General features: G+C 43.8%; 50 protein-coding genes, 16 pseudogenes and 2 other annotated features (1 of these 68 only partly in view). Of the genes and pseudogenes, 62 read left to right on the forward strand and 4 right to left on the reverse strand.

What is annotated here, in order from left to right:
• The 12 genes and pseudogenes from lonB to JCM19037_RS06435 form a co-directional block, all read left to right on the forward strand.
• Positions 1–1,412: the 3' portion of an ATP-dependent protease LonB gene (lonB, locus tag JCM19037_RS06380; RefSeq protein ID WP_042399069.1), read on the forward strand. Its footprint begins 262 nt before the window's first position; only the last 1,412 of its 1,674 coding nucleotides appear in the window; the start codon falls outside the window, past its left edge; its stop codon occupies positions 1,410–1,412.
• Positions 1,413–1,539: 127 nt separating this feature from the next.
• Positions 1,540–3,886, forward strand: a pseudogene (gene lon, locus JCM19037_RS06385) (endopeptidase La).
• Positions 3,873–4,460, forward strand: coding sequence for a ribosome biogenesis GTP-binding protein YihA/YsxC (gene yihA, locus JCM19037_RS06390; protein WP_042399070.1), 588 nt, complete (start codon positions 3,873–3,875; stop codon positions 4,458–4,460). Before lon ends, yihA begins: the two are co-directional and overlap by 14 nt.
• 318 nt (positions 4,461–4,778) lie before the next feature.
• Positions 4,779–6,186 (forward strand): annotated as a pseudogene (gene hemA / locus JCM19037_RS06395) (glutamyl-tRNA reductase).
• Positions 6,187–6,275: 89 nt separating this feature from the next.
• A pseudogene (hemC, locus tag JCM19037_RS06400) lies at positions 6,276–7,210 on the forward strand (hydroxymethylbilane synthase).
• Entirely contained in the window at positions 7,207–7,947 is a 741-nt protein-coding gene (locus tag JCM19037_RS06405) for a uroporphyrinogen-III synthase (protein WP_042399076.1), read from the forward strand. Before hemC ends, JCM19037_RS06405 begins: the two are co-directional and overlap by 4 nt.
• A gap of 5 nt (positions 7,948–7,952) precedes the next feature.
• Positions 7,953–8,930 carry a porphobilinogen synthase gene (gene hemB, locus JCM19037_RS06410; protein WP_373900497.1) on the forward strand — a complete coding sequence of 326 codons (978 nt, stop codon included), beginning with the start codon at positions 7,953–7,955 and terminating at the stop codon, positions 8,928–8,930.
• Positions 8,930–10,215, forward strand: a pseudogene (gene hemL, locus JCM19037_RS06415) (glutamate-1-semialdehyde 2,1-aminomutase). Before hemB ends, hemL begins: the two are co-directional and overlap by 1 nt.
• 322 nt (positions 10,216–10,537) lie before the next feature.
• Complete coding sequence (spoVID, locus tag JCM19037_RS06420) at positions 10,538–11,656, forward strand: stage VI sporulation protein D (RefSeq protein WP_042399081.1); 1,119 nt, start codon at positions 10,538–10,540, stop codon at positions 11,654–11,656.
• Positions 11,649–11,861 (forward strand): hypothetical protein, encoded by a 213-nt coding sequence (locus tag JCM19037_RS06425; RefSeq protein ID WP_042399083.1) that lies wholly within the window; start codon positions 11,649–11,651, stop codon positions 11,859–11,861. Before spoVID ends, JCM19037_RS06425 begins: the two co-directional genes overlap by 8 nt.
• Positions 11,858–12,439: a hypothetical protein gene (locus tag JCM19037_RS06430; RefSeq protein ID WP_042399085.1), complete on the forward strand. Its 582-nt coding sequence runs from the start codon at positions 11,858–11,860 to the stop codon at positions 12,437–12,439. Before JCM19037_RS06425 ends, JCM19037_RS06430 begins: the two co-directional genes overlap by 4 nt.
• Before the next feature lie 51 nt (positions 12,440–12,490).
• The gene (locus tag JCM19037_RS06435; protein ID WP_042399088.1) at positions 12,491–12,670 is read left to right on the forward strand and encodes a hypothetical protein; all 180 of its coding nucleotides are present in this window, start codon (positions 12,491–12,493) and stop codon (positions 12,668–12,670) included.
• A gap of 524 nt (positions 12,671–13,194) precedes the next feature.
• Here JCM19037_RS06435 and JCM19037_RS06440 read toward each other — a convergent pair.
• Positions 13,195–13,401, reverse strand: coding sequence for a hypothetical protein (locus JCM19037_RS06440; RefSeq protein ID WP_042399091.1), 207 nt, complete (start codon positions 13,399–13,401; stop codon positions 13,195–13,197).
• A gap of 115 nt (positions 13,402–13,516) precedes the next feature.
• Positions 13,517–13,733 (forward strand) — a binding site (T-box leader).
• Between the two features lie 45 nt (positions 13,734–13,778).
• Between JCM19037_RS06440 and JCM19037_RS06445 the strand changes: the two are divergent.
• The 31 genes and pseudogenes from JCM19037_RS06445 to JCM19037_RS06560 all read left to right on the forward strand — a co-directional run bounded on the left by JCM19037_RS06445 (position 13,779) and on the right by JCM19037_RS06560 (position 37,864).
• Positions 13,779–16,434, forward strand: a pseudogene (locus JCM19037_RS06445) (valine--tRNA ligase).
• A 20-nt stretch (positions 16,435–16,454) separates the two neighbouring features.
• Positions 16,455–16,628 carry a hypothetical protein gene (locus JCM19037_RS26850; protein WP_238544586.1) on the forward strand — a complete coding sequence of 58 codons (174 nt, stop codon included), beginning with the start codon at positions 16,455–16,457 and terminating at the stop codon, positions 16,626–16,628.
• Positions 16,585–17,739 (forward strand): folylpolyglutamate synthase/dihydrofolate synthase family protein, encoded by a 1,155-nt coding sequence (locus JCM19037_RS06450; protein ID WP_238544584.1) that lies wholly within the window; start codon positions 16,585–16,587, stop codon positions 17,737–17,739. Before JCM19037_RS26850 ends, JCM19037_RS06450 begins: the two co-directional genes overlap by 44 nt.
• A gap of 113 nt (positions 17,740–17,852) precedes the next feature.
• Positions 17,853–18,340: pseudogene (locus tag JCM19037_RS29920) on the forward strand (A24 family peptidase).
• On the forward strand, positions 18,232–18,588 hold the full coding sequence (locus JCM19037_RS24060; protein WP_255357865.1) for a prepilin peptidase: 357 nt from the start codon (positions 18,232–18,234) through the stop codon (positions 18,586–18,588). The pseudogene JCM19037_RS29920 and the gene JCM19037_RS24060 overlap by 109 nt, the downstream one beginning before the upstream one ends.
• Before the next feature lie 82 nt (positions 18,589–18,670).
• Positions 18,671–19,747: a hypothetical protein gene (locus JCM19037_RS06460; RefSeq protein ID WP_042399092.1), complete on the forward strand. Its 1,077-nt coding sequence runs from the start codon at positions 18,671–18,673 to the stop codon at positions 19,745–19,747.
• Positions 19,748–19,799: 52 nt separating this feature from the next.
• On the forward strand, positions 19,800–19,970 hold the full coding sequence (locus tag JCM19037_RS25580) for a hypothetical protein (protein ID WP_193744680.1): 171 nt from the start codon (positions 19,800–19,802) through the stop codon (positions 19,968–19,970).
• Between the two features lie 38 nt (positions 19,971–20,008).
• A complete protein-coding gene (locus JCM19037_RS06465; RefSeq protein ID WP_042399095.1) occupies positions 20,009–20,608 on the forward strand; it encodes a nucleoside triphosphate pyrophosphatase in 600 nt (199 codons plus the stop codon).
• A 40-nt stretch (positions 20,609–20,648) separates the two neighbouring features.
• Positions 20,649–21,310, forward strand: a pseudogene (radC, locus tag JCM19037_RS06470) (DNA repair protein RadC).
• Between the two features lie 437 nt (positions 21,311–21,747).
• Complete coding sequence (locus tag JCM19037_RS25585) at positions 21,748–21,891, forward strand: hypothetical protein (RefSeq protein WP_193744681.1); 144 nt, start codon at positions 21,748–21,750, stop codon at positions 21,889–21,891.
• Between the two features lie 386 nt (positions 21,892–22,277).
• Positions 22,278–23,312 (forward strand): annotated as a pseudogene (locus JCM19037_RS06475) (rod shape-determining protein).
• Positions 23,313–23,770: 458 nt separating this feature from the next.
• Positions 23,771–24,365 (forward strand): annotated as a pseudogene (gene mreC / locus JCM19037_RS29185) (rod shape-determining protein MreC).
• Positions 24,365–24,889 (forward strand): rod shape-determining protein MreD, encoded by a 525-nt coding sequence (mreD, locus tag JCM19037_RS06485; RefSeq protein WP_042399098.1) that lies wholly within the window; start codon positions 24,365–24,367, stop codon positions 24,887–24,889. Before mreC ends, mreD begins: the two are co-directional and overlap by 1 nt.
• Before the next feature lie 73 nt (positions 24,890–24,962).
• Positions 24,963–25,661 carry a septum site-determining protein MinC gene (gene minC / locus JCM19037_RS06490; RefSeq protein ID WP_042399101.1) on the forward strand — a complete coding sequence of 233 codons (699 nt, stop codon included), beginning with the start codon at positions 24,963–24,965 and terminating at the stop codon, positions 25,659–25,661.
• A 12-nt stretch (positions 25,662–25,673) separates the two neighbouring features.
• A complete protein-coding gene (gene minD / locus JCM19037_RS06495; protein WP_042399104.1) occupies positions 25,674–26,474 on the forward strand; it encodes a septum site-determining protein MinD in 801 nt (266 codons plus the stop codon).
• A gap of 123 nt (positions 26,475–26,597) precedes the next feature.
• Positions 26,598–27,404 carry a M23 family metallopeptidase gene (locus JCM19037_RS06500; protein ID WP_052363616.1) on the forward strand — a complete coding sequence of 269 codons (807 nt, stop codon included), beginning with the start codon at positions 26,598–26,600 and terminating at the stop codon, positions 27,402–27,404.
• Positions 27,405–27,488: 84 nt separating this feature from the next.
• The gene (locus JCM19037_RS06505) at positions 27,489–28,274 is read left to right on the forward strand and encodes a M50 family metallopeptidase (protein WP_052363617.1); all 786 of its coding nucleotides are present in this window, start codon (positions 27,489–27,491) and stop codon (positions 28,272–28,274) included.
• Positions 28,275–28,299: 25 nt separating this feature from the next.
• Positions 28,300–28,374, forward strand: a sequence feature (ribosomal protein L21 leader region).
• A 14-nt stretch (positions 28,375–28,388) separates the two neighbouring features.
• Complete coding sequence (rplU, locus tag JCM19037_RS06510; RefSeq protein ID WP_042399107.1) at positions 28,389–28,697, forward strand: 50S ribosomal protein L21; 309 nt, start codon at positions 28,389–28,391, stop codon at positions 28,695–28,697.
• Positions 28,698–28,709: 12 nt separating this feature from the next.
• Positions 28,710–29,066: a ribosomal-processing cysteine protease Prp gene (locus JCM19037_RS06515; protein WP_042399109.1), complete on the forward strand. Its 357-nt coding sequence runs from the start codon at positions 28,710–28,712 to the stop codon at positions 29,064–29,066.
• Positions 29,060–29,342 (forward strand): annotated as a pseudogene (rpmA, locus tag JCM19037_RS06520) (50S ribosomal protein L27). Before JCM19037_RS06515 ends, rpmA begins: the two are co-directional and overlap by 7 nt.
• A gap of 190 nt (positions 29,343–29,532) precedes the next feature.
• The gene (locus JCM19037_RS06525) at positions 29,533–30,213 is read left to right on the forward strand and encodes a substrate-binding domain-containing protein (RefSeq protein WP_052363618.1); all 681 of its coding nucleotides are present in this window, start codon (positions 29,533–29,535) and stop codon (positions 30,211–30,213) included.
• Positions 30,210–30,422, forward strand: a complete 213-nt coding sequence (locus JCM19037_RS22255; protein ID WP_152548971.1) for a substrate-binding domain-containing protein — start codon at positions 30,210–30,212, stop codon at positions 30,420–30,422. Before JCM19037_RS06525 ends, JCM19037_RS22255 begins: the two co-directional genes overlap by 4 nt.
• Positions 30,423–30,526: 104 nt before the next feature.
• On the forward strand, positions 30,527–31,111 hold the full coding sequence (locus JCM19037_RS26855) for a PstC family ABC transporter permease (protein ID WP_238544579.1): 585 nt from the start codon (positions 30,527–30,529) through the stop codon (positions 31,109–31,111).
• Positions 31,081–31,443: a PstC family ABC transporter permease gene (locus JCM19037_RS26860; RefSeq protein ID WP_238544580.1), complete on the forward strand. Its 363-nt coding sequence runs from the start codon at positions 31,081–31,083 to the stop codon at positions 31,441–31,443. Before JCM19037_RS26855 ends, JCM19037_RS26860 begins: the two co-directional genes overlap by 31 nt.
• 4 nt (positions 31,444–31,447) lie before the next feature.
• On the forward strand, positions 31,448–32,317 hold the full coding sequence (pstA, locus tag JCM19037_RS06535) for a phosphate ABC transporter permease PstA (protein ID WP_238544581.1): 870 nt from the start codon (positions 31,448–31,450) through the stop codon (positions 32,315–32,317).
• Between the two features lie 48 nt (positions 32,318–32,365).
• Positions 32,366–33,116 (forward strand): annotated as a pseudogene (pstB, locus tag JCM19037_RS06540) (phosphate ABC transporter ATP-binding protein PstB).
• A 73-nt stretch (positions 33,117–33,189) separates the two neighbouring features.
• Positions 33,190–33,977: pseudogene (pstB, locus tag JCM19037_RS06545) on the forward strand (phosphate ABC transporter ATP-binding protein PstB).
• A gap of 10 nt (positions 33,978–33,987) precedes the next feature.
• Entirely contained in the window at positions 33,988–34,641 is a 654-nt protein-coding gene (gene phoU / locus JCM19037_RS06550; RefSeq protein ID WP_042399113.1) for a phosphate signaling complex protein PhoU, read from the forward strand.
• 473 nt (positions 34,642–35,114) lie between these two features.
• On the forward strand, positions 35,115–35,261 hold the full coding sequence (locus tag JCM19037_RS25590) for a hypothetical protein (protein WP_193744682.1): 147 nt from the start codon (positions 35,115–35,117) through the stop codon (positions 35,259–35,261).
• A gap of 242 nt (positions 35,262–35,503) precedes the next feature.
• Positions 35,504–37,483: a chemotaxis protein CheA gene (locus JCM19037_RS06555; RefSeq protein ID WP_042399116.1), complete on the forward strand. Its 1,980-nt coding sequence runs from the start codon at positions 35,504–35,506 to the stop codon at positions 37,481–37,483.
• 10 nt (positions 37,484–37,493) lie between these two features.
• Positions 37,494–37,864: pseudogene (locus tag JCM19037_RS06560) on the forward strand (chemotaxis protein CheW).
• 102 nt (positions 37,865–37,966) lie between these two features.
• Here the strand turns inward: JCM19037_RS06560 and JCM19037_RS25595 are convergent.
• Positions 37,967–38,140, reverse strand: coding sequence for a hypothetical protein (locus tag JCM19037_RS25595; protein ID WP_193744683.1), 174 nt, complete (start codon positions 38,138–38,140; stop codon positions 37,967–37,969).
• Between the two features lie 181 nt (positions 38,141–38,321).
• Between JCM19037_RS25595 and JCM19037_RS06565 the strand changes: the two genes are divergently transcribed.
• Together JCM19037_RS06565 and JCM19037_RS06570 are read left to right on the forward strand one after the other, a co-directional pair.
• Positions 38,322–39,128, forward strand: coding sequence for a polysaccharide deacetylase family protein (locus JCM19037_RS06565; RefSeq protein WP_052363621.1), 807 nt, complete (start codon positions 38,322–38,324; stop codon positions 39,126–39,128).
• Positions 39,129–39,270: 142 nt separating this feature from the next.
• Positions 39,271–40,425 (forward strand): FtsW/RodA/SpoVE family cell cycle protein, encoded by a 1,155-nt coding sequence (locus JCM19037_RS06570; RefSeq protein WP_042399122.1) that lies wholly within the window; start codon positions 39,271–39,273, stop codon positions 40,423–40,425.
• Between the two features lie 1,066 nt (positions 40,426–41,491).
• On the opposite strand, the gene JCM19037_RS06575 is transcribed toward JCM19037_RS06570, so the two are convergent.
• Positions 41,492–41,950: a DUF4064 domain-containing protein gene (locus JCM19037_RS06575; RefSeq protein ID WP_042399125.1), complete on the reverse strand. Its 459-nt coding sequence runs from the start codon at positions 41,948–41,950 to the stop codon at positions 41,492–41,494.
• Positions 41,951–42,150: 200 nt separating this feature from the next.
• On the opposite strand from JCM19037_RS06575, the gene JCM19037_RS06580 reads away from it, so the two are divergent.
• The 10 genes and pseudogenes from JCM19037_RS06580 (at position 42,151) to JCM19037_RS06625 (ending at position 51,416) form a co-directional block, all read left to right on the forward strand.
• Positions 42,151–42,573 carry an organic hydroperoxide resistance protein gene (locus JCM19037_RS06580; RefSeq protein WP_042399128.1) on the forward strand — a complete coding sequence of 141 codons (423 nt, stop codon included), beginning with the start codon at positions 42,151–42,153 and terminating at the stop codon, positions 42,571–42,573.
• A 287-nt stretch (positions 42,574–42,860) separates the two neighbouring features.
• Positions 42,861–43,199 carry a hypothetical protein gene (locus JCM19037_RS24965; RefSeq protein ID WP_152548974.1) on the forward strand — a complete coding sequence of 113 codons (339 nt, stop codon included), beginning with the start codon at positions 42,861–42,863 and terminating at the stop codon, positions 43,197–43,199.
• A gap of 83 nt (positions 43,200–43,282) precedes the next feature.
• Complete coding sequence (locus JCM19037_RS06590) at positions 43,283–45,265, forward strand: SNF2 helicase associated domain-containing protein (protein WP_042399135.1); 1,983 nt, start codon at positions 43,283–43,285, stop codon at positions 45,263–45,265.
• Positions 45,187–46,377: a DEAD/DEAH box helicase gene (locus tag JCM19037_RS06595; protein WP_193744684.1), complete on the forward strand. Its 1,191-nt coding sequence runs from the start codon at positions 45,187–45,189 to the stop codon at positions 46,375–46,377. Before JCM19037_RS06590 ends, JCM19037_RS06595 begins: the two co-directional genes overlap by 79 nt.
• A 117-nt stretch (positions 46,378–46,494) precedes the next feature.
• The gene (locus JCM19037_RS06600; RefSeq protein WP_042399139.1) at positions 46,495–46,818 is read left to right on the forward strand and encodes a hypothetical protein; all 324 of its coding nucleotides are present in this window, start codon (positions 46,495–46,497) and stop codon (positions 46,816–46,818) included.
• Between the two features lie 2 nt (positions 46,819–46,820).
• Complete coding sequence (locus JCM19037_RS06605; RefSeq protein WP_042399141.1) at positions 46,821–47,426, forward strand: hypothetical protein; 606 nt, start codon at positions 46,821–46,823, stop codon at positions 47,424–47,426.
• Between the two features lie 195 nt (positions 47,427–47,621).
• Positions 47,622–48,574, forward strand: a pseudogene (locus JCM19037_RS06610) (ABC transporter permease).
• On the forward strand, positions 48,564–49,520 hold the full coding sequence (locus JCM19037_RS06615; protein WP_042399143.1) for an iron chelate uptake ABC transporter family permease subunit: 957 nt from the start codon (positions 48,564–48,566) through the stop codon (positions 49,518–49,520). Before JCM19037_RS06610 ends, JCM19037_RS06615 begins: the two are co-directional and overlap by 11 nt.
• Positions 49,520–50,332 carry an ABC transporter ATP-binding protein gene (locus JCM19037_RS06620; protein WP_081829116.1) on the forward strand — a complete coding sequence of 271 codons (813 nt, stop codon included), beginning with the start codon at positions 49,520–49,522 and terminating at the stop codon, positions 50,330–50,332. The genes JCM19037_RS06615 and JCM19037_RS06620 overlap by 1 nt, the downstream gene beginning before the upstream one ends.
• Before the next feature lie 154 nt (positions 50,333–50,486).
• On the forward strand, positions 50,487–51,416 hold the full coding sequence (locus JCM19037_RS06625) for a siderophore ABC transporter substrate-binding protein (protein ID WP_052363622.1): 930 nt from the start codon (positions 50,487–50,489) through the stop codon (positions 51,414–51,416).
• 127 nt (positions 51,417–51,543) lie between these two features.
• Here JCM19037_RS06625 and JCM19037_RS06630 read toward each other — a convergent pair whose 3' ends face one another.
• The gene (locus JCM19037_RS06630) at positions 51,544–52,413 is read right to left on the reverse strand and encodes an SDR family oxidoreductase (RefSeq protein ID WP_042399146.1); all 870 of its coding nucleotides are present in this window, start codon (positions 52,411–52,413) and stop codon (positions 51,544–51,546) included.
• A 108-nt stretch (positions 52,414–52,521) separates the two neighbouring features.
• On the opposite strand from JCM19037_RS06630, the gene JCM19037_RS06635 reads away from it, so the two are divergent.
• From JCM19037_RS06635 to JCM19037_RS06655, 7 genes and pseudogenes are all read left to right on the forward strand, one after another.
• Positions 52,522–54,405, forward strand: coding sequence for an ABC-F family ATP-binding cassette domain-containing protein (locus tag JCM19037_RS06635; protein ID WP_042399149.1), 1,884 nt, complete (start codon positions 52,522–52,524; stop codon positions 54,403–54,405).
• Between the two features lie 22 nt (positions 54,406–54,427).
• Positions 54,428–54,868 carry a peptidylprolyl isomerase gene (locus tag JCM19037_RS06640; RefSeq protein ID WP_042399152.1) on the forward strand — a complete coding sequence of 147 codons (441 nt, stop codon included), beginning with the start codon at positions 54,428–54,430 and terminating at the stop codon, positions 54,866–54,868.
• Positions 54,869–54,990: 122 nt separating this feature from the next.
• Positions 54,991–55,526, forward strand: a pseudogene (locus tag JCM19037_RS06645) (HD domain-containing protein).
• Between the two features lie 373 nt (positions 55,527–55,899).
• On the forward strand, positions 55,900–56,316 hold the full coding sequence (locus tag JCM19037_RS29190) for a M20/M25/M40 family metallo-hydrolase (RefSeq protein ID WP_307189738.1): 417 nt from the start codon (positions 55,900–55,902) through the stop codon (positions 56,314–56,316).
• 37 nt (positions 56,317–56,353) lie between these two features.
• Positions 56,354–56,872 (forward strand): annotated as a pseudogene (locus JCM19037_RS29195) (peptidase dimerization domain-containing protein); the annotation flags it as partial.
• A gap of 16 nt (positions 56,873–56,888) precedes the next feature.
• Positions 56,889–57,056 (forward strand): hypothetical protein, encoded by a 168-nt coding sequence (locus JCM19037_RS25600; RefSeq protein ID WP_193744686.1) that lies wholly within the window; start codon positions 56,889–56,891, stop codon positions 57,054–57,056.
• Between the two features lie 82 nt (positions 57,057–57,138).
• A complete protein-coding gene (locus tag JCM19037_RS06655; RefSeq protein WP_042399156.1) occupies positions 57,139–57,558 on the forward strand; it encodes a phosphatase PAP2 family protein in 420 nt (139 codons plus the stop codon).
• Positions 57,559–57,671 lie beyond the last annotated feature (113 nt).

Below are 57,671 nucleotides of genomic sequence, written 5' to 3' on the forward strand. Positions count from 1 at the left end.
CGAACCCGCAACATGTCATCATATATGGTCCCCCTGGCGTAGGAAAAACTGCAGCCGCTCGTCTCGTCATGAATAAAGCGAAATCAAATGAACACTCCCCATTTTTACAAGAAGCACCATTTATTGAGCTCGACGGTACAACAGCTAGGTTTGATGAAAGAGGGATTGCAGACCCACTCATCGGGTCCGTTCATGATCCGATTTATCAAGGGGCAGGCTCGATGGGGCAAGCAGGCATCCCCCAGCCGAAACCAGGCGCCATTACAAAAGCACATGGTGGTATGCTCTTTATTGATGAAATTGGTGAACTTCATTCCATCCAGTTGAACAAGATGTTAAAAGTTTTAGAAGATCGGAAAGTGTACCTCGAAAGCGCATACTATAGCGAAGAGAACATGAATATTCCAAGACACATTCATGACATTTTTCAAAATGGATTACCTGCTGATTTTCGTTTGATTGGAGCGACAACCCGAACGCCAGATGAAATCCCGCCAGCCATCCGTTCCCGTTGCTTAGAAGTTTTTTTCCGTCCGTTAAAGCAAAAAGAGTTAGCGCGCGTTGCCGAAAAGTCAGCTAAGCGATTGGAGATGAGTATCCAACCAGAAGGGTTAGAAACGATCGCGTCTTACGTATCGAACGGCCGTGAAGCGGTAAATACGGTTCAGATTGCAGCAGGATTGGCTACGAGTGAAGATCGCAATGAGATCGGCGTATCCGACATCGAATGGGTCGTTCATGCCAGTCGTTTGACTCGGCGCCCAGAGAAAGTCATCCATCAAAGTCCGGCTGTTGGTCGGGTCAATGGTCTTGCCGTTTACGGTCCAGATCTTGGTATGCTTTTAGAAATTGAAGCCACCGCAAGAAAGACCTCTGAAGGAAAAGGAATGCTGACAGTGACGGGAATCGCTGAAGAAGAAAATGCCGGTAATCAAATGCGCTCCATCCGTAGAAAAAGTATGGCTCGAAGTTCAGTTGATAACGTCATGACCGTATTGCGCCGTCTTCAAGTGCCTGTTGACCATTATGATATCCATGTGAATTTCCCTGGAGGTACGCCTATTGATGGACCTTCAGCAGGTGCAGCGATTGCTACAGCGATCTACTCTGCCATCACGAATAAGAAAGTGAAAAACGATGTCGCCATGACGGGTGAACTCAGCATCTGGGGAACGATCAAACCGGTTGGAGGGGTGCCTGCCAAGGTCGCTGCCGCACTCGAGGCAGGAGCTTGTAAAGCGTATATCCCTGTTGAAAATGATGAAACAGTGCTTCATCGTCACGATGGAATTGAAGTTATCCCTCTTTCTTCTTTAGATGAATTATTTCTTCACGTGCTTAGTGAAGAACCTGTAGTTTTGGACACAACGATGAATCATTCGATCAATCATAATCAATCCTCATCTATCTAATTAATGTCGAGATGTGAGTTCATAGACACGTGATATTCGTTAAGCTACAATGAATATCATGAGTCTACAGAGCTTACGAACATATAGACAATTATATGGAACATTGTGATTTAGGAAATGGGGGATGATGTTGACGTCAACTCAACACGAAAAACGTACCATTCCACTCCTTCCACTACGAGGAGTGCTTGTTTTCCCAGGATGGTGCTTCATTTAGATGTAGGAAGATCGAAATCAGTAAAAGCATTAGAACAAGTGATGGTCGGTGACCAAGAAATTCTTCTTACAAGTCAAATTGACTTATCTGTTGATGAACCAGCAAAAGAAGACTTGTACACCGTTGGCACACTTGCTTACGTAAAACAAATGATTAAAATGCCAAATGGCACAACACGTATTCTCGTTGAAGGCTTGAAGCGGGCGACGATTGAGACGTTTACGAGTGAATCAGACTACTATGAAGTAGACATTCAAATACGTGTTGACAGTCAAACCGACGATGAAGATACCGAAGAGAAGACAGCGTTAATGCGGTCGGTTTTGAAGCAGTTTGAGCAATATACGAAACTGTCGAGCAAAGTATCAAAAGACACACTAAAATCAGTACAAGATATCGACGAGCCAGGTTATTTTGCTGATCTCGTCGCTTCGCATCTGCCGCTACAAATTAAAAGAAAACAAGAGCTTCTTGAAACGTTTGAAGAAAAAGCGCGGCTAGAGCAACTTCTTGACATCTTAGAAAATGAGCGAGAAGTACTCGGTTTAGAAAAGAAAATTGGCCAGCGCGTAAAGAAGTCAATGGAGAAGACCCAAAAAGAATACTACTTGCGTGAGCAGATGAAAGCCATTCAAAAGGAATTAGGAGATAAGGATGGCAAAGGTGGCGAAGTAGAAGAGCTAAGGACACGTATTGAGGAGTCCGAGATGCCTGAGAACGTCAGTGAAAAGGCATTAAAGGAATTGGCGCGCTACGAAAAGGTTCCTGCGAGTTCAGCAGAAAGCTCCGTCATTCGCAATTACATTGAATGGTTGACGACGATTCCTTGGAGTGAAGAAACGACGGACCGTCTCGACCTCGATCATGCAGAGAAGGTGCTGAACGAAGACCATTTTGGGTTAGAAAAAGTGAAAGAGCGTGTGCTCGAACACTTGGCGGTTCAAAAGCTCACGGATTCACTGCGTGGGCCCATTCTTTGCCTCACTGGGCCTCCTGGAGTTGGGAAACATCGCTTGCCAAATCAATTGCTCGCTCGTTAGAGAGAGAATTTGTCCGCATCTCACTCGGAGGTGTTCGTGATGAAGCAGAAATTCGTGGCCACCGCCGCACGTATGTCGGTGCGATGCCAGGGAAGATGATACAAGGGATGAAAAAAGCCGGTGTCATGAACCCGGTATTCCTGCTCGATGAAATTGATAAAATGGCGAGTGATTTTCGAGGAGACCCGTCATCAGCCATGCTTGAAGTGTTAGACCCTGAGCAAAATCATCAGTTTGGTGACCATTACATCGAGGAAACGTACGACCTTTCCAATGTCATGTTTGTCACGACAGCAAATCAAGTGGGGGCAATTCCCGCACCGTTACGTGACCGGATGGAGATGATCCATATTGCCGGTTATACGGAAATAGAGAAACAAGCCATTGCTACCGATCATTTGTTGCCAAAACAAATTAAGGTACATGGGTTAACGAAAAGTGACGTGCAGATCCGCGAACAAGCGCTCATGAAAGTTGTCCGTTACTATACACGCGAAGCGGGCGTCAGAAATTTAGAGCGAAGCATCGCAACGCTTTGTAGAAAAGCGGCTAAACAGATCGTAGCCGGAGAGAAAAAACGTGTCATTATTACCGAGAGTATCGTTGAGGATATGCTTGGGAAACCGAAGTTTCGATATGGGATGGCAGAAGAAGAAGACCAGATCGGTGCAGCTACTGGCTTGGCGTACACAGCTGCAGGTGGCGACACGCTATCCATCGAAGTGTCATTGGCGAAAGGAAAAGGAAATCTCACGTTGACCGGTAAACTTGGAGATGTCATGAAGGAGTCCGCCAGAGCGGCGTTTAGTTACATTCGTTCGAAAGCAGATGAATTTGGCATTGATGAGCGGTTTCATGAAAAATATGATATTCACATTCATGTACCCGAAGGGGCGACACCAAAAGACGGTCCTTCTGCAGGAATCACAATGGCTACAGCTCTGTTATCGGCATTGACGGGCCGGCCTGTGAAGAAGGAAGTCGGAATGACAGGCGAAATGACGTTGCGCGGACGTGTACTACCCATTGGTGGTCTGAAAGAAAAGTCGATGAGTGCGCATCGTGCCGGTCTCAAGAAAATTATTATTCCTCATGATAATGTAAAAGACTTAGACGATGTGCCAGAAAGTGTGAAAGAAGCCGTCGAGTTTGTCGATGTGACGAGCTTTGATGAAGTTGTAAAGCATGCGTTGGGAGAGAAAGATGAACGTAAATAAAGCAGAATTAAAGATCAGTGCCGTTGGTCCAGACCAGTATCCAACTGAAGACTTCCCTGAACTCGCCTTTGCAGGGAGGTCCAATGTTGGGAAATCATCATTTATTAATACGATGACAAAGCGCAAAAAGCTCGCGTACACTTCTCAGCAACCAGGTAAAACAAAGACATTGAATTTCTTCAATATTAACGACGTCTGTTATTTTGTTGATATTCCAGGGTATGGTTATGCGAAGGTGTCCAAAAAAGAACGCGCGGCGTGGGGAAGAATGATTGAGGAATACTTAACGACGAGAGATAAGCTAAGAGGAGTCGTATTGCTCGTCGATGCTAGGCACGATCCTACGAACGACGACCTTTTGATGTATGATTGGTTGAAGCATTATGAGGTTCCGATTTTGTTAGTACTCACGAAGATTGATAAGATTAATAAAACCCAACGAACAAAGCATATAAAGAACATTTTAGACATCATTGAACTTCATGAAGAAGACCGATATGTTGCATTTTCTTCAGAAACTGGTGATGGCAAAGACCAAGCTTGGAAAGAAATTCGTCGCTTATTACAAGTTTGACGTTCGGGGCACAATGAATCTCACTTGAGCATTGTGCCTTTCGTTGTATTCCTTGATTCTTTACATGGAATGGGCGAATTTGGCTACAATACTAAAGAGAACTTGTCGAAATGAGCAGTTCTGTTGAACGAAGGTTAGAAGTGTGTTCTAATGGAAAAGATGAAGATACTCATTACCGTGTCGTTTCAGAGGTTGTTCACATTTTCGTGCATTCAGACGCATGGCTGCCATGTTACAATATAAATAGAGAATTAGGCTCGTGTAACGATCATTAGTAGAGAAGAAGCAGAGCTTTATCATTGGGGGTGGAGACGAAATATGCATATTATTGTTGCTAGCATCGACTATAAAAGTGCCCCTGTCGATTTGCGGGAACAATTCGCGTTTGATGAAGAAGAATTACCTAAAGCTCTCCACATGTTAAGAGACATGAAGAGTATTTTGGAATGCACGATTATTTCTACGTGTAACCGGACGGAGATTTATGCCGTTGTTGACCAATTGCACACGGGTCGACATTTCACAAAGAAGTTTATCGCGCAATGGTTTGATGTTCAGCAAGAAATCTTTCAGCCGGTGTTAAACATCCGAGAAAACGATGAAGCCATCGAGCACTTATTACGTGTATCTTCAGGCTTGAATCGATGATTCTTGGTGAAACACAGATTCTTGGACAAGTGAAATCAAGCTTCTCCCTGGCCCAAAAGAACGATGCAACGGGGACGGTATTTAATCAGTTGTTTCGTCAAGCGGTCACGTTTTCAAAACGAGCACATGCAGAGACAGCCATTAATGATAATCCAGCGTCCATTAGCTATGCAGCTGTTGAGCTAGGAAAGCAAGTGCTCGGGAATTTATCGGACAAACATGTTCTTATTTTAGGCGCAGGAAGATGAGCGAATTGACAGCGAAGCACCTTGAAGCAAATGGTGCGGCAAGTATTACAGTGATGAATCGTACATTTGAACGAGCACGAGAACTCGCAAACAACATGAGTGCTCAAGCTAGAGACATTGAAGAACTGCACGAGTGTTTAAAAGAAGCAGACATTCTCATCTCATCAACAAGTGCCGATCAATATGTTCTGACAAAAGCCGGTGTTGAAGACACGTTGTCTTTACGATCCGATCAGCCTTTGTTTATGGTCGATATCGCGGTTCCCCGTGACTTGGACCCAGAGCTCGGTACGATGAACGGTGTGTTTCTTTATGACATCGATGACTTGGAAGGCATTGTTGCAGCCAATATGGAAGACCGAAAGGAAGCAGCAACTCAAATAGAGCTCATGATTCAACAAGAAATTGCCGATTTTAAGGCATGGATTGATACGCTTGGTGTTGTTCCTGTTATCTCTGCATTACGGGAAAAAGCACTAACCATTCAACAAGAGACGATGGAGAGCATTGAACGGAAGATGCCAGAGTTGACCTCAAGAGAAAGAAAAGTACTTTCCAAGCATACAAAGAGTATCGTCAACCAACTTTTAAAAGAGCCGATCACTCGTGCGAAGGAAATGTCGGGGGAAGATGACCGAGAGCAATCTCTTGCCTTATTTGTTGAGATCTTCGGTTTAGAAGCAGAATTATCAGCGCTAAAAGCACGTGAACAAAAGACGTTTAGACCGTCTGCAGATCCAGTGGAAGCGACTGTCGAAACCCAACATTTAGAAGGTCGAGTGCTCCAAGAGCTTTTGCAGTATCGCTATGCAAGAGATGTCATTGTTTAGCATAGTAACACCAAAGACAACCGGAAGGCGCACCGCTTTCTGGTTGCTTTCGTGTATCCCACGAATCTAGGTAAAATGGAGGCAACATGATGAGGAAAATTGTCATTGGAACGAGAAAAAGCAACTTGGCGGTTAATCAGGCAGAATGGGTGTTAAGCCAGTTAGAATCTTTAGGGTTACCGTATGAATTTGAACTCAAAAAGATTGTAACAAAAGGAGATCGCATTCTAGATGTTACGTTATCAAAAGTAGGTGGGAAAGCTTTATTTGTGAAAGAGATTGAGCATGCGCTTCGTGAAGGCGAAGTTGACCTTGCTGTACATAGCATGAAGGATGTGCCATCTGTACTGCCTGAAGCTTTTACGCTAGCTGCTGTAACCGAACGAGAAGATCCTCGCGATGCACTGTTATCCAATAGCGGTGAGACATTAATGGAATTACCTAGTGGGTCAGTTGTAGGAACGAGCAGTTTACGTCGACAAGCTCAGGTGCTCGCAGTTCGCCCAGATTTACAAGTACACTGGATTCGTGGAAACATTGAAACGAGAATGCGCAAGCTAAAAGAGGAGAATTTCGACGCGATCATTTTGGCTGCTGCAGGTCTTAGTCGCATGGGGTGGACGAATGAAGTCGTGACAGAATTTTTGGATCCGACATTAAGCATACCTGCCGTTGGTCAAGGTGCCCTCGGGCTTGAATGTCGAGTGGGTGATGAGGAAGTCATTACCATTCTACAGCATTTGCACGATGAGGAAGTGTCTCATACCGTCAGTGCGGAACGCTCATTTCTAAGAAATGTTGAAGGTAGCTGTACGGTTCCAGTTGCAGCCCATGCAACGATGAATGAAGATCGGCAACTTACATTGACGGCATTGATCGCTTCTACGGACGGAAAAACCTTGCTCAAAGAAGAACTCACCGGAGATGATCCGAGCAATTGGGGAAAACCGCAGCAGCGAACCTCTTTGAACGTGGGGGGAAAGAAATACTTGAACAAGTACGTGCAGAGCAGGGAGAATCTTGAGCCGAGCCGTTATCGTCACGAGAGGAAAAAAAGAAGGGGAGAAAGACAATCTCGTTCAAGCAATTGAACAGGTTGGGATCGCAGCTTGTCACTTTCCTCTCGTTGAGTTACAACGCCTACATACAGAGCAGCGTCTTCCTAATCCAACGGAGATAGATCGAATCATTTTTACGAGTGCCAATGCCGTTTCGTTTTTCCTACAACAGGTTGAGTTGGATTATACGGCTGTAAAGGTTGCTGCCGTAGGTAAGAAAACAAGTCGAGCGGCTGAACAAGCAGGGTTTACTGTGGATATTGTTGCAAGTGTGGGCAATGAAAATGCCGAAGGCCTGTTAGAAGTGTTACGAAAGAAGCTACTACCTGGAGAGCGGATACTTTTTCCAAAAAGCAAGCAAGCTCGACTCATGTTGGAACAAGAGCTCCAACGTTTTGCTGTGCATGTGCAGGCGGTTTCTGTTTACGAAACCGTTGCCACGCATGCAGAAATGGACGTTTGGCGCCAACATGTTCATCATCCTGTCGTCTTTACAAGTCCAAGTGCAGTATCTGCTTATGAGCAGATGATGAGCCATATGAAAATCATCCCGGCAAAAACGATCGCCTTTGTCATCGGTCCGGTTACTGAACAAAGGGCGTTACGAACGGGTTTTTCTAAAGTAATTGCAGCACCACAAGCAACATTTGAAAGTTTAGCTACAACGATTTGTACGTATTTGAATAGGGAGGGTTCACAGTGAGTGAGATGAGTTTTGACAGACATCGGCGTCTAAGAAGCAGTGAAACAATGCGGGGTATGGTACGAGAAACGCGTATTGAGAAAGACGATCTCATCTATCCGATTTTTGCAGTGGAAGGCAGTGATGTTCGCAAAGAAGTTCCTTCAATGCCCGGAGTGTTCCACTATTCGTTGGACCGATTAGATGATGAAATCGATGAGATTGTGAACTTAGGAATTTCATCAATCATCTTGTTCGGTGTACCCGCCCATAAAGATGATGTCGGCAGCCAAGCCTATGCAGAAGAAGGAATTGTTCAGCGAGCCATTCGTCAAGTGAAGGAGCGGCATCCACACCTCGTTGTCATTGCCGACACGTGTTTGTGTCAGTATACTGATCACGGGCATTGTGGTGTCATTCATGAAGGTGAAGTGTTAAATGATGAATCCCTGCGGTTGTTAACGGAAACCGCTGTATCTCAGGCACGCGCAGGTGCTGATATCATTGCCCCATCCAACATGATGGACGGATTTACAAAAGCGATTCGAGAAGGTCTTGATGAAGCAGGTTATGCAGATCGTGCACTCATGGCTTATTCCGTCAAGTACGCCTCAGCATTTTATGGTCCATTCCGAGATGCGGCACACAGTTCACCAGCATTTGGAGATCGCAGAACGTACCAAATGGACCCGGCAAATCGCTTAGAAGCGATGCGCGAAGCAGCATCTGATGAGCGAGAAGGTGCTGACTTCTTTATCGTCAAGCCGGCGCTATCCTATCTTGATGTGATGCGAGACATTAAAAATCAGACGAATTATCCAGTCGTTGCTTACAACGTATCAGGTGAATATTCGATGATCAAAGCTGCGGCTCAAAATGGCTGGCTAGATGAGAAAGAAACGGTTCAAGAGAAATTAGTCAGCATGAAGCGTGCAGGTGCTGATCTTATTATTACGTATTTCGCAAAAGACATGGCCAGATGGATTAATGAAAGGAGTTCATAATGCGTACATTTAACAATTCAAAACAAGCGTATGAAAAAGCAAAACCAATTATGCCAGGAGGGGTAAGCAGCCTGTACGTGCATACAGCTCGGTCGGAATGGACCACGGCATTTACATGAAGAGTGGGAGCGGTGCACGCATAACCGACCTCGATGATCAGACATACATCGATTACGTACTGTCATGGGGGCCGTTGTTGCTCGGTCATGCTGATCCGGTTGTCGTTGAACACCTTAAAAAGACAACAGAGCTCGGCACTAGTTTCGGGGCGTCTCATACGATGGAGACAGAGCTTGCGGAACTCGTTATCGACCGCGTTCCTTCTGTTGAAATGGTGCGGTTCGTCAACTCTGGTACAGAGGCGACGATGAGTGCACTACGCTTAGCTCGTGGGTATACGGGCAGAAACAAGATTGTCAAAATGGAAGGGAACTACCACGGACACGGCGATTCGTTACTCATTAAAGCCGGTTCTGGGGTGGCGACACTTGGACTTCCTGATAGCCCAGGAGTACCCGAAGGTACAGCTTCAAATACACTCACCGTCCCTTACAACGACTTGGACAGCTTGCAGCTCGTTTTTGAGAAATACGGCGATGACATTGCAGCAGTAATTCTTGAGCCTGTGGCTGGGAACATGGGTGTTGTCTTGCCAGAGGAAGGGTTTTTACAAGGCGTTCGTCACATGACTGAAGAGTACGAAAGTCTGTTGATTTTCGATGAAGTGATGTCGGGTTTCCGAGCAGGTTTCCATTCTGCACAAGGTAGATTCTCTGTTACACCTGATTTGACTACACTCGGCAAAGTCATCGGTGGGGGATTGCCGGTCGGTGCCTATGGCGGTAAAAAAGAAATAATGGAGCAAGTAGCGCCAAGTGGCCCAATCTATCAGGCAGGAACACTGTCTGGAAATCCTCTCGCGATGACCGCAGGATATATGACACTTTCTCAAGTGACACCTGAGCACTATGAAGAATTTGAAAGAAAAGGGGCACGTTTAGAAGAAGGAATTACTGAAGCCGCAAAGAAACATGGCATCTCGGTCACGTTTAACCGTGCAGGCTCGATGGTTGGGTTATTCTTTAACGACAGCCCAGTCGTTGATTTTAACACCGCGAAATCATCAAATGTTAAGCAGTTTGCCGCGTATTTCAGAGAAATGTTGCAAGAAGGTATTTCAATTGCACCGTCACAATTTGAGGGCATGTTTTTGAGTACGCAGCATACTGATGAAATGATTGAAGAAACGATTGCAGCTGCTGAACGAGCATTATCAAGAATCTAATGTGTATCCTACGATTTTAAAAAGACGCCAAAAGCGAACAGCTTTTGGCGTCTTTTTAACGTGAGCAGCCGTAGGTTTATGAACATATTTTCCGAGTTGGTGACATACGTTGATAGCGTACTGGCTAAATCTGTAGTGATATTCCCACCGTCTTGTAAAAAGGTTGGATATACGGGAAGGGTCACAATGTTTCGTGAGTAAAAGTCGGGATGACAATCAGTGAACGGCTAGGCAGAGAAAGATTACGTTGAGTAGAAAAGGAGGAGCTGACTGTGAGCCAAGAACAGCCATCTGCGTTAACGTTTAACCTTGAAGAATCGGTATGGCTAGACCAGGGCGAGAGAATCCAAACCATCCTAGGCTGGAGCTTGAACCTGAATTAACAATTCAAGAAGATGATCATCAAGTGAGCATTAAAGGGGGGTTGCACCTACTCGGTCAGTATGTTCCGTTTGATCAAAACGAGAGCTTTGAAGACTATGAAGGTGGGGGTGTTCCCCAAAGAATCGACAGCGTGCGAACGACGGAAAATGGCGAACGTGAAATCAAGCATTTCTTTCCGATTGAAGTTTCCATTCCGTTAAATCGGATCCAAAGTGTCGAAGAGTTGTATGTTCAAGTAGATAGCTTTGATTATGATCTTCCGGAACCGAGCTGCATCCAACTGGCAGCGGATGTTACGATTACGGGCATGATTGATGAGCATCAAGATGCAAAAGCTGAAAAGACGATTGCATCACCGCCTGAGCCATTTCCGAGGTTTACTCATGAAGTAAAAGTACCGGAGGAAGAATACGCTGAAGAGCGTTATGAAGAAGAAGAGGAAGAAGAAAACGATGTTACTCATGAATCATGGTCATCTGAGCTTGATGAAGACGTTGAAGAACTAGAAGAAGAGCCTTTCGCCCGAGATGAAGTGAAGTCCTACTACGATGCGCAAGAAGTAGCAGATGAGGATACAGATCGTATTGAGCACACTGCTTTTGTGGACGATCATAATTCAAATGATGATGAGTCGACCGAAGAGGCAGAAGAAGAACAACGGACCGGAGTGGAAGAAGAAAAAGAAGATGTCCACTTGAATTTGAATAGTCATCGTGCCCAAGAAGAGCCTTCTCATGACAGCGCTGTACGATACAGCAGAGAGCCGTTAGATGAGGAGCCTGAAGATCATCATGAGGAAGATGTGGAAGAAGAGCCACAAAAGCCTGAAAAAAGAAGAGAGAACGCGTTATACCTTACAGAGATGCTTGAAAAAGGGGATCGGGAGACGTTCACCAAGATGAAAATGTGCATCATTCAAGATAATGAATCGTTAGACACGATTGCTGAGCGGTACGGGTTTTCCGTTCAACAACTTTTAAGGTGGAACAATATGGACATGAATCATGTTGAAGCTGGTGAAATTATTTACATTCCGGTGCAAGCTCAACATGAATGATCAGGCGTGGCGTGCGGCCGTACGCACCATTGTTGACCGTCCGTCCGACTGGCAGTGGGTGAGTGACCGCGTAATAAAAGTTGACCATCCGGACGGTCCTATGGCGATGAAGCGATGGGACCGAACGCCCGGAGAACGAGATACGTTCTTGCAACATTTACGTTACGGTGAACGTTCAGGCATTCAAGGATTATCCCCCTCATGACAAGTACGCGAGGGGATTTTCCTGTTTTTGAAGCTGAAGGCTATGATTATTATTTAGAACCTTGGGTAGAAGAACAAACACTCACATCCCCACCATCCAAAGAGCTAAGATTATTATCTGTTCTTGCAGCGAATCATAAGATCTCTGAAAATGAGCAAACCATTGAAGAGGGTGCCTTGGAGGAATACGAGCAAGAAGTTGATTTCATATGGAATCAACAGCGTCTTCATATGGAACAGTTGGCAGACCAACTTGAGCAGTCTCGATTCATTTCTCCATTCACGATGACGTATTTGCATGCCGGTCCATTTTTAGAACGAATGTTCCAATCTGGGAAAAGTGGATTTCAAAATTGGGCTCGTCACGTGAAGGAAAAAGAAACGTATCGGTTTGTCTTTTGTCACGGAAAACCTTCAATCGCGCACGGTTTAATTGCAGCTGATGGAAATGCATGGTGGACGAATTGGGAAGCGAGTGGACCGAATCATCCCGCATATGACCTTGCCTATTTTTATCAAGACATTGCGAGAAATCAACCGTTCCATGCGTTAGACTACCAAGCAATCGTGTACGTATGAGGCATATGGCCTCTATGGGGAGATGCAGATACGTCGTTACTAAAGGCGTTGATGCTAACGCCAACACCGATTATTGATTTTGTCGAACAATATCGAGCCAATCCTCAAAGCTATGCGGAGCACCAGTGGACGGCAATGCTAGAACTGCGTTTGAATGCACTAAGATACGGCGCAGAGCTAGTGAAGTGGAAAGAAGACCAAGAAGCAGCCATGAGACAAAGCGCAACGTAGTCTCGTGGCTGTTTTTTTGGCAAGAGGTGGGTGAGTTAGTGATTGCTCACAAACACCTCAAGCTTTATAAAATTTGGGGATTCTTAGGAGAAGGGTGATCTAGATCACCCTCGAAACAATCTATATAGAATGAACTTAATATCTTCCTGATTTGCGCTGTTGGGACTTGCTTTCCACTGCAGGGGAACTCTTGTACTCTGGAGTACAACCATCGGCTCCAGAGGTGCCGATGGTAAGCCGTACGTTCGTCTCGTCAGTCTCTGTGACAGAAAAGGGTCTTAGAATTTCTTACGCCAAGCGAATGGAATGGAGATTTGATGTAGTTATAACATCAAGTGCTAGTAAATTTCTTTAGTGCAACGTATATAGATTACAAAATGATCATATACCCCAACTGGATGTTGAATGATTTTTTCCATAATCTTATTCTCGTAACACGAGGTAGTCATACTTAAACCGGATGTCCGTAATGACCCATCCGGTTTTTCGGTGATCTGTTTTTATAGGCAGAAGCATAAATGTATCTATTTTTGGAAATACCAGAAAGCACAAGCAAGAATAATGAGTATTAACACATCAATAAACGTGGCAAAAAACAACAAACGTAGCAACTGAAAGCAGATGATCGGAAGCAAGATTTGAGCAGCTGCCGCACGCCATTTATACACCCATGGTGGTCGCTTCTTTTTTCCGTACGGGTATTGCGGGGGCGGACTATAATATCTGGGCATTAGCACACCCCTTCCTTAGTTTTTACTCTATCCTATGCCTGCAAAACAAATCAGTCACCAATGTTGTTGACGAATGGTAAAGGCATCGGTACAATAAATACACAAACTGAATCCTCAACATGCGAAGAATGGAAGTAGTATGCGCACATCCTCATACAGAGAAGGGACCATGCTGGAAGGTCCCCCGCCAGGATAGGGCAGAAGTCGTCCATGAGCAGATCCTTTGAATGACCATAGTAGAAGGAATACGTTAACTTACGTTACAGTTGCTGAGAGTATGAACGATTATTGTTCATAAATAAAGGTGGTACCGCGAGCCCTTCGTCCTTTTTATAAGGAGAAGGCTCTTTTTTTATTCAAAAAAAGGAGGACGTACAATGACTGAAGAGAAAAACATGGCAACGAAGTATGACCGAAACAAACCGAGTCAAAATGGTATCCTTACTGGATTAACAATGGCTTTTTTGAAGCTACTCGTGATGGTGAAAGAAAGGGAGAGCCCCACTCGATCGTCATCCCTCCACCGAATGTAACCGGACGGTTGCATTTAGGGCATGCGTGGGACGTGACTTTACAAGACATTATTGCTCGTCAGAAACGGATGGAAGGCAAGGACATGCTGTGGCTACCGGGAATGGACCACGCAGGCATTGCAACGCAGTCCAAAGTCGAACAGAAACTAAAAGAAGAAGGCCGATCTCGAAGAGAAATGGGCAGAGAAAAGTTTCTTGATGTGTCTTGGCAGTGGAAGGAAGAATATGCAGACTTTATTCGAGAACAATGGTCCACGCTCGGTTTGTCATTAGACTACACGAGAGAGCGATTTACATTAGATGAAGGATTGTCCGATGCGGTAAAAGAAGTGTTCGTTCGTTTATATGAGAAAGGCTAATCTATCGCGGTAAATACATCATTAACTGGGACCCATCTGCTCAAACAGCGCTTTCAGACATTGAAGTAGAGTACAAAGAAGTAGAAGGCGCTTTTTATCACATGCGTTACCCGTTAAAAGACGAAGAAGGATACATCGAAGTCGCTACGACGCGACCAGAGACGATGCTTGGGGATACAGCAGTTGCGGTACACCCAAGAGATGAACGCTACAAACATTTAATTGGAAAAACCGTTATCTTGCCGATCGTTCAACGTGAAATACCGATTATTGCTGATGAATATGTTGATCGTGAATTTGGTTCGGGAGCGGTAAAGATCACACCAGCTCATGACCCGAATGATTTTGAAATTGGAAATCGTCATGAACTGCCTCGTGTTCTCGTCATGGATGAAGCTGGGCAAATGAATGAAAATGCTGGAAAATATCAAGGTTTAGATCGATTCGAATGCCGCAAACAAATCGTGAAGGATTTACAAGCTGACGGCATATTGTTTGACATTGAGCAACACCTGCACTCTGTCGGTCATTCAGAACGAAGTGGCGCTGTCGTTGAACCTTATCTTTCGACCCAATGGTTTGTAGATATGAAACCTCTCGCTGAAGCTGCCATGAAGCTGCAAGCAGATGCAGATGATAAAGTCACATTTGTGCCGGAGCGGTTTGAACGCACGTATATGCAATGGCTCGAAAACATCCGAGATTGGTGTATTTCTAGACAGCTTTGGTGGGGACATCAAATTCCTGCGTGGTACCATAACGAAACAGGTGAACTGTACGTAGGAAAAGAAGCACCAGCGGATCTTGAAAACTGGACACAAGATGAAGATGTGTTGGATACGTGGTTTAGTTCAGCATTGTGGCCGTTCTCAACAATGGGCTGGCCAAATGAGGAAGCAGAAGACTTAAAACGATTCTATCCGACAAATGTGCTTGTAACTGGATATGACATCATCTTCTTTTGGGTATCAAGAATGATCTTCCAAGGGCTAGAATTTACCGGTGAACGGCCGTTTAAGGATGTTCTTATTCATGGATTGGTTCGTGATGCAGAAGGACGGAAGATGAGCAAATCCCTCGGGAACGGTGTTGATCCGATGGACGTTGTCGAACAATACGGAGCGGATGCACTCCGGTTCACGCTTGCGACAGGCACATCACCAGGAAATGACCTTAAATTTCAATGGGATAAAGTAACGGCAAACTGGAACTTTGGCAATAAGATTTGGAATGCGTCGCGATTTGCGCTCATGAACATGGAAGGCTTTACGTATGAGGACATTGACCTCACACAAGTCAACGCTACGCACGACCGTTGGATTCTTGCAAAGTTACAAAAGACGATCGCTGATGTTACACGTTTAATGGATCGTTATGAGTTTGGTGAAGCCGGAAAGATGCTCTACAACTTCATTTGGGACGATGTGTGTGATTGGTATATCGAAATGGCGAAACTTCCGCTCTATGGAGACGTTGAAGAAGATAAACAAACGACGCGTTCTGTGCTCGCGCATGTGTTGGACCAAACGCTTCGCTTGCTTCATCCGTTTATGCCATTTATTACTGAAGAGATTTGGCAGCACCTGCCACACAAGGGTGACTCCATTACGATTGCTGAGTGGCCTAAAGCAGAGGCAACGTGGGTGGACGAAGAAGCATTCACAGACATGGAACTTTATCAATCAATCATCCGCACCGTTCGCAACACACGTAGAGAAATGGACGTTGCGCCGAGAAAGCCGATTCCTTTGCATATGAAGCCAAGTTCAGAAGCGTCTGCAGAACAATTACAAAGAGGCGTTCATTATTTGGAACATTTCTGTTCGCCAGAAGAACTGAAGATTGATCGGTCATTAGTCGCGCCAGAACAATCGATTTCGCATGTTTTGTCGGGGTTAGAACTTTATATTCCGCTTGCTGGCTTAATTAATGTTTCTGAAGAATTGGCCCGCCTGCAAGGAGAGAAGAAGAAACTTGACGGAGAAGTGAAGCGACTGGAGGGCAAGCTCACAAATGAGAAGTTTGTAAGCAATGCCCCGGAACAAGTGGTTGCTGCTGAACGAGAAAAGAAAGCCGATTACGAAATGAAACGAGAAAAAGTGATTGAACGATTAAAAGAGATTGAGAAACTCGCACAATAGCGAGTTGGAGGCAGATGTTGATGAACACCTTTGATCAGGTTATGGACTGGCTACAAAGCGCACGTAAGTTTGGCGTCAAGCCAGGGCTGGATCGTATGGAGCTCGTGTTATCCACCTCAGCACCCAGAGAAGAAGCTCCGATGCATCCATATTGGGGGAACAAATGGAAAAGGTTCTACCGTTACGTATCTTAGGAATATCTTGCAAACTGCAGGATATTCCGTTGGTACATTTACTTCTCCATATGTAGTGCGGTTTGAAGAACGGATTAGTTTAAATGGGGAACCCATTCATCAAGATGACTTTGTCCGGGCAGCACAAACGGTCCGGGATGCGATTGAACAAACGGATGACCCATTTGGACCGGCAACGGAGTTCGAAATTCTTACGTTAATTTCTTTCGTCTATTTTGAGTCGGTCGCTCCTGATTTTGTCATTTATGAAGTGGGTTTAGGTGGCAGATTGGATTCGACCAATGTCATCTTTCCTCGCGTAAGTGCGATAACGAATGTCGGGATGGACCATATGCACATTTTAGGAGATCACGTAGAAGCGATCGCGAATGAAAAGGCAGGCATTATTAAACCTCGAGTTCCTTTCATCACGTCAGTCACCGACGAGCCGTCTCTTGAAGTCATTAAAAAGAAAGCGGCAGATCTGTCCGCTCCGATTACTCGTTTAAACGATCATTTTCATGTGACACACGTGACGACCGAAGAAGAAGGCTCAACGTTTTCACTGCGTGTCCAAGATCAAGAACTTCTTCATTTACGCATCTATATGCGAGGGCGGCACCAGGTTGACAATGCTGCTCTTGCTGTTTCAATCGCGCTTGAAATTCAAAAAATGGGACATCAGGTTTCGGAAGAGGCCATTAAGAGCGGTCTCATTCAGTCGATGTGGCCTGGCCGATTGGAGAAAGTAAAGGACAAGCCGTTTACCCTCATTGACGGAGCCCATAACCCTGAAGGAATTGAAAGCCTTGTTCGTTATATGCAACCATTCGCAAAAGAACGACCGATCCATGTGATCGCAGCGGTGACAAAAGAAAAAGATGTAAACGAAATGTATGCACCTCTCCTTTCATTACAGCCGGCGTCTTTCATACTCACCTCCTTTAATCATGAGCGTTGTGCCAACCCGATAGAAGTGGCTGAAACGATGTCCTATTCAGGCATCACTGTTGAGCTGGATAATCAAAAAGCTTACAACAATGTTAAACGTGTTGCGAAAGAAACAGACGTGATTTTAATTACAGGTTCATTGTTTTTTATTTCTGAGATGCGTGCGTTTCTGACAAAATAAAAAGATTTGCTGTCGATAGAAGGGATGTTACTGTCGATGGCGAATCTTATTTATTGTGGCAGTGTTTAATCGGTCGTTGGTAATGGAAAGGAACTGAATTGATTTTTTTTGGATTGATTGGTTTTATCTTTGGTTCATTTTTTTCTGTAGTTGCCGTACGCATACCTAGAGGACTGTCCATTTCTTGGCCACGCTCTCATTGCCCCTTTTGTAAGCGTACACTCCGAATGACTCATTTGATCCCCGTGTTTTCATACGTTTTTCAAAAAGTAGGTGTTCACATTGTAAACAACCGCTCTCGATAATGTATCCATGTACAGAACTCATAACGGGAGCGTTATTTGCTAGCGCATTTCTCATTTTTGGTGTTTCTACGCAACTCCTCTTTTCGATTGTCGTCATTTCCCTCTGTATCATCGTCGTGTTGACAGATCTCCTTTATTTACGAATCCCTAACAAAATTGTCGTGTTTTTTGGATTGATATTTCTCGTATACCGCCTCTTCATCGACCTCTTTCTCCTTGGTATGATCCGCTCCTCACAGCATTTCTTTGTTTTTTGTTTCTGTTTGCTGTACTCGCTTTGTCAGGCGGAGGAATAGGCGGTGGCGATGTGAAGCTGTTTATGATTCTTGCATTGGCGCTTGGCAGCTCGATGTTTATCCTCGTCTTCTTTTTGTCGACACTGTTTGGCACAATGACGGGTATTGTGCGAAAAGGGAAAACGAAACATTATCCTCTAGCGCCTAGCATTTCCGTAGCTGTGCTCCTTACTTTATTTGCTTACGACTGGATCTGGGAAGGAATGGAACGTGCTTTGTCATTCATTGTCAGTTATTCCTTGTATTGAACTGACAGGAATCTTCAAGGTTTGTCCTTTTCATATGATAACCTTGTCCTCATATTAATACCTTCAAGGTAGGGAGGTTCTTATGGGACAAGACCGGGGGAAAATGACGTTTACGTTTCAGAATGAGAATGAAAAGAAGAAGGATGAGCCTGGAACATCAAAAAAGAAAGACAATGAACATAACACGAATGAACATGCGAAGACGAATTGCTCATCATCCAAAGAAGAGATTGCGCGAGGCGATGCTCAAGATGTAAAAACGAATAAGAAATCGGCGAACAACGATCTAGGCGCGTCGGAAGCAGCAAAGAAGAAAGGCAAAAAACACAACACGAGCGCACATGCGAAGACGAACAGCCCATCCCTAAAAAAAGAGCCTGAGAAAGGCAACGATCAAGCCGTAACAACAAATGAGAAATCGGCGAAGAGTAACGAAGACGAGCGAGTAACTTCCGAGGGATCACTTCCGGCTGTGCGCGCACCAGGAGCTTCAAAAGAAGCAAGACACGCAGCGGAAACGTCAAAATCTGAAGAGATAGAAAAAAAGCCCGTTTCTTCTTCCTCTAACCATGAAACAGTGGATGTAGTACAGAAGAAACACGAATGGGAGCAAAAAGGAGTACAAGAAACGACGAGTAAAAAAGCACCTGGGTTACCCTTTCATCGCAAAAAGAAACCTTCAGGTTCAGGTGGTCCAAAACGAAAAGGGTATGGTTTTGACCGTGTGAAATTCGTCGGACTCATTGCAGCAGCTCTATTACTCGGAGTAGTGTTTGGTTTGCCTTTATTGCAAATTGTGACGTCCTCTTCCCCTACTGATTCGGCAGAAGAGGTGATGGGGACAGCAGAAGAGGAAGGAGCGACAACATCAGTTGGAGACGAGGTAACGTGGGCACCTCTAGAAGTTGACGTTGTACAAGCAGGTGCTTTTTCTAGTATGGAAGCAGGCGAAGATGTGCAGCGACAACTTGTGAGCGCTGGTTACCCGGCTGTGTTGCACGATGCCTCAGACAGTGAATACATCTTTTTGTATGTCGGTATGACCGAAGCAAATCAAGCTGAGCAAGACCTTATGCCAGAATTCGAGGCAAATGGAATGGATGTGTACGTCAAACAACTTCAGATTGAGCCAGAAAGCGAGACAATCGACCAACAGTAACAGCAGCAGCCAATCTATTGCAAAATGAAATTGAAGCATCTATCGGACGGGTGTGGAGGCACCTGAGCCGCTTACTGAAGAGGTGCAAACGGTCATTTCTAACTCCACACAGTCAGGAGAACAAGTTCTGGAATCTTATGAATCACTGCAAAACAACCCAGATGATCATGCAGAATGGATGCAATTTGTCCTCGATTTTGAGCGATGGGTACAAGAGTTGTGACATAATAGGAGCCACCGATCATAAAAGGAGTGCTCCCTATGACCAATCAATTAATTCTAGCTTCCTCATCACCAAGGCGGGTCGCTTTGTTACAAAGTGCCGGCTACACGTTTACCCAACACACACGCCCGGTTGATGAGGAGTTTCAGCCTAACAAATCCCCTGCAGAGAACGCGGTGAGCTTAGCGAAGAAGAAAGCGTTCGTGTTTCAAGAAGACATGTCGAAAGACGAAGTGATCCTCTCCGCAGATACCGTTATCGCTTTAGATGGGGAACCGATTGGCAAACCGAAAGATGAACGCGATGCTGTTGACATGCTTTCGCTCCTGTCCAAGACACCTCATCAAGTCATCACAGGAGTGGCTTTGGCCACTACCGATAGTGTCCGCACATTCCACGCCGAGACAAAAGTGACATTTTACCCGCTCACAGACGAACAGATCGACATGTATGTACGCACAGGTGAGCCGTTAGACAAAGCCGGAGGGTATGGAATTAATGGCCTGGCTGCTCTATTTATTAAAGAAATTGTTGGCGATTATTATAACGTTGTTGGTCTGCCATTATCTCGTCTCAGGCAAGAGCTTGAACATGTCAACATTTACCCCGATTGGTTAAATTCAAATCTGAAGAGGTGAGCCCTTGCTGCCCCCCGAAGTAAAATTACCCGTGAATGAGATGCCCCGTGAACGATTAGTCAGAGAAGGACCAGACAAGCTGTCCAATCAAGAGTTGTTAGCCATACTCCTTAGAACTGGGAGTCGCGGAGAAACTGTTCTCGACCAAAGTCAGCGTCTGCTCACTTCATTTGGTGGTCTCCTACAACTAAAGGATGCCACGGTCGAAGAACTGCAAGCTGTTCGTGGTATCGGCTTCGTAAAAGCAATTGAAATCCGCGCAACATTAGAGCTAGCAAAACGTATCCATACGATGAATACAAAAGAGAAGTGGATCATTCTGGCCCTGAAGATGTGACCGAGCGGGTCATGGAAGAGATGCGTTTTTTGCAACAAGAACATTTTATTGCTCTCTACCTGAATACGAAAAACCAAGTAATGCACAAACAAACGTTATTTATTGGCGGGCTAAACTCTAGCATTGTCCATCCAAGAGAAGTATTTAAAGAAGGAATTCGGCGTTCAGCCGCATCGATGATCTGTTTGCACAACCATCCTTCTGGTGATCCTTCCCCAAGTAAAGAAGATATTCAAGTAACAAAACGGCTCGTTGATTGTGGGAATATCATTGGCATTCCCGTGTTGGATCATATCATTATTGGCGACCAATGTTACGTAAGCTTACGTGATCTCGGCGGGGTATTTGACTCTGTGAACCCATGAGCGTAACAACCAAACGTTTGAGCACTCACGTTTGGTTTTTTATGTAAACGAGTGTATACCCATAGCGGGAGCGGATAAGCATCTACATAGGATAAACTTTACATTTTCCTAATTGCACGGTTTGTTGTTGCTTTCCACTGCAGGCGGATGCTTGCACTCCATAGTACAAGTGCAACATCGGTGGCGAAACATCTGCCACCGTGTTTTCTATGCACTCCAGAGTACAAGGGCGACATCGGTTCACGTTTTTGCTCCTGGCTACGGTGTGTGGAAAGAAGGCCAAATGCCCCATATATTCATTAATGTGACACTTGAGAAAGAAAAATCATGATTTTAAATGTGAATGCGCACATAAAAGGTGTCAACTGTCACAAATATTGCGATTTGTGACAGTTGCGTGCCGAAAGTGCCCGATTTGAGGCTGGATTGTCACATACGTGACCGGCCATCACATTCTTGTGCCAGGTGGTGGGCCTTGGTCACAACTATTCACCCTTCGGCAAACGTTTTTCGTGTTGCCCGCAACCCTTGCAGTGACGAACAAAGATCGGCAACGAAGCTGTCGAAGTGCAACGAGATGAATTTCAACAGACAATATGCAAGCACACATCCGCAAAGACCCATCTCGGTCATCCGATTCAATGAATTTCTTTCGTTCAACTTATATAGCTCAAAGTACTTATCTACGTTCCCTACGTTTAGCCAAAATTAGCGAGGTTTCTTAGGGAACGTTACGTTCCTGCAAAAGTCCTTGGCATCTTTTTCGATTGTGACGAATTGAGGAAATTTATGAAGCTGTTTTTACCGCTATGTTTTTAGGTAAAAATTGCGTATAATGAGTAAGGGAAATTTAGATCTAGATATGGGTCTTAGTTGTAAAAAAATACGTAATGAAGATACCGAAATTGTAACGAGACGATGATATAAAACGACGAATCAATTGAAGGTAATGAAGGGAGATACATAGATGTTTGGTGGTTTTTCTAAGGATTTAGGCATTGACTTGGGGACAGCGAATACGCTTGTATATGTAAAAGGAAAAGGGGTTGTTGTTCGTGAACCTTCAGTTGTAGCAACGCGTTCAGACAACCAACAAATTGAGCTGTCGGTAATGACGCCAAAAATATGATTGGACGTACACCGGGTAACATTGTTGCGATTCGACCGATGAAAGACGGTGTAATTGCCGATTTTGATACGACCGCAACAATGATGAAATATTTTATACGTCAAGCACAACGGAACCGTTCTGTTTTTACGCGTAAGCCAAACGTAATGGTTTGCGTACCATCAGGGATTACTGCAGTGGAAAAACGGGCAGTTGAAGATGCGACAAAGCAAGCAGGGCACGAGAGGCATATACGATTGAAGAACCGTTTGCTGCAGCCATCGGTGCAGATCTACCGGTTTGGGAACCTACAGGCAGTATGGTTGTTGACATCGGTGGCGGTACGACAGAAGTTGCCATCATTTCTTTAGGCGGCATTGTCACGAGCCAGTCCATTCGTGTGGCCGGTGATGAAATGGATGAATCGATTATTCAGTATATCAAGAAGACGTACAATCTCATGATCGGTGAACGTACGTCGGAAGCATTGAAAATGGAAATTGGATCAGCAGAAAAGCAAGAAAATGTTGAATCAATGGAGATTCGTGGACGTGACCTCGTCACAGGATTCCTAAGACGATTTCAATTGAAGCGGACGAAGTTGCACAAGCACTTGAAGATACGATCACAACGATCATAGAAACCGTGAAATCGACGCTTGAGCGCACGCCGCCTGAACTGGCTGCAGATATTATGGATCGTGGCATTGTGCTCACCGGTGGTGGGGCGATGTTAGAAGGTCTGGATAAGCGCCTAGGAGAAGAAACGAACATGCCGGTGTTGGTCGCTGAAGAACCATTGGATTGTGTGGCGCTTGGTACTGGAAGAGCTTTGGAAAACCTCCATCTATTCCGTTCAAGAGCCGGAATTACAGCAAGATCCAATCGCAAGTAAAGACGCTAGACAAGGTTGTCGGTTTTTGTAAATCACTTAAACCGGCACACCATTTATAAGCGTGTAACATATAGTTCACAAAACAATAGTGTTCAAATGGGTTTCATAGAACAAGGTAGAAGGTGTCTAGCATGCCTCATTTTTTTTCGAATAAGCGTTTAATATTACTAATGGTTGGCATTATTGTCCTTGTCATTTTGGTTGGACTTACGATGCGTGAGCGTGAGCAAGCAACAATACCGGAGCAAATTGTGCAAGATTCTGTCGGGGCAGTGCAGTCGGTTTTCCAAAGGCCTGCTTATTTTGTGCGCGGCATTTATGATGACTTTATTCATATTCTAAATGTACATGAAGAAAATGAACGGCTAAAGGAACACTTGAATGACTATGCGATGTTACGTTCAGAACTGGATGGGTTACGAGAAGAGAATGAGAGTCTTACGAGCATGTATGATGGGATGGAGAGTTTAAGTTCATTCACATCAATTCCCGCGTTAGTCATTGAGCGTCAGCCCGATCGGTGGACAGAAACCATTGGGATTAATCGTGGAACGCAGCACGGGGTTGAAGCTGATATGGCTGTCATTACCGAAGAAGCTCATTGGAAGAGTGCAGTATACGAGTGCCTTTACGTCACAAATTCAATTGTTATCCGACGGTGAACAAACGAACCGAGTGTCTGCTAAGGTTGCCGTTGAAGATGATGAACCGGCCATTGGTTTCATTGAAGGTTGGGACCATGAACAAGATCTGTTAATCATGCAAAAGGTTGACTCAGAAAACGAACTTGAAGTCGGTCAGTTTGTAAGTACTTCTGGTTTGGGTGGGTTATTCCCTGCCGACCTACCTATTGGTGAAATTGTCGGCGTGGAGATCGATGAGTACGGGCTTACGCAAAATGCATACATCCAGCCATCTGCAGATTATTACAATATTAATCATGTAATGGTCATCGATCGCGAACAAGGCAATCTCGAAGGGATTCAAGAAGATTTTGAGAATCTGCAAGAGGAGCAAGAAGAAGAGGAAGAAAGTGAAGGGAGTGGAGAATAATGCGTTACATTCTCCCGGTGATCGTTGCCTTCCTCTTTATTATCGAAGGAACATGGTTCCAAGTGTTTTTTCCGGCTTCTTTCGATCAAGACCTCTATTGGATGCCGCGGTTTGCTTTTGTAGCGATTGTGTTTATTTCCATTTACAGAGGTGCTGTACACGGGCTGTTTTTTGGAATCATTACTGGATTTTTTCATGATGTCGTTTATTCCTATATCATTGGAATTTACATGTTTTCTTACGGTTTGCTAGGGTATATGGCAGGTTTTAACTTCTCAGCAGTCAAATCGAGACCGATTGTTGTCTTGCTTATTATGTTAGTTGGGCTTGCTGGCTTGGAAACGCTCATTTATTTCATGTATACATGGACAGGAGTTGCGTTTGTAGGCTTTGAAGAATTTGCAACCACAAGACTGATGCCGTCATTGCTTTTAAATGGTGCGTTTGGCATTGTGATCCTTTTTCCGATGCGAAAGATCTTTCAATGGATTGAAGAAAGGGAACGTATGCAGGAAAATGTATAAAGATGTGGAATCTTATCAGTAAGGCACATAGCCATTTGGCGGTTAGCGAAGATGAAAGTACCGAGGTGAGACGGTGAAAACTACATTCCAAAAGCAGTTCATCACGATAAAGGGGACGAAAGACGGGATTGTCATTCATTTGGATGATCAGTGCAGTTATGCTTCAATCGTGTCAGAGCTCGAAGCGAAAATTGCAGAGAATCACTCAGCCTTTGATGAGGGCAAAGACGTATCAGTACGTGTGCATGCCGGTAATCGTTATTTAAACGAGGCGCAACAAGAAGAGATAAAGACGCTGATTGAGCATGCAGGCGTTATCGTTGTAGATGATTTTTATAGCAACGTGATGACAATCGCCCGCGCCCAGGAAGAAAAAGAACGAGAAGAGTTAACGACGTATACACGTATCGTCCGCTCGGGGCAAGTGCTTCGTGTAAAAGGAGATCTTCTCATTCTTGGCGATGTGAATCCAGGCGGAATTGTTGAAGCGGTAGGGGACGTGTACATACTCGGTTCGCTTAAAGGGATTGCTAAAGCAGGGATTAAAGGGAACGAGAACGCCGTTGTTGCTGCATCTGTTATGGTTCCATCGCAAGTGAAGATTGCTGAGCATTTGTATCTTACCGAGTCAACTCGGGCAGAACGTGCTCAAGAAATTCTTTATGCAGAGCCGAAGTACGCATGCATCGAGCATCAGGAAGAAGAGATTGTTTTTCATGCATTGAACGGTCTGGCGGCATTTCGTCGTGATCGTAAGAATAGAAGGGACTAAGGAGGATATGCTGTGGGAGAAGCAATCGTCATTACATCCGGGAAAGGCGGCGTAGGGAAGACAACAACGTCGGCAAATATTGGAACAGCATTGGCGCTGCAAGGAAAACAAGTGTGCCTCCTCGATACCGATATCGGCTTAAGAAATCTTGATGTTGTCATGGGTCTTGAGAACCGCATCATTTATGATTTGGTTGATGTATTGGAAGGTCGCTGTAAAGTTCAGCAGGCACTCATCCGAGACAAGCGTTTTGAATGTCTTCATCTACTACCAGCTGCACAAACGAAAGACAAATCTGACGTCACACCAGAGCAAATGGCAGAAGTTGTCAATGAATTGAAACCAGATTACGACTACTTAATCATTGATTGCCCTGCAGGAATTGAGCAAGGATTCCGAAATGCGGTCGCAGGTGCGGACCAAGCGATCGTCGTCACTACACCGGATACACCTGCGGTTAGAGATGCCGATCGTGTGATCGGTCTATTGGAACAAGAAGAAATGCCTTCACCGAAGCTCGTCGTCAATCGCGTGAGAAAAGCGTCCAAGGAAAAGGGAGACGATCTGCTTGACGTAGATGATGTCGTCGCGACGCTTGCCATTGACTTATTAGGTGTTGTCTTTGAAGATGAAGGTGTGCTCAGAGCTTCTCATAAAGGGGAGCCAGTAGCAACAACACCGAATACGTCCGCATCATTGGCTTATCGAAATATTGCACGAAGAATTCTTGGAGAATCTGTACCCCTGCTCTCATTAACTACGAAGAAGAGTTTTCTTGCGCGAGTGAAATCGTTGTTTGGTATTCAAGCATAATCAACAGAAGTTACGGGACCGAAAATACGGCCTGTAGCTTCTTTTTGTTTCCGTGGTATATCCTTGTCCATTTCCACATATCTATGAAGAAAGTGGGTGACTGAATGGGACGGAGGGGTTCCGATGGGAGACCAGTTGGATCGAATTCGAAGAGAAGCCGAAAAGAAACGTAGGAAAGAGTGGAAACCTGCAGATTCACCGAAAGAAAAGACACATCTTGCGTATTACCCGAGTCGTGAAGAGATGAATGAGCATGAGCCAGAGTTTTACATGTGGCGTGATGATGAAAAGAAAATGAAGACGAGCAGCCGGAATGAAAAGGTGCGGCAGCGATTTTTTATACAATGGCTATGTGCACTAGGCATCTTTGTCGTGACAGCAATTGTTGCACAAACAAATCAAGCCTCTCTCGAACCTGTTCGACAAACGGCCATGCAGTGGTACGGTGAGGAGTTTCAATTTGCAGCGGTTTCTGGCTGGTACGAAGAGCAGTTTGGCCGACCGCTTGCATTATTTCCTGGAGATTTGAATGAATCCGGCGAACAAATAGAAGCACCGATTGGAGAGGGATATGCACTTCCAGCAGCCGGAATAATTGAGGTTCGTGAATCGTTCTCAGAAAACGGACAGGCAATGATTGTCGAAACAGCGGAAGATGCAATGGTGACGGCTGCTCGCGGTGGGGTCGTTATTCGAGCGGGTGCCGATTCAGAATGGGGAGACGCGGTCGTCGTTCAGCATGAAGATGGAACTGAGGCAATGTATGGTACGCTCGATGCCATTGATGTGAATTTATATGACCATGTGCAGTCAGGTGATGTGCTCGGAGCAGTCACGACGAGTGATGAGTTTGAAGGCGGCAGCTTCATGTTTGGCTTACGAAAGAACAATGAGTTTATTGACCCCAATGAAGTGATGACATTTGATTGATCTCTTTCGAACAATACGAATTCACCCTGTATTTTGGCTCGTCATTGGGTTGGCGATAGCACAGGTTATTTTCGGGAGTTAATCATGTTATTTTGTATTGTTTTCTGTCATGAGATGGGTCATGCAATCGCTGCTCAGAAATTGGGATGGCGGATTAAAAAGATTGAGCTGTTGCCGTTTGGCGGTGTAGCTGAGACAGAAGAATACGGGAATCGACCGCACCGCGAGGAAGTGATTGTCATATTGGCAGGACCTTTGCAACACGTTTTCCTCATCGGATTATCGTTTTTGGCTTTGTCATTGTTTCCATTTTGGTCGCAAGCGGATCACGAACTGTTCATCTACCATAATCTAACGATCTTATTGTTTAATTTACTGCCTGTATTGCCACTTGATGGCGGCCGACTCGCACAAGTGGCTTATACATCGATTCGCCCTTTTCGTGAGGCACAGCAGATTTCATTGTTAACATCGCTTGCTGTATTAGTTATTGTCATGACACTCACTGCCATGTACTTCCCTCTACATTTGCAATGGTGGATGATTATTTTCTTTTTAGCCATTGCAAATTTCCTTGAGTGGAAGCAACAACCTTACGGATACCAGCGGTTCTTGTTAGAACGCAAACGTTTTGAACCAGACGTAGAAGCGAAGGTGCAATCTGTGCCTGCGAATTTAAAGCTATCCGCAGCGATAAAACAGCTATACAAAGGAAAGCCTACCCTTTATCGGGTGATTGAATCTGGGCAGTTTCTTGAAGAAAAAGATTTGTTGCGGTATTGGTTTTATGATGACCATTTTCATGAAACCGACCGAGGTGGGCAGGAGCTACACATCGGCGATATCATTGACAACCGTCCGGTCCTATGATAACATTTTTATGTTGTTTGGAACCCCCAAACTACAACCGCACAGAAGAGGTTTTAAGTTCGAAGGTAGAACACCTCGGATGGCGAGTCTTAGGAAATCGGGAGGTGCATAGGAATGTACGCAATTATTGAAACAGGTGGAAAGCAGATCAAAGTTGAAGAAGGTCAGCAGATCTTTATCGAGAAGCTTCCAGAAACAGCAGGAGACGCTGTCACTTTTGACCGTGTTGTTTTCGTTGGTGGAGATGACACGAAAGTAGGAGCTCCTTATGTAGAAGGTGCGAAAGTTACAGGTACTGTTGAGAAACAAGGGAAGAACAAGAAGATCACCATCTACAAGTTTAAGCGTCGTAAAGGCTATCGTCGTAAGCAAGGACACCGTCAGCCTTACACGAAAGTTAAGATTGACAGCATCTCTCTATAAGGGTGCACGTTGATGATTCGACTTACGATTGTAAGAAACGAAGAAAATCGTACGATACACTCATTTGAGTTAAGCGGGCATGCGAATGCCGCTGAATATGGTGAAGACATCGTATGTGCCGGCGTATCAGCAGTTGCGATCGGTACAGTGAATGCCATCGAAGCGCTTTGCGAGCAGCCACTGACCATTCAATCAGAGGACGACGGCGGGTATTTGTACGGCGAAGTGCCTCGCAGTTGGACAGGTCGAGTTGCTGAAGACGGACAGCTATTACTTGAAGGTATGGTTGTTGCACTAAAGAGCATCCAACAATCGTACGGTGAATTCATACATGTAAATGAAATTTCAGGAGGTGCAGACAAATGCTAAACATGAACCTACAGTTTTTCGCTCAGAAAAAGGGGTAGGGAGTACGAAGAACGGTCGTGACTCCATTTCTAAACGCCTAGGGACGAAGCGCGGTGACGGTCAGCTAGTAACAGGTGGCTCCATCCTCGTTCGCCAACGCGGCACAAAGATCTATCCTGGTGAGAATGTTGGTAAAGGCGGAGACGATACACTTTCGCGAAAATCGACGGCGTCGTTAAATTCGAGCGTCTCGGTAAAAAGCGTAAGCAAGTAAGTGTATACACAAAAGAAGCATAAATCGCCAAAAGGCGGTAAAGGCAAAGTCCTTTACCCGCCTTTTTTTGCGTTTTTCAAGTGTCGGTAAAATTGACAGAACGTTAACAATCCTTAGTTGTTTTTTTACAAACGATTCAACTGTCCTCAATAATGAGTCGCTATAGTAAGACATGTAAGGGAAATCATGTACTCAATTAGGGGGATTAAACGGATGAAGAAGCATCATCTTCTAAAAGTAACAGGAATTGTGGCATTGTTGACACTTGCAGCTTGTGATAGCGGGGATTCAGAAGATGCTACGGCGACGAATGAAGCAGACGAACCCGCTTCAGGTGAAGCTGAATCATTGGACAATGAAGAAGCATCCAACTTGGAAGGGACAGTCACCATTTCTGGCTCCACTTCGGTTCAACCGATCTCTGAAGAGTTAGCGGTTCCTTTTATGGAAGAGAATCCAGATACAAGAATTGAAGTTTCCGGTGGGGGATCAGGTGCAGGTGTGACCGCAGCTCAGCAAGGTGCATCAGACTTTGGCGCTGTCTCTCGTGAAATTGTTGAAGACGAAACAGGCATTGAAGAATACGTCATTGCTCTTGACGGCATTGCCATTATTGTTCACCCAGACAATGCTCTATCAGAACTAGCGTTAGAAGATGTCACAGACATTTTCTCTGGTGAGGTGACAAATTGGTCTGAAATCGGAGGAGATGATGCTGACATCGTTGTTGTAAGTCGAGAAGATGGCTCAGGAACACGAGATGCATTTACAGATATTGTGCTCGGAGAAGATGATCTTATCGATTCTGCACTCATTCAGAATACGACCGGCGGTGTTGCTGAGAGCGTAGCAAATGATCCGAATGCAGTTGGTACATGTCAACAGGTAGCATGAGTGATTCTGTTCAAGGTCTATATATTGATGGTGCTGAACCGACAGATGAAAACATTCGATCAGGTGAGTATCCTGTCTCTAGACCGTTCAATTATGTAAGCAACGAAGAGGAGCCGTTAAGTGAAGTCGCCCAAGCGTTTCTCGATTTCATTCTTAGCGATGACGGTCAACAAGTCGTTGAAGACAACGGATTTATATCCGCCGATTAACGATTAAGCAAGGCAAGGAGAGCGAACAGGGTGGGGATAGCTGCCCTGTTTTTTTATAATGAAAAATAATATCCTTCAAGAGCGGTCATGGGGTGGTTACAGTAATGTTTCAAAAGGTGCGGAATAGAAAAAGTAACATCGAAGAAAGTATTGTCAAAAAAATTCTATTGATCATGGCGTTAACTTCTGTTTTGTCTTTAGGACTTATTGCATTTTTTATATTTATGGAAGGTTTGCCTTTCATGTTTAATTATGGCATAACAGAGTTTATTTTTGGGACAACATGGGATCCAACCAATCAAGTGTACGGTATTTTTCCGATGATTGTTGGTTCTGTGTTGGCGACGGTTTTAGCCATTTCCATTGGAGCGCCCATCGGAATTGCTGTAGCGGTGTTCTTAGTAGAAATCGCACCTCCTCGAGTGGCGAAAGTCATTCGGCCGGCAGTGCAACTCATGGAAGGTATCCCCTCGGTTGTGATTGGGCTATTTGGTATGGTGATTATTTTAGACCTCATCCGTCGTCTTTCGCGTGGACCTTTAAGTGAATTTTTACCGTCCACCTATCAAACCGGGTATTCGGTGTTAGCGGGAGCCATCATTTTAGTCATTATGATTTTGCCGACGATTATATCGATCTCAGCGGATGCATTCGAGCTGTGCCGAAGGAATATAAACAAGCAGCTTTAGCTTTAGGATCATCGAAGTGGCAAACGATTTACCGAGTCGTTGTGCCTGCAGCCAAATCGGGTCTAATTGCGGCGGTTGTTCTTGGGGTTGGCCGAGCTATAGGCGAGACAATGGCCATCATTATGGTCATCGGGAATACCGTTCTTATCCCTGAACTCGGTTGGGAAAGTATTTTTGCACCTGTTCGAACACTAACGGGGAACATTGCATTGGAGATGGGGTATGCCGGACCTGAGCACCGTCAAGCGTTGTTTGCGACAGGCATCATTCTATTTATGTTCATCATAATCATTAATTCAATCACGATTGTTCTTAGAAAAAAGGAGTATTGACCCGATGTTCAATGTGAAACCAAACCATATGATCAAAGTGAAACGAAGTCAAAGGTTAGCATTTACAATGTTGAGTCTTGCCGCTCTACTCACCGTTATCATTCTATTCGGCATCCTCTTTTATATTATGAGTCAAGGATTTTCGGTCATTAGTATGGAGTTTCTCTTCACTGAACCTCGGAGCATGGGGACCGAAGGTGGTGTATTTTCTGCGATACTTGGAACGATCTATCTTGTTGCACTCGTTCTCCTTATTGCAACGCCTGTTGGTGTAGGAACAGCCGTTTATTTGAACGAATATATGCCTGCGGGTCGATTTAAAAATATCATACGGTTCTCTACAGAACTTCTTGCCGGGATTCCATCGATTGTATTCGGGATGTTTGGGTTTATTTTCTTTGTTCTTATGCTAGGTGATTACACTGGTGGGTTTTCAATTCTTTCTGGGGCATTAACAGGTGTGATGATGATCTTACCAGTCATTATTCGTGCATCGGAAGAGTCACTTCGGAGTGTGCCAAACACGTTAAAAGAAGCAAGCTTAGCGTTAGGGACGACGCGTTGGTATACGATTAAAAAGATTGTTTTACCATTTGCATTACCAGGCATTACGACGAGCATCATCTTATCAATCGGGCGCGTTATCGGTGAAACTGCAGCATTTTTGTTAACGCTCGGGGGCAGTCTTTTAGTCGCTACTTCGATATTTGATGGGAGCAGAACACTTGCTTTGCATCTCTACCTCGTTGCGATGGAAACAGGGGATTTACAAATGGCGCTCGGTTCTGGAGCAGTGCTCATCATTCTGATCATCATCATTAATTTTACTGCTGCCGGATTGTTCAAATTGCTCGTACGCCGCTTTTCAACATAAACGCCGAGAGAGGGGTCAAGACCAGTGATTGATCATAAAGAAAAAGAAGTGAAGATTACAGCCCAAAACGTAGACTTCTTTTATGGCCAAAAAAAAGCGCTAAAAGATATCTCATTGGATATAAACAAAAATGAAGTATTCGCTCTCATCGGCCCGTCTGGTTGTGGGAAGACGACATTCTTACGAATATTAAATCGAATGAATGATTTGATCCCGAAAACGAAAGTCAGTGGGACCGTACGAATTGAAGGTCAAGATATTTATGATCCGCAAGTCGATGAGGTGCAGTTACGAAAATCAGTCGGCACCGTCTTTCAAAAGCCAAACCCATTTCCAATCAGTATATTCGAAAACGTTGCCTACGGGCCAAAAAGCAAATGGAATTAAAAACAAGAAAAAACTGATGGAAATCGTTGAAAGAAGTTTGCGTCAAGCAGCGCTATGGGATGAAGTGGAGAATCGGTTGAATGACAGTGCGATGAGCCTTTCTGGTGGACAACAACAAAGGCTCTGTATTGCACGGGTCGTCGCCATTGAGCCTGATATTATTTTAATGGATGAACCGACATCCGCTCTAGACCCGATTGCCACGTCCAAAGTAGAAGAATTAATTCATGAATTAAAGAGCAATTATACGGTCGTTATCGTCACCCATAATATGCAACAAGCGGCACGAGTATCAGATCGCACTGCTTTTTTTCTTAACGGCAATGTCGTTGAAGCAGGTGACACGCATCAATTATTTACAAACCCGAAGGAACAAGAAACCGAAGATTATATTACAGGTAAATTTGGTTAATGTACGTGTGAGATAAAACGAAACAGATGGAGGGTGCGGTATGGTAAAACTTGCAACACGACCTGAACTAGAAATGCATGAAGCTAGGGTAAACAGCGCAACACCTCAAGCTGAAACAGTCTATCAGATAGAAGATTTGCGAGTAGCCTACGGGGACAATGAAGTCTTACACGGCGTCAGTCTACCAATTAGAAAAAATCAAGTGACGGCGTTAATTGGTCCTTCTGGATGTGGAAAGTCAACGTTGTTAAAGACACTAAACCTTATGATTTACGCTGATGAACACGTTCATATGAGCGGAACGATTTCGTTTGAGGGTGAGAATATCTTACGTGAAAAACAAGACCCGTTGATTTACGCAAACGTGTAGGCATGGTTTTTCAAAAGCCAAGCCCGTTCCGCAAATCCATTTTTGACAATGTTTCATACGGGCCGAAAGTTCACGGTGTAAAAAAGAAAGATCTTGCCGAGATTGTTGAGCGTTCACTCAAAGATGCCTATCTTTTCGATGAAGTGAAAGATCGATTACATGATTCAGCGTTCAGTCTGTCTGGTGGTCAGCAACAAAGACTTTGTATTGCTCGTGCACTTGCAACATCCCCTGAAGTGATATTAATGGATGAACCGACATCCGCCTTAGATCCAAAAGCAACTCTTGCTGTCGAAGATTTGATTAGTAAATTAAAAGAGAAATATACCGTGGTGTTAGTGACGCATCAAATGGAGCAGGCAGCGAGAGTTTCGAATTCTACCGCGTTTTTATATATGGGAAATGTCGTTGAGCATGGTGAAACGCATCGATTATTTTCGAATCCGTTAAGGAAACAGACGGAAGATTATATTACAGGACGTTTCGGTTAGGAGAGCTGGCATGCAAGGAAGAACAGTTTTACAAACGGAAATTCAATCCTTACATGAACAATTATATGAGATGGGAACGTTGGCGTATCATTCGCTAAAAGCATCTTTAGTTGCTTTAACAGCAGGAGATATTGAGTATTCTAAACAAATCATCGAACAAGATAAAACGATTAACGAAACAGATCTACGAGTAAATGAGCACATCGTGCAATTGCTCGTGACACAACAGCCAGTCGCGACCGACTTGAGAACGTTAACAGCGATGATGAAAGTGTCTACTGATCTCGAACGTCTTGGTGATTTGGCAGTAGAGATTGCTAAAGCAAATTTGCACCGTATACCGCAAGCATTTTCTCTTGAAGAAACAGAAATTATAACCGAGATGGGCGAATACAGTGTGCGTATGTTGAAGGGAGCCATTGAAGCTTTTTATCATTTGCAAGTAAACGAAGTCAAGCAAATCGAGGAACAAGATCGAACTCTTGACGATCTTTACGGTCGAGCCATTCAACAATTTATATTGAATACACATGATGAACGGACCATCGTCCAGCTCGCCTACACCGCACGTTCTTTGGAACGGGTTGGAGATCACTGTACGAACTTAGCAGAACAAGTTCTATACGTTGTAGAAGGTGTACATCGTGATTTGAATCGGCATTAATTGTGTGAAAATGTGGTGACAAGAAAAAAAGCTTTACAGAGAGATGAATACCCGCTATACTAAGTTATAAAATTCAGAAAGGGTGATCACACATGACAACACGTAAACGAGGACACTTCGTCACAACTTCATACTGGACACATGTGGGGATTATCCCATTCGTCGATGCTAACTGTCGACGAGCTGGATCGTTGTAGCCGTTTTACAATGTGCGATGTTTTTTACAATACGAAATGACCATCCTCCGCCTGTGTGAAACGTCGGGGGATTTTTGTGTGTAAAAAGATTCATAATTGCTGCACATTTGCGTAGAAATAGCGGAGTGTGGAACGTTCAAACGAACGTTTTCATATATTTACATTGGACCTGAAAGGAGGAAGAGCCTAATGAGAACGCTCATTAGTGGAACACAGATCAATACTTGGAATGAGGATACCTCTCCCTAAAACGGATACAGAAAGGAGGCGGGAAGTATGCGAATTCATTTAATGTTAATCACAGTAATCATTAAACCTCGCTTCTTTTCAAAAGATGAAATTGAAAAAGCGTATGAATACCAACAACGGGAACGATCTTATAATCGGATGAAAGATCAAGCGTTGCGAAATTTCTATATGTAAACACGTTCAACGTGGTGAAGCCTAGATTTTGCTTCACCACGTTTTAATATAGGCCAATTCGTATGTGCGTCAACGATTGAAGTGTGAAACAGTAAGAGAGATACGAAGAAACAATGAACCTTGAAAATTCGCCATTCCACAGCATAGTGTTTGATCGCTAGTTATTTTGTGAAGAAAGCTCAAACTACCCGCTCCATATACCGATATGAGAAGTAGACGTGTGAATATGAAGAGGTGAAAGCATGGCTCATGCAGAATATCGGCAATTGTTCATTGATGAGAGTGTTGAGCATTTGCAAAATATACAAGACTGTTTGTTTGAGTTAGAGAAAGACACAGCGAATCGAAGTGTCGTTGAGGAGATCTTTCGATCGGCCCACACATTAAAGGGCATGGCTGCGACGATGGAGTTTACAGACGTCGCCAACTTAACACACACGATGGAAAATGTGTTGGACCTCATTCGCAGTGATGAGCTTACATTAACGGTAGATACGATTGATGTAATGTTTCAGTCAGCGGATGCATTGGAAGAGATGGTCCAAGGAATCGCTTCTGGTGGAGACGGAACTAAAGATGTAACAGCGCTCGTCGAGCGGTTAGAGAAAGTTACAAACGGTGAACAACTCGAGGAAGAAAAGCCCGGATTGGCAGTGAAAACGGCGTATAATGAGTTTGAATGGACGGTTATTGAACAATCTCTTGAAGATGGTTTTCGTGCATATGAAATTGAGGTTTATATAGATGAACAAGCGATGCTCAAATCGGTGAGGGCGTTCATGGTGCTTCAAAGTCTAGAGTCTTTTGGTGACGTCATCAAATCAGTACCCACTACCGAGGAATTGGAAGCTGAAGCATTTGAGAATCGTTTCGTACTCACATTTATTTCCCGGGAAAAGAAGGATGTATTAGAGCAAACGGTCGGACAAGTGTCAGAAATTCAAGAGGTGAATATTTCAGACGTTCAAACAAACGTGAGCAAAGAAAAAGAACACGGAACGACGCAAGAAGAAGTACCCCGTCCAGCAGATGCGCTTCCATCGAAAACTGTAACGAGTAAAACGGTACGAATTAATGTACAACGATTGGATACGTTGATGAACTTGTTTGAAGAGCTCATCATTAATCGGAGCAGAATGGAAGGCATTGCCGCACGCATTGATGATTCAGAACTCACTTCTTCAATTGAACGGTTAACGAGAAACGCACAGCAACTGCAAGATGTGATCTTGAGCATGAGGATGATGAGTGTTGAACATGTATTTAACCGTTTTCCGAGCATGGTAAGAAAATTGTCTAAAGAGCTCGGAAAATCAGTTGATTTGCAGATGAGTGGAACGAGTACAGAATTGGACCGGTCCATTATCGATGAGATTGGCGATCCGCTCGTGCATCTTTTACGTAATTCGATTGACCACGGGATTGAACATCCTGAAACGAGACGTGAGCAAGGAAAACGTGAGCAAGGGACGATACAACTGCGAGCATTTCATCGAGGAAACAGTGTCTATATTGAAGTTTCAGACGATGGTGCGGGCATTAACCGAGAAAAAGTTAAAGCTAGTGCGTTAGGAAAAGGGGTCATTACACATGCTGAGGCAGAGCGAATGGATGACCATCAAATTTATCAATTGTTATTTTCATCGGGGTTTAGCACAGCAACAGAGATTACGAATGTTTCAGGTAGGGGTGTCGGTTTAGATGTTGTAAAACAAACATTTGAATCGTTAGGCGGAAAGATCTCGGTAAGTAGTACGCATGGGAGTGGATCGGTGTTTTCCATTCAGCTTCCGTTAACGTTATCCATTATGGATGTGATGCTCGTACAGACTGAGGATGAATGGTATGGCATTCCGATTTCTTCCATCGTTGAAACCGCCATCGTAAAAAGAGCGGAAATTTATAAAGCGCAAGGAAAGATGGTGACAAATTATCGGAATCACGTCATCCCTGTCGTCCACTTGTCTGAGGCATTTGAAATTCCGCCGAGTACCAAAGCGAGGCACTCGACGTTTGAAGATGATTTTCAATCTCTCATTATTGTGAAGCATCGTGACTACGCCGTTGCCATTGCCGTAGAATCTCTCGTTGGTCAGCAAGATGTCGTCTTAAAGTCACTTGGCAATTATTTAGGGAATGTGAAAGGAATCTCTGGTGCTGCGATTCTAGGTAATGGAGATGTGATCCTGATTATTGATACGAATAGTTTATTGAATGAATAGGATGTGACTTATGACACAGGTTATCGTATTTACCATAGACGGTGAAAAATATGGCATTGATGTAGATCATGTTCAATCCGTTGAACGCGTTGAGCAGATGACACGCGTGCCAGGAACTGCTCAAGAAGTGCTCGGTGTAATGAACATGCGAGGAGCGATTACGACGCTAATAGATTTGCGTATTGTCATGGGAAAACCAGCCGCAAAACTAACGAAGAACACACGATTATGCTACTTGCAACTGAAGACGACCCTCTTGGCGTGATGGTGGATGAAGCGAGAGAAGTGATCCAGATTGAAGAGGATGAAGTCTCTGACAGTTTGAGCTCAAGCTCAAATTCTGCCATTAGTCAAGGTGTTGTGAAACGCGGGATGAATTAATCTTTATGATTGATGCGACTATGATTTACAACTAGTCACCCTTTTGTCTTGATTGTTTAAACAAGAAATCAATGGCCAGAATAAACAGCCATAACAGAATCATTATAACCATGACGGTATGGGCGCGCCGTCCTCAAGCACAATTACAGCAATATAGAAAAGACCGTTAGCGCCCCAAATGTTATAAAACCAAGCATTTGTCACTGTAGAGTAGAACAACAAATAAGCAGAAACTGACCAACAAGAAAAAACAATGCTGACCGTCATAAGTGCCATCTGTTCGGTTCCTGGGTTAAAAAGACAATTAACCCCGTGGCGATAACGACGATGAGTGAAAATACAAAGCGATCACGGGTTTCCATACAAACACCTTCTTTAATAAGTCGTGCCTTTCATACATACATTGTTAATTTTTGTATATGTTAACAGGTAGGTCATGTTGAAAGGAAGAGATGAATTGAAAGCTCTATACGTCAAAATAGCAGTAGCAGTCGCTTTGTTCGTGTCATTTGTCGTTCCGATGAACGTTTTTGCAGCGCAAGATGAACTTCCTCCCTTACGTGGTGGGAGTGAAGAGGATGTGAGAGATCCTGACCCTGTGACGTTTACCCAGTTAAAACAATCCTTCCCTGATTCATTTTACTATATGGGAGACCCAAACGAGAAACAGGTTGCCCTCACGTTTGATGATGGGCCAGATCCAAGACACACCTCACAGATTTTAGAAGTGTTGGACAAATATGATGTTCTCGGTACGTTCTTTGTGCTCGGAGCAAGAGCCGAAGCATATCCAGAGTTACTACAAGAGATCGATGAAGCCGGTCATGATATCGGTTCCCACACGTTTTGGCATCCAAACTTAACAGATGACGACGAAGAGGATCTCGTCGCGAGGTTGGATTGGGAGTTGACACAAACTGAGCGTGTCGTTGAAGAGAGTGTTGGGTATAAGCCGAGGCTTTTCCGTGCTCCATATGGCAGCTTAAATATCGAATTAATGGAGCACTTAACCGAACGGGGCAATATTGCGGTTGGATGGAATGCGGACTCACAAGACTGGCAGCAAATCCCTTCAGAAGAGATTGTCGACATTCTACGTAGTGAAATTAGTCCAGGAAGCATCGTTTTGATGCATGATGGTGGGAATTGGGATCAGACTATCACGTCAGCGGATGCTCTAGATACACTCATTCCAGAATTGCTAGCAGATGGGTATGAGTTCGTGACCGTGTCGGACATGCTTGACGTTGATCGAGCACTCTAATAACAGCGCCGAATGCAAATGCATTTGGCGCTTTATTTCGGTTGTTTGCAAAGACGTCGATAATTGCAATGTTTTACTCATATACGTGTCACAATAAATCGTGTATCATAAATGCAGAATGATGTGTTCAGGGGATGAAAGCATGAAACCTTACCAAAGCTATGAAAAACAATACGACATTAATATGATGTTTGTATTATTTATTTTTGCTGTTTTGAGCTGTTTATACATTTATTTTGCTGTAGGAAATACAACGATCGTTATTATGCAAGCTGCTTTTTTTGTGGCCGGATTTATTATCGCGATTGTCGTCATGCACTTTGACTTTGAATATTATTTAAATTTGCATTGGATTAGTTATGCGTTCGGATTGTTCATGCTCATTGTGCTAGAGATTGTTTCTCCAAGTAGTCTAGCTCCTGAGCGGTTAGGGGCGACCCGTTGGTTTGATCTCGGTTTCGTGAATTTACAGCCTTCAGAGTTTATGAAGGTATTTATTATCGTCACACTTAGTGCCATTATTTATAAACATAACAATAGCTGGACGCCAAAAGAACTTAAATCCGATTTATGGCTATTAACGAAAATGGCTCTCGTCATTATTCCACCAATTCTGTTGCTTCGTTCTCAACCGGATATGGGGATGGTCATGATGATGCTTGCCATAACCGTCGGGCTAACACTCGTCTCAGGAATGTCTTATAAGCTGCTTAGTCTTTTATATGGAATTCCATCCGTCATTGTTGGCGCATTTATTGTTGCGTATTTTCGTTTTCCAGACTTCGTGCAGAATGCGTTCTTTAGACATATCGAAGACTATCAGGTGAACCGTTTTCATGGGTGGTTGCGACCGCTGGAGAACCCAGATCAAGGTTATCAAGTGGCGCAAGCAATGACCGCAATTGGTTCTGGTGGATTGACAGGAAACACAGAGCATGACGTATACGTTCCCGAAGCGCATACCGACTTTATTTTTTCAATCGTTGGAAGAGAAACAGGGTTTCTCGGAACGGCTCTCGTCATTACATTGTTCTTTATTCTGTTCTATCAAATTATGATGACCGCCATTCGTTCTCACCATAGCTTTGGCACGTATTTATGCTCCGGTGTCATTGCACTGTTTACATTCCAAGTGTTTCAAAACGTCGGCATGAACGTTGGCTTACTTCCTGTTACCGGCTTTACGCTTCCGTTTATGAGCTATGGAGGTAGTTCTCTCTTCAGTTCGATGCTCGCGATTGGCATTGTGCTCGGAGTCCGGTATCATGCGAAGAGTTATGTGTTTGAAGAGAAATAGCGACGAGCGGTTGATCCATAAAAGCCTTAGGATAAAAGTTATCCTAAGCTTTTTTATAAAGTCCAAATGTGGCCTTCAATAGAGGAATTAAAGGCGGATTTGTTTGGAACAAAAGGCAGTGGATCCTAAGGAGGAGTGGCGCTGCGATTTCCCGAAGGTCAATGAATCTAGATCATTTGGGTGAGTGATCTACACCGCTAACCTCCGAGAAAATTCCCCACGCATCTTCAATGCCGAAAGTAGTGAAAAACTCTCTATATAGGATGAACAAAAGCAATGCATTGGATGCCAGAATGTAGAGATTATCTCGTGATTTCATGCGATTGATTGTTATGACAAAAATGTATTCATATCTCTTTCACATAGCGAAATTACTTCAATGGTATTTGTATCGAGCGGGGCAGGGCATGGTTCGCATTGTGCGCGCTAGTTTTCAATTTCTGCGATCAAGTTAGCTCTTTTTAGCGATTTTAGCGCTCATTTCGTAAAACTTGCGCGCAGTTTGTTCCAACTGGAGCGCAGATTGGACGAAACCTAACTCCTTACGACCTGTCGGTCCCAGCGGGACCGAACCAAAATTGGTCTCGATTCGGCGCGACTCGCGCCGACAGAAGTTTGGGGTTTCAACTCGGTGTTCGGGGCAGGGCGTGCGACTCAATAAACATCGCTTTGGAACTAGATTGTTGTTCAATTTCTTTAAAGTGCTGAATATGATCCCATAAACGGACGTTTGGAACTAGATGTCTATCGATTGGAATCAGAAAGAGTCAAAATGGTCACTTATGAGTGAATCTGATTCAATCGATGATCTTTGGAACCCGTTCTTCCGTTCCAAGATCAAAACTTTGCAACTTAAAAAACACGTTGGGCGTCTTTTGGCCACCGATGTCGCCCTTGTACTCTGGAGTGCATCCGCCTGCAGTGAAAATCAATAAACGATACTGATGTTAATGTCCCGAAAACTTGCAACCCATCGAAGATATGAAACTCATTCATAGAAAAAAGGGCTGTGCCAAGGTCTATTTTAAAACCTTTTGGGACAGCCCCTTTCCTTACTCATGCTCTTTTAATAATCTGTTGATGTTTCTTCTTCGGCAGGTTCGACTTGTGGCTTACGAGCCAAGCACATAATACCTGCAATGATGAAGAGTACAGATTGAATGATGGAGCCGCCTAGCGTGAGAATGACCATAAGCGCACCGGATACAATAAGAAGAATACCTGCGGTTTTGGCATTTCCATTAATTTTAATAAGACCGATAATGGCAAGAATCATACCAATAACCATAACGACAACCGCAAACCAGCCAATCGCAGAAAACATAGAGAATACGCTTAGCATCATATCAATGTCCTCGCTGTTTAATGCCGGATCGTTCGCAAGATCAGCTTCGAGTTCTGCTTGCAACTGGTCAGAGCCAAAAGCTGCGCTCATAACAACAGTTCCCATTGCGGTAAGAACAATAACTAAAAAGTTCACTGCAACCCCAATCCAACCTAGTACCTTTTCTCCTGTTCTTTTCATCTTTAATCACCTTTCCCTCATTGAGCATGGTACAATCTTCATACCCGAATTAGCAGTAATGCAATCCTTTACGGTTACATTCCTTTTATTATACTACTATATGAGTCTATTCATGAACAACTCAATGAATTTGTAATATGAGGTTTAAAAATAAGCGAAAACGTAAACATAATAGATAGAACTGATTGGAGGAGATGAACATGGCAGATAAAGTATTTACAACGAGTGCGACTGCTTCAGGTGGTCGCGAAGGACAAGTTAAATCTGACAATGGTGTCATTAATGTAGGACTCACGATGCCTAGCGGAGATGATATACCGAGTGATGCGTCAAATCCTGAGCAGTTATTTGCGTCCGGTTATGCAGCGTGCTTCGACGGTGCGCTAAACTTAATGGCAAAGAAAAGCAAAGAAGAAATTGATTCAGAAACAAGAGCAGAAGTCAGCTTGCTAAAAGACCCAAGTGACAATGGCTTTCAACTTGGCGTCAAACTTCATGTGACGGTTAAAGGGGTTGACCAATCAACAGCTGAACAACTGGTAGAAAAAGCGCACGAGTTTTGTCCTTATTCCAAAGCAACTCGTGGAAATGTAGATGTTTCTTTAGAAGTGGCTGCGAAGTAACTCTATCATACGAAAGTGCCTGTCCACTAGTGACAAGGCACTTTTTTTAATGAAAGCAAACGACCTGTCAGATACGCATTGGCAACATTTACTCGTGCAATCCTACTTTAGTGCAGATGACTTGATATTCTCTTTCGGTTATTATAAGTTTAGAAGTAAACAATTCGTCACATACTGAAGAAGTAAAAATCCCAAAGCGTAGTGAATAAGTGTTCAACACTTGAGTGTTCATGAGGCTCTGTGAGGAGGGGTTTTCGATTAGAACTGCTAAAATAGCAAAAGAGTCGGTGTGGTTATTAGAATCGTTACGACTAAACACAGTTCGAAAGCCAAATATCGAATGCAACATTTGTGGGAAGAATATAAAGCATCGTTATCTTAAGTTAGGGACGAGAAGAGGCTGTTATTATTGCCTATTAAAGTTTTTGAACCACACGAAGTTTGATAATTACCGCTTGCGTGTTGTAAACAAGCCTGCAGACCCTGGAGTGGATACTGTGCAGCTCATGGCAGACTTGCGCTTCATTATCCAAAAACGATCGATTGCAGGGCTTGTTAGAGACGAAAGAAATAAAGAAAATGACGATGATTTATATGAAATTGTCGAATCATTTAAATCAGAGTAAACATCGTTGAGTACACAGGCTTGGGTTTCTTACCTAAGCGTGTGTTTTTTCTTCGTGTTTTTGGATAGGAAGCGAGGTAACTCATGGCTCACTCAGCAATTGAAGAGTTTATTCGTACGCATGCATTGCCTGCGACGATTAAACGAGGGAAGAAGTATGTGGCAGAAGGCAGAGTAAGAAAGATTCAAGAAGGAAAAGACGAGCGCTATACAGCGGTCGTTCTAGGTCAAGATATTTATGACGTGTCATTTACTGTTGGAGACGAGAGTATATTAGCGGACTACGACTGTACATGTCCAGCATTTAATAGTTACGGGGGCGTCTGTAAACATATTGTAGCTGTGCTTTATCAATGGGGGAATCAGACCAGTTCTACACCTGCTGCAAGAAAAAAGACAAATGCAGATCCTTTGAAAGTTGAGCGTTTCATTGATAGCTTTGCTGATTTGTACGATATGCAGCGTGACATTCATTCAGAGCGGGAACCGTTGCGCGTCGAATACCACATCCACTTTCACCCAGTAAATTTATTTACGAGTGGTGGGTATGCTGAGCTAGAGCTTAAAGCAGGGATAGATCGTGCGTACGTCGTCAAACACATTTTCAGCTGGTTGCAAGCGGTTCACCGTCGAGACAGTTATCCTTTTACAAAGTCATTCACTTACCGACCGATGGAGCACACATTTACGGAAACTGATAAGTGGATCATGGAGCAGTTAATCCAGTTAATGCAGTACAAAGAAGAGTCATTCATCTACGCTCAAAAGGCGGTTCGGAGGATCCATCTACCTGGATCTGTTCTGATTAAGCTATTGGAAGAGCTCGACCAGAACGACATTTTTATATACATCGATGAAAAACTTGTTTCATTTCAGGGAATAGAAAACGAACGTGCATCACTGCCGTTACAGTTTCATTTGGACGCCTCCGAGGACGGGGCGGAGTTTGAGTTAGAGTGGAAAAATCTCGAGAACATTCACTATTTAGGATCTGAATATGAGGCATTTATGGAAGAAGGGGTCGTTTATTTCTTAGACGAAACTGAGCGACACATCTTCGAGAGAATGTATAAACGGATGAAACGCGAACAAGGCAGATTGGTCGTGCCTATAGCGATGCTTGAACGTTTCCTATCATATATTCTTCCACAGCTAGAAAAGATCGCCAATGTTGACGTAACGAACATCGCTGATCGTTTGGTTCAAGTGGCGCTTACGCCGACATTGTTTGTCGAAGGGGACGGTGAACAATTGCAAGCTCGTTTACAGTTCCGGTATGGAGATCGTGAGATCGATCCGTATCAGCGTGAAGAAGATACGAAAGAAGGAGACATTGTTCTAAGAGATATCCAGAAAGAACAAGAAATTATGAGCGTCATTGAGAACATCCCATTCACATATAATGAAAACGGACTCACGCTATCAGGAGAAGAGTCCATCGCCCATTTCTTATTAAATGATGTCCAGCAGCTTCAAAAAGATACAGAGATGCAATTTACCGAAAGTGTCAAAGATCTTGTGTATGATCCAAATGATGATCCGACCATCTCAATTGAATTCAATAGTCGCATGAAATGGCTAGATATTGATTTCCAATTCGCCGATGTTTCCTCATCAGAAGCAGAAGAATTATTACAGGCAATGAGGTTAAATCGGTCGTATACAAAGCTGTCTAGTGGAAAATATGTTGACTTATCTTCTGAGCAAATGGATGATGTTCGCCATGCGATTGGAATCGTAGGGGAAAATGGTCCAATACAAACAAATATGAATGTTCCTTTGTATAAAGCGTTTCAGCTTAACAATCAACCACATACACGGTTTGATGAGCGAGTGAAACGTCTCATTGATGATGTATCAGAGCCAGGGCACCATCAAATAACACCGCCTGAGCCTGTCAATCAAATGATGAGAGACTATCAGCGTACAGGTTTTCAATGGTTGTCATCACTTTCTGTCTATGGATTCGGAGGCATACTTGCGACGATATGGGGCTCGGGAAAACGATTCAAGCGATTGCTTACTTGTCCGATTACACTCGAAAGAATGAAGGGGCACGGTCGTTAGTTATTGCACCAGCATCATTGCTTTACAATTGGAAAAAGGAAATTGAACGGTTTGCGCCGAATTTACATGTAGAGATTGTTCATGGCAAAAGAGATGACCGCGAAAACATCCTCAGAGAACATGCAGATGTGTATATAACATCTTATCCATCCGTTCAACGTGATGAGTCACTTTATCAGCACGCCGTTTACGATAACCTCATCCTTGATGAAGCGCAGTTTCTAAAGAATGAACAAGCGAAAACAACGAAAGTCGTGCGTTCCCTCCGCAAGAAGCATGCATTTGCGTTGAGTGGTACACCGATTGAAAACCGTAAAGAAGAGCTCTTTTCGATTTTCTCGATTGTGATGCCTGACCTCTTTCCTTCAAAAAAAGGATTTATGGAATTGTCCAACACTCGCATTGCTCATCGGATCCGACCGTTTATTTTGCGAAGGTTAAAGACGCAAGTGTTAAAAGAACTGCCTGAGAAACAAGAGTCTGTTCAGTACACGGAATTAAACGATATTCAAAAGCAGCTTTATGTTGCTCAAGTCGAGCAAATTCGTGCAAAGCTACAATCGGCTGTTCAGCGTGACGCCTTTACTCAAGAGCGGTTTGAAATTCTAGCAGGGCTAACGAGGTTACGACAAATCTGTTGTCATCCAGACTTAGTGATGAATGAATCTGGGCATACATCGAATAAAATGGAATTTCTCATGTCTTACATTGAAAATGGCCTGTCGTCGGGGAAGAAAATGGTGATCTTCTCTCAATTCACGTCAATGCTCGCCATTATTGCTTCTCGATTGCAACAGAATGAATGGGGATACCATTATTTAGATGGAAAGACGCCAGTAAAGGATCGACTTGCGATTGCAGACGCATTTAATGAAGGTGACAAATCCATCTTTCTCATTTCTCTCAAGGCCGGTGGCACAGGGTTAAACTTGACTGGCGGGGATACGGTCATTTTGTATGACTTGTGGTGGAATCCAGCTGTTGAACAACAGGCAGCAGACCGAGTCCATCGATTCGGACAAGAAAAGAATGTTGATGTCGTTCGTATTGTGACGACAGGAACGATCGAGGAGAAAATTGCAGCACTTCAAGACCAGAAAAAACACTTGTGAATGACATTATCCAACCCGGTGAGACGATGTTGCATTCACTGACCGTAAAAGATCTGGACGAATTGTTAGATACGAATGATCTGAAGGCTTAATATTCGTATCTGTGGGGGGAGTGGGATGCAGAGTAAAGGTTCAAGTGGCACGTTTATATTACTACTCATTCTCGGTACAACACTTATTTCTGGATGTCTTGACGCTGAAGAAGTTGATGTCGACGTCTTCCCTGAAGAAGGAGAAGACGATATCGAGCAAACAAATGAGAATGAGCCAGACCTTAATGAGTTAGATGAAGAAAGTTTCATACAACGAGTGGTGGAAGCGTTAGCTGATGCAGATGAGGATTACCTTAATATGAACATCCAATCATCGATGATCGAGATGAACGAAGAGATGATGGACCGTTATATGCAGTATTTGCAAATGCGGATGTGTCTAGCATAAATGTGTATGAACAACAAGATGAGCTGGAAGATAACGAAGTGGAATATGAAGTGGTAGTTCGAGCTGGCTTCACCGACCCTGCATATGAAGAATTGTATGGGGAGGACGTGCAATTGACGTTGGACCTTCAATTGTACCGTGAACAAAATGACTGGCAAGTATCACACTTGTTTATGCATACCCCCATACCGACAGATCATTCAACTGACGATGAGGTAAAGTTCATCACTCCTGAACAATTTGCTCAGGAATACTATAGTGAAGTCACCAACGAGAACTGGGAAGTGATTCCTTCATATATTGCGGATGAGTGGCAGCAACAAGAAGCGCTGACCGACCAAGAGCTAGCAGAACGATATGCGATGCGTGTTCCTCGGGTAGAGGATGCACAAGTCCTAATGGGGGACGTTTTTCATGAACAGATCCAACAAGCGATCCCGGATTTGCCTGCCATGAAAGCAGATGAAACCTCGTATATCGTTCGAGCCGAGTATAAATTAGAAGGCGAAGAACGGTTTCTCGCTGAAGATCTATTGCTTGTCCAACAGGATGAACGCTTTCGTATTGTTGAGTTTCATCAATATGATGCTTTTGAATCAATCAATTAAGGTGGTTTACCAACAAGGTGAACCACTTTTTCGTGCGTAAATGAATATTTTTCTCAATTAGGCATTGAAACATTCGGCTGAGATGATATAATCAGAAGTGTCCTCGTTGATAATGAATCTCATTTGCATTATTACTTGGACTTTGAAAGAGGAGGGTTGACCAAAGTGCTATAGTCATTTGGATAGAATATTATGATGCAACTTAAATACTTAATACCTACACTTATATTACTGTCAATTATATCCCTCTTCGTTGGGGTTCAAGATTTATCAATTTGGAATATCCACCGTTTTACTGAAGAACAGTGGGAAACTCTTTTTATTAGTCGCTTTCCTCGACTGCTCGCCATTATTGTTGTTGGTGTCAGTTTGAGTGTATGTGGACTCATTATGCAACAGCTGACACAAAACAAGTTTGTGTCACCAACGACAGCAGGGACGCTTGACTGGGCAAGGCTTGGGATTCTTGTTGCCATCATCATGTTTGCCGGTGCAAGTACGATGGAGAGCTTCTCGTCGCCTTTTTGTTTGCGCTAGGTGGAACGTTCTTGTTTATGAAGATCCTGGAGAGAATTCGCTACAAGAATGTCATTTTCGTACCTCTCGTTGGTTTGATGCTTGGAAGTGTTGTTAGTGCAGTTACAACATTTTTTGCGTATCAATATGACCTCATTCAAAGTTTAAATGCGTGGATGCAAGGAAGCTTTTCCCTCGTATTAAGAGGAAACTATGAGATTCTGTACATTGGGATTCCGCTCGTTATCATTGCATTTATCTTTGCAAATCGATTTACGGTAGCGGGTATGGGAAGAGATTTTTCATCGAATTTAGGATTGAATTACAAACAAATTATGAACATCGGTTTGTTAATCGTTGCCATAATTACAGCTGCTGTTGTTGTCACGATCGGTTCCATACCGTTTTTAGGTTTAATCATACCGAACATTGTAAGCATTATGCGCGGGGATAATTTACGGAACAGCTTGCCACATACGGCACTGTTCGGGGCGATCTTTTTACTTGTATGTGACATTCTTGGCCGTGTGCTCATCTATCCATATGAGATTCCTATTGGCCTTATGGTAGGTGTGATTGGAAGCGCACTCTTCCTATTTTTACTGCTAAGGAGAAAGTCGTATGCAACGTAGAACAAAGTGGATCTTTATTATACTCAGCGTCCTGTCACTCGTGCTTACGGTTACATTCTTATTTATTGGACTCACTCCGGAAGGGTGGGACTATGCACTGCCGAGGCGAGGTAGAAGTGTCGCAGCCATTATTATTGTAGGTGCGGCGATTGCATTCTCTACACTCATCTTCCAAACAATCACGAACAATCGAATTCTTACACCGAGTATTATCGGTCTGGATTCTTTATATATGCTCGTTCAAACATCGCTCGTATTTTTCTTTGGAACGTTAGGCCTTGTATCAATGTCTCAAGGGACCAACTTCATGATTTCGATTGCTCTGATGGTTGGTTTTGCGTTGCTTCTCTATACGATGCTCTTTAAAGGTGAACAGCAAAATATATACTTTCTATTGCTCGTCGGCATTATATTTGGAACGCTCTTTTCAAGCTTGTCAACGTTCATGCAAGTGTTGATTGATCCAAATGAGTTCCAGTCGATACAAAACCGAATGTTTGCCAGCTTTAGTAACATTAACGTAGATTTATTATGGCTCGCTTGTATCATTCTTTTACTCACAATGATCTATGCGTTTCCATATTTGAAATACTTGGATACACTGTCTCTTGGACGTGATCACGCTGTGAACCTCGGCATTCCTTATGATAAGGTTGTACGAAGATACTTGATCATTATTGCGATTATGGTGAGTGTGTCCACAGCGCTCGTCGGACCCATTCTGTTTCTAGGATTGCTCGTTGTAAACGTGGCAAGAGAGATGCTTTCAACATTTCGACACTCACAACTGGCCATTGCCTCCGTTCTTGTTAGTATTGTGGCACTCGTTGGAGGAACATTAGTTGTAGAAAGAGTGTTTGCTTTTTCTGCCCCGCTTAGTGTAATCATCAATTTCGTAGGCGGCGCATACTTTATTTATCTTTTATTGAGGGGGACGAAAAACTAATGGCTATGAAAATGCTAGAAGTTGAGAAACCAACCGTTCATACTGAAGTTGCTGCACTAGAGGTAAAGAATGTCTCAAAGGCTTTCGACGGAAAAAAAGTCGTTGAAGACGTTTCTGTCGCAGTCAATAAAGGAACATTAACCTCGTTTATTGGTCCAAACGGCGCCGGAAAGAGTACGCTCATCTCAATGATGAGTCGCCTTCTAGACCACGATACAGGCGAAGTGTTTGTTGAAGGGAAAGAAATTGGCAAATACAAAAGTGATGAACTAGCGAAAAAGGTTTCCATTCTCAAGCAATCCAACAACATTAATATTCGTCTCACCATCCGTGAATTGGTAAGCTTTGGCCGTTTTCCATATTCTAAAAACCGCTTGACGAAGAATGATTGGGCGTTTGTTGAGAATGCGCTTGACTATATGAACCTTCGCGACATTCAAGACAAATATTTAGATCAATTGAGTGGTGGACAACGCCAGCGTGCGTATATTGCGATGGTTCTCGCTCAAGATACGGACTATATTATTTTGGATGAGCCACTGAATAATCTAGACATGAAACACTCCGTGCAGATTATGAAAACGCTGCGCCAGCTGTGTGATGAGCTTGGAAAAACGATTATTATCGTCGTACACGATATTAACTTCGCCTCGTGCTATTCTGATGATATCGTAGCGATGAAGGACGGGATTGTCGTTGAAAAAGGCCATTGCCACGACATTATTAATCCGACATCCTTAAAAAACATTTATGATATGGACATCAATATTGAAGAAGTGAACTGCAATAAGATTTGTGTGTACTTCACGTAAGCATTCATAAACTTAGGGAGGTGGGGCTTGGGGCTTACGTTATGCACATAGAAAAGAGAGAAACAAAGGTAATCAGCCGTTACCGAAAGTGTGAAATCCATAGCAAGGGTTACGATAAAGGGGAAATATCGTAAAGAATGAAGGAGAATGAATAATGAAGAAGTTTTATGTACCGTTTCTATCTGTATCAATGATGATGGCACTTGCTGCATGTGGAGGTGCTGAGGAGGAAGAAAACGGCGCTGACGCTACAGGCGACGATACAGCAGGCACAGATGAAGTGGAAGACACAGAGGATGACGACGCAGCAGATGGAGATTCTGCAGGTGAAGTCGTTATTGACCATGAGCTCGGAGAGGCTACGGTTCCAGTTGAACCAGAAACAGTTGTTTCTTTTGACAACGGAATTACAGACTCAATTCGTGCAATTGATGGCAACATTTCAGGCATTCCACAAGCAAATAACGTACCAGGATACTTATCAGACCTCGAAGGAACGGCTGAAGATGTAGGTAGTTTATTTGAGCCTAACTTCGAACTGATCAATGAGATGCAACCAGACGTCATTTTCATTTCAGGTCGTGCGTCAGATGCGTATGATGAGCTAAGTGAAATTGCCCCGACGGTATTCTTAGCAGTAGACAACGAGAACTACATGGAGTCATTTGAGTCCAATATGCATGTTCTTGGAGAAATTTTCGCTGCTGAAGATGAAGTAGAATCACAACTTGAAGCGATTAATAACGACATTGCAGACATTCAAGAACGTGCAGAAGCAAGCGATGAAGATGCTTTAATTCTTTCTGCTGATGAAGGTGCTGCAAGTGCGTACGGTGAAGGTTCTCGTTTTGGATTTATCCATGACGTGTTAGGCATTGAAGCGGCTGATCCAAACATTAGCGCTGAAACGCATGGCGATAATGTCTCTTTTGAATATATTGCAGATGTAGACCCAGGTTACATCTTTATTCTTGATCGCGGGGCAACAGTGGGAAGCGACGCAGAAGCAAGTGCAACGGAGGTCATTGATAATGAACTTGTTGCGCGTACTGCAGCTACCAAAATGACAACATCGTGCCACTAGACGGAGATTTCTGGTACTTAAGCGGTGGTGGACTTGAGTCTGTTCAAGGTATGGTTGATAACATTAATGAGCATTTTGAACAATAATAAAAAAGCAGTGTCCCATTCGGCACTGCTTTTTTTCTGGTTTATGAAGACATGTAATCACCACCATTAATATGAATGGTTTGGCCGGTCATGTAGGAGGCACCGTCTGAGGCTAAAAATACATATGCGGATGAAAGTTCACTCGGTTGTCCAGCTCGTCCCATCGGTGTGTTTGCGCCAAACTGTGCGACTTTATCCTGGTCAAATGAAGAAGGAATTAGAGGTGTCCAAATCGGTCCAGGAGCAACGATATTCACTCGAATCTCTTGGGAAACAAGAGATTTTGCCATGCTTCGAGCAAACGCTGTAATCGCCCCTTTCGTACTCGTATAATCGATTAATGTCTCGTTGCCGATATGAGCGTTAATTGATGATGTAAAAAGAATCGTGTCCCCTGGCTTTAGATGTGGCAATGATGCTCGCGTCATATAAACGTGAGAATAGAAATTCGTGCGAAACGTGAGTTCTAGTTGTTCGTCGCTAATATCTAAGAGACTGTTTTTTGGATATTGAACAGCACAATTGTTGACGAGGATGTTCAACTCACCAAAATGGGCAATGGTGTCTTGAATTGCCTGATTACAGGCTGTGGAGTCTGTTAGATCAGCATCTATAGTTAGGCAACATCCCCCACTTTCTTCAACGAGTTGTTTCGTCTTTGTCGCATCTGCATGTTCGTCCAAATATACAATCGCAACGTTCGCACCTTCATTAGCATAGGCAATCGCAACGGCGCGGCCAATGCCGCTATCCCCACCCGTAATCAGTGCAGTCTTGCCTAGTAATTTACGGGTTGGTTTTGATGAGGTGTCGGGTTGCGTTGGCAACGGGTCCATGTTGGCTTCACTACCTGGTTGCCTGCTTTGCGTTTGAGGCGGGAATCCGCCAGTTGGGTATCGATTATCGTCCATGTTACGTAAGTACCTCCATCATAAAAAGTTTCTCATAGTATAAGCAAAACTGATGGAATTATTTTTTGTGTAACGTATGATAAGATAGGGGAGTGAAAGGGGCCGTTTATGAGTGTAATTATTGCACATTCCTTAAGAAAGACATATGGAGAGAAAATACTATTAAACGATGTATCATTTAGTATAGAGTCAAAACAACGAATCGGATTAATTGGGGCTAACGGTACAGGGAAGACGTCGCTTTTAAATATTCTTTATGGGGGTGATTCTCCTGAGCATGGTGAGGTGAATCATGCAAACAAATTCACGGTTCAATATGTAACGCAAGAACCTGAACTCGATGAAAGTAAAACGGTTTTAGATACGGTGCTTGATGGACCGTCGACGGTGATGCGAACGCTGCGTGACTACAACAAAGCGCTCGTAAACTATGAGTTACAGCAAGGGTCTGACGCTTCAGAACAAGCGTTGTTTAAAGCGCAAGCGAATATGGACGCCCATGATGGCTGGGCTGCAGATACGAAAGCGAAAACGGTGTTATCAAAGCTCGGTATTAAACAACCATCTGCGCTTGTTGGCACACTTTCTGGTGGACAGAGAAAGAGGGTGGCTCTCGCACGGGCTCTTATTGAACCTGCAGACTTGCTCATCTTGGACGAGCCGACGAACCATCTAGACGCAGAAGCCATCGCTTGGATGGAATCATTTCTTCTTCAATACGAAGGCGCAATCGTAGTTGTAACCCATGATCGCTATTTTTTGAACCGAGTAACGCAAACCATTTTTGAACTAGATCAAGGAAATTTATATCAATATGATGGAAATTACGAATTGTATCTGGAAGAAAAAGCGAATCGTGAACAACAGGCCATCAAATCAGAAGATCGTAGACAAAACATTTTGCGTCGAGAGCTTGCTTGGCTCCATCGAGGAGCGAAGGCCCGGTCGACAAAGCAAAAGGCGAGAAAAGACAGAATACATGACATGAAATCGCAAACCGGTCCAAAAGAAGAAGAGCAACTTTCTTTTTCGACGGCTAGCACTCGTTTAGGCAAGAAGGTGATTGAAGCCGTTCATCTCTCAAAACAAACACCGACGGGGACGTGGTTGTTTAAAGACGTGGATGAGCTCATTACCCGGGGGGAACGCATCGGTATTGTTGGAGCAAATGGAAGTGGCAAGACGACATTCCTTAATGTGTTAGCGAAACGCATTCAACCAGATGCAGGGGAAGTCATCCAAGGTGAAACCGTGAAGATCGGCTATTTCACACAAGGTGAAATGGAAATTGATGATAGTCAACGAATGCTCGAGTACATTCAAGAAGGTGCATCAATCATTACGACGAAGTCAGGTGTGCAAATCACTGCAGAACAAATGCTTGAACGTTTCATGTTCCCTCGCTCAATGCATCGCACACTGATTTACCGTCTATCTGGTGGCGAGCGTCGTAGGTTATATTTGTTAAGGGTGTTAATGGAGGAGCCGAATGTACTGTTTTTTGACGAACCGACGAACAATCTTGATATTCCAACATTACGTATTCTAGAAGAATATTTGCTAGATTTTCCAGGGTCGGTCGTGACGGTATCCCACGACCGCTACTTTTTGGACCGGGTCACCGAACGACTTCTTGTGTTTCGTGAAGATGGCAACATTGATCGATTCATGGGGGATTACGAAGACTATGTGAAACAGGTCGCCGAACACGCGAAAGAATCCAAACACACCGATAAGGAGAAAACAAAACCTGTACAACCGAAACAACGAAAAAAATTATCATACAAAGATCAACAAGATTGGAACACGATTGAAAGCCGCATTGACAGCTTAGAGCAAAAAAAGGCAGAATTAGAAGAGGACATGAGTCGCTCAGGTAGTGACGCGTTATTGTTGCAAGATCTGCAACAGCAAATTCACGAGCTGGACAATCAGATCGAAGCATTGATGGAGCGGTGGTCTGAACTCGCTGAACTCATGGACGAACAGTAAACCAAATTAACGGAGGAATATGATGGCTAAAAAAGGATACATCCAAATGGAAAATGGCAACAAAATTGAAATGGAGTTTTATCCAGACGCAGCGCCGAATACCGTTGCAAACTTTGAAAAGCTAGCGAATAGCGATTTCTACAATGATGTGACGTTCCATCGTGTTATTCCAGGATTCGTTGCTCAAGGCGGAGACCCAACAGGCACTGGAGCTGGCGGCAGTGGCACAACGATCAAATGTGAGACAGAAGGAAATCCTCACAAACATGTTCCAGGATCGTTATCAATGGCGCATGCTGGTAAAGATACAGGTTCTTCTCAATTTTTCCTCGTTCACGAAGCGCAACCTCATCTAGATGGCGTGCATACCGTATTTGGACAAGTAACGAGTGGAATGGACGAAGTGCTTGCAATTAAGCCAGGGGACAAAATGAAAGAAGTACGTGTCACAGACGAAGCATAATAAGAAATAGAAAAAAGGGATGGGCGAAACAACGTCCATCCCTTTTTTGTTTTATGAAAAAAACCTTGAAATACCCTGATCATTTATGATACGTTTAAATGAAAAAATAGGAGTGGATCACCATGAATCACGTCACACTTTATGATCTTTATTCCCACCCAATTGCGAAGAAGTTTATTAAACGCTCAGGCTAGATCATGCAATTTCAACGGCTGAATCTGCATTTTACTTTGCCTGCAAGAGCCAGGTTCACCCAGAACTAGCGGTGAAGGCAGCTTTTCTTCACGACATCGGACATTACACATGGTACGGTGAAGATGGCGAGTGGAACTTCCATTCTTACAAAGAAAATGATATTCACGCAATAAAGGGTGCAGAACGTGCGCACAAACTATTGATTCGTCTCGGAGAAGATCGAAAATCGGCAAAAGAAATTGCACTAGCCATTCTACTGCATACAGATTCTTATTTGCCTTCAGGAGATTTGCAATTAACCCCGTTACAAATGGTCGTCAGTCAAGCAGATGAAGCGAATGAAGAACCAGATGGGTTGCACCATTACCGAATGATCGATGAGAAAGAAGCTTTGCAAAGAATTAGAGGTTTGGACGAACTTGTCCAACAAACATCAAGAGCATATGAAAAACAATCGAGTTAGGCCCAAAAAGGAATGTTCAATCCTTTTCGGGCCTATTTTTATTCAGTGGCAAATCGTTAACAATCAGCGTGTACTCACGTATAATAGGACAAAACGGCAAAGGGGTTCTTTTCATGGCTCAATATGAACAAGTGTACCATGTTCTAATGAATAACAATGATGTGAAACAGATGCTGTCATCCATCAATGCGGATGATAAAAATACATTGGACGAACAAATAACGATTGCACAAATTCCTGCGCCCCCTTTTTCTGAACACGAGCGAGCAGACTACATAAAAAAATGTCTAGAAGAGTTAGGTCTTCTTGATGTAAGAAAAGATGAAGAGGGTAACGTATATGGGCGAAGAAAAGGGGCCGGCAATGGGCCACATTGTTCGTTTCAGCGCATATTGATAGTGTCTTTTCAAAAGATACAGATACAACAGTGTCAGAAAAAGACGGCATTTACTATGGTCCCGGTATTACCGATGATGCAAGAGGCCTAGCAGCGTTACTTACGATTGTTCGCGCATTCCAACAAAGCGCCATCGAGACGACTGGAGACATAATATTTGGAGGTACAGTTGGGGAAGAAGGTCCTGGGGATCTTCGCGGGGTGAAAGCTTTTTTCAAAGATAATAGGGACATTGATGGTTTTATTTCAATTGATGCTGTTTCTCCAACTGAAATCATATATAATGGCACAGGCAGTTTTCGCTACATCGTAACGTATAAAGGCCAGGTGGTCATAGCTTTGGGGCATTTGGTACACCGAGCGCCGTTCATGCAGCTGCACGGGCGACTGTGAAGCTGGCTGATCTTGAACCTCCACCGACCCTAAAACGACATTTAATGTAGGGGTGTTTGAGGGAGGAACCATCCCGACAGCTATAGCTGAAGAAGCGAAATTAGCGATTGATCTTAGATCCAACGGAGAGCCTGAACTTGATTCAATAGAACAAACGATGTTTCGTTTTCTTCAAGAAGCAGCAGATGAAGAGAATCGTAAATGGGCATTTTCTTCTGAAGAAGGTGTAGGCTATACGATTGAACAAATTGGCGATCGACCGGTAGGTAGTCAGTCATCGTCAACTGAAATTGTAGAAACCGCTTGGTATGCAACCGAGGCACTAGCACTTGCTCCCAGTCTTGCCCCTCCGGCAAGTACGGATTCCAATTACCCGATGAGCATCGGGGTGCCATCAATAACACTTGGAGCGGGTGGACAGGCTGGTGGTGCACATACACTTTTGGAATGGTATCGACCGGAGAAAGGCTACCTCGGTCCGCAACGGGTACTTCTAACGATTCTTGGCCTTGTAGGAACAGTGGGAAACTCCCCAACACTTAGAAAAAGAACATAAATTAAAGAGGGATTCGATGGGAAAACGTATGATTGGCGTGCTATTGCTCGCCTTAAGCACGATTGGTTTCACATTTTTAATGTTACCTGTAGGACAGTGGCTAGATGAAACAATTTTACGTGCCTCCAGCCAATTCATTCTGGAGAAGAGGGCGAAGGGGTATACCGATTTTTTGAGGTGGTGACTCATTACGGAGATTCACTATTCTTTATGATCTTTTTCGTTTTGCTCTTCCTTTACTTAATGAGCAAAAGAGATGGATGTTCATGCTTTTTAGTACCGTCTACCTTTTTGGAGGCGTTGCCTTAAACACCGTTCTAAAACAGATCATTCAAAGGGAACGGCCAGGTGGCTTAGAGAGGACAATCGACTTTATTGGGGAGCCGTTAAACTTATTGTCATATAGCTTTCCGAGCGGTCATTCCTTTCGAGCGGTCATGATTTCCATTTTAATGATCTATCTCATTAAACAAGTAATGAAGTGGGGGAAACCTGCACAAATTACCGCAGGGGCAGTCCTCGTTATTCTTGCTCTTTTAACAGTAGTAAGCCGCGTCATTCTTGGGGTTCATTTTCCGACGGATGTCATAATGGCAACGATCTATTCCATCGTCTGGTTCGTCATCTTATTACTCATTATAAACATCGCACTCTCCGTTTGGAACAAACGAGAAAAACGGGTGTAACGCAAAATAACAAATAACGACAAACCAGTTAGACTCCCTAGGTTCACTGTAACGAAAACAATACATGTATCATGCATAAAGCAACGAATATAGTAAAAACTACAAGCAGAAAC

Origin of the sequence: Geomicrobium sp. JCM 19037 (assembly GCF_000698105.1) — a bacterium.
Lineage (GTDB): Bacteria > Bacillota > Bacilli > Bacillales > Marinococcaceae > Geomicrobium_A.

Excerpts from the sequence above, each read along its gene's own strand:
- yihA (WP_042399070.1), top strand. The coding sequence starts at position 3,873 with ATGAACGTAAATAAAGCAGAATTAAAGATCAGTGCCGTTGGTCCAGAC.
- hemB (WP_373900497.1), top strand. The coding sequence starts at position 7,953 with ATGAGTTTTGACAGACATCGGCGTCTAAGAAGCAGTGAAACAATGCGG.
- spoVID (WP_042399081.1), top strand. The coding sequence starts at position 10,538 with ATGGCTAGACCAGGGCGAGAGAATCCAAACCATCCTAGGCTGGAGCTT.
- JCM19037_RS06425 (WP_042399083.1), top strand. The coding sequence starts at position 11,649 with ATGAATGATCAGGCGTGGCGTGCGGCCGTACGCACCATTGTTGACCGT.
- JCM19037_RS06430 (WP_042399085.1), top strand. The coding sequence starts at position 11,858 with ATGACAAGTACGCGAGGGGATTTTCCTGTTTTTGAAGCTGAAGGCTAT.
- JCM19037_RS06435 (WP_042399088.1), top strand. The coding sequence starts at position 12,491 with ATGCTAACGCCAACACCGATTATTGATTTTGTCGAACAATATCGAGCC.
- JCM19037_RS06440 (WP_042399091.1), bottom strand. The coding sequence starts at position 13,401 with ATGCCCAGATATTATAGTCCGCCCCCGCAATACCCGTACGGAAAAAAG.
- JCM19037_RS26850 (WP_238544586.1), top strand. The coding sequence starts at position 16,455 with ATGAACACCTTTGATCAGGTTATGGACTGGCTACAAAGCGCACGTAAG.
- JCM19037_RS06460 (WP_042399092.1), top strand. The coding sequence starts at position 18,671 with ATGGGACAAGACCGGGGGAAAATGACGTTTACGTTTCAGAATGAGAAT.
- JCM19037_RS06465 (WP_042399095.1), top strand. The coding sequence starts at position 20,009 with ATGACCAATCAATTAATTCTAGCTTCCTCATCACCAAGGCGGGTCGCT.
- mreD (WP_042399098.1), top strand. The coding sequence starts at position 24,365 with ATGCGTTACATTCTCCCGGTGATCGTTGCCTTCCTCTTTATTATCGAA.
- JCM19037_RS06500 (WP_052363616.1), top strand. The coding sequence starts at position 26,598 with ATGGGAGACCAGTTGGATCGAATTCGAAGAGAAGCCGAAAAGAAACGT.
- JCM19037_RS06505 (WP_052363617.1), top strand. The coding sequence starts at position 27,489 with ATGTTATTTTGTATTGTTTTCTGTCATGAGATGGGTCATGCAATCGCT.
- rplU (WP_042399107.1), top strand. The coding sequence starts at position 28,389 with ATGTACGCAATTATTGAAACAGGTGGAAAGCAGATCAAAGTTGAAGAA.
- JCM19037_RS06515 (WP_042399109.1), top strand. The coding sequence starts at position 28,710 with ATGATTCGACTTACGATTGTAAGAAACGAAGAAAATCGTACGATACAC.
- JCM19037_RS06525 (WP_052363618.1), top strand. The coding sequence starts at position 29,533 with ATGAAGAAGCATCATCTTCTAAAAGTAACAGGAATTGTGGCATTGTTG.
- JCM19037_RS22255 (WP_152548971.1), top strand. The coding sequence starts at position 30,210 with ATGAGTGATTCTGTTCAAGGTCTATATATTGATGGTGCTGAACCGACA.
- JCM19037_RS26855 (WP_238544579.1), top strand. The coding sequence starts at position 30,527 with ATGTTTCAAAAGGTGCGGAATAGAAAAAGTAACATCGAAGAAAGTATT.
- pstA (WP_238544581.1), top strand. The coding sequence starts at position 31,448 with ATGTTCAATGTGAAACCAAACCATATGATCAAAGTGAAACGAAGTCAA.
- phoU (WP_042399113.1), top strand. The coding sequence starts at position 33,988 with ATGCAAGGAAGAACAGTTTTACAAACGGAAATTCAATCCTTACATGAA.
- JCM19037_RS25590 (WP_193744682.1), top strand. The coding sequence starts at position 35,115 with ATGCGAATTCATTTAATGTTAATCACAGTAATCATTAAACCTCGCTTC.
- JCM19037_RS06555 (WP_042399116.1), top strand. The coding sequence starts at position 35,504 with ATGGCTCATGCAGAATATCGGCAATTGTTCATTGATGAGAGTGTTGAG.
- JCM19037_RS25595 (WP_193744683.1), bottom strand. The coding sequence starts at position 38,140 with ATGGCACTTATGACGGTCAGCATTGTTTTTTCTTGTTGGTCAGTTTCT.
- JCM19037_RS06570 (WP_042399122.1), top strand. The coding sequence starts at position 39,271 with ATGAAACCTTACCAAAGCTATGAAAAACAATACGACATTAATATGATG.
- JCM19037_RS06575 (WP_042399125.1), bottom strand. The coding sequence starts at position 41,950 with ATGAAAAGAACAGGAGAAAAGGTACTAGGTTGGATTGGGGTTGCAGTG.
- JCM19037_RS06580 (WP_042399128.1), top strand. The coding sequence starts at position 42,151 with ATGGCAGATAAAGTATTTACAACGAGTGCGACTGCTTCAGGTGGTCGC.
- JCM19037_RS06590 (WP_042399135.1), top strand. The coding sequence starts at position 43,283 with ATGGCTCACTCAGCAATTGAAGAGTTTATTCGTACGCATGCATTGCCT.
- JCM19037_RS06595 (WP_193744684.1), top strand. The coding sequence starts at position 45,187 with ATGGGGCTCGGGAAAACGATTCAAGCGATTGCTTACTTGTCCGATTAC.
- JCM19037_RS06600 (WP_042399139.1), top strand. The coding sequence starts at position 46,495 with ATGCAGAGTAAAGGTTCAAGTGGCACGTTTATATTACTACTCATTCTC.
- JCM19037_RS06615 (WP_042399143.1), top strand. The coding sequence starts at position 48,564 with ATGCAACGTAGAACAAAGTGGATCTTTATTATACTCAGCGTCCTGTCA.
- JCM19037_RS06620 (WP_081829116.1), top strand. The coding sequence starts at position 49,520 with ATGGCTATGAAAATGCTAGAAGTTGAGAAACCAACCGTTCATACTGAA.
- JCM19037_RS06625 (WP_052363622.1), top strand. The coding sequence starts at position 50,487 with ATGAAGAAGTTTTATGTACCGTTTCTATCTGTATCAATGATGATGGCA.
- JCM19037_RS06630 (WP_042399146.1), bottom strand. The coding sequence starts at position 52,413 with ATGGACGATAATCGATACCCAACTGGCGGATTCCCGCCTCAAACGCAA.
- JCM19037_RS06635 (WP_042399149.1), top strand. The coding sequence starts at position 52,522 with ATGAGTGTAATTATTGCACATTCCTTAAGAAAGACATATGGAGAGAAA.
- JCM19037_RS06640 (WP_042399152.1), top strand. The coding sequence starts at position 54,428 with ATGGCTAAAAAAGGATACATCCAAATGGAAAATGGCAACAAAATTGAA.
- JCM19037_RS25600 (WP_193744686.1), top strand. The coding sequence starts at position 56,889 with ATGGGAAAACGTATGATTGGCGTGCTATTGCTCGCCTTAAGCACGATT.
- JCM19037_RS06655 (WP_042399156.1), top strand. The coding sequence starts at position 57,139 with ATGCTTTTTAGTACCGTCTACCTTTTTGGAGGCGTTGCCTTAAACACC.